Here is a 57671-nt window from a genome sequence, read left to right on the forward strand (position 1 = left end):
GGCAACTTCATCATCCTGGTAGGGGCGGATATCAGCGTAACGATCAGGCATTGGCTTATCTGGATTCAACAATGAAAGGCGCGGGGATGATGCCTGAACAAAGTGTTTCTGTTAAGGCACATTGCCGGATGTGGTACCGTTAAGCCCATAAAATTTCAGCTCAGTACACCGTACTGACGATTTTTGAGGAGATACCCGATGATTGAGCAGTGGCAACCGGCTTCCAGCCAAACCGGCACACCGGATTCCGACACGCTGCAGCAATTGCTTGCGGCTCTACCCACAGCCCAGGAAGCCACGGTCATTAACAGCGATCAACTGGACGCCGGGGCGCTGAAAACCGTGCAATCCTGGATCAAGCTGGATGAGGCGGCCTGGCAAGCGGCCCTGACGGCAATGGACACCGATCAGTTACTGCCACTGGCGGCTTTTTTTGCCAGCGCTGAACAACAATTGGAAGGCTGGCACTGCGGCAGCAGCAACCCGGCGATCTGGATCTTCCGTTATCTGAAAAAACAGGGTACCCCCGCCAGCAGGGAACAGGTCCGGGCGATCAAGGCTCTGACGGATAACCGCTATATCCCTCACGGCAGCGCACTCTGATACCAGGTCAGCCAACGCAGCCGGAGCAAGCCCCCGGAAGTACAAACCGGCGTTATGAATCCGGCGTTACCGCTGCCGGCCCCAGGTCGTTGTTCGACAGTGCCAGGAACATGGGCAACTCCCGGCGCAGATCTTCCAGCCGGACGGGCTTGGCCAGATAACCATTCATACCGGCGGCTTCGCACTCTTCTTTCCGGTCAACCATCACATCAGCAGACAACGCCACAATCAGTACCGCCGGAAGCTGCTGTTGCTGCTCACGCTGGCGAATTTCGCGACAGGCGGCGAGGCCGTCCAATACCGGCATATGACAGTCCATCAGGATCAGATCGAACTCTCCGCTGGCGCTTTTTTCCACGGCTTCGCGGCCATTGTTGGCCAATGTGACAACGCAGCCGAGGTGTATCAGCATCTGGGAGGCGACCTTTTGGTTGACGCCATTGTCTTCTGCCAACAGTACCCGACAGTTTTTCAGCAGGGTGTTTTCTTCAGCAATCGCGATCCCCGTTCCCTGATAACGATTGGTGCGGGTAATCATCAATTGTGGTCGGGCGGGCTGCTGTAACAAACGTCCCAACAAATCACGCAGGTTGCTCTGGCTGATTGGCCAGTCCCAGTGCGCGCCCACACCTTGCGCCAGCAGTTCATCACGCCCCGTGGTCAGTACATCCATGGAGGACAGGGCCAATCGTATCGGTGTGTCGGCCAGCAGTTGACGCAGATAATCGTCACCTTCTTGCCAGGTGCGGTAGGCCATCACCAGAATGGTGGGTTGTGTTTCCTCCAGGGCAAGCAGCAAATCCGAGACCCGGTCAAACTCCCGGTACACCATGCCCAGTTGACGAGCAATGGACATCAGCAAGGTACGGTTCACTTGCAGCTCATCACAGACCCACAGGGTTTGTTCACCCAACAACGGAATCGCACCGTCGTTTTCCAGCGCTGTTACAGCGACCGGCAAGGTCACGTCGAACCAGAAATTGGAACCGACACCAGGGGTGCTGACGACCCCGACATGCCCACCCATCAGTTGGGCCAGCCGCCGACAGATGCTTAACCCCAGCCCGGTACCACCGGCTTCAACTGAAATACGGCCATGCACAAAGCTGTATTCCTCAAACAGAGCCACCACTTTGCTGGCGCTAATACCAATACCGGAATCCTCAACCGAAAATCTCAGCTGCACTTCACTCACCATGTTGCGGACTTTGACCACCCGCAGCAATACATGGCCGGACTCGGTGAATTTGATGGCGTTATTAAGATAATTCATCAGTACCTGACGAATCCGTACCGGATCGCCGATCAACTGCGAGGGCAGTTTTTCATCCACAAACGATTGCATCACCAGCTGTTTTTCCTGTGCCCGGCAAGACACCATCTCCAACAGGCTTTGTACCAATTCCGGCAGGTCGAATACTTCAGCTTCAATGCTGAGCTTGCCCGCATCGATTTTCGAAATATCGAGAATATCATTGATAATGGCCAGCAAATGCTCGGATGAGCTTTGGATAACCCGTTGAAATCCGCGCTGTTCTTCGTCGAGGTGGGTCTGTTCCATCAACGACACCATCCCCAGCAGGCCGGTCATCGGGGTGCGGATCTCGTGGCTCATATTGGCGAGGAAACGGCTCTTGGCCAGGTTGGAACGGTCGGCATAATCGCGGCTTTTCTCCAGCGACTGCCGTTGCCGGACCAGGTCTGATATATCATGAAAATACACCAGGGCTTCATCATCGTTTTGTGGATCGGCGGCTGTCTGTAGCTGCCAGCAATAAACCGTCCCCGAGGCTGATAGTACTTCCATCGTCATCTCTGCGCCGCTGGCATGTTTGTCCAGCACCTTGCGCAGAATCGCCAGCCAGGCTTCCCGATCGGACAAGGGAAGCCAGTTGGTCAATTTTTTACCGCGACTCAAGGTTTGTCCAGCCAGAGTCCGGTTGGCCTCCAGCACGACGCCATCGGCATCGACGCGCACCAGCACATTGGGGGATTGCACCCACCACTGTTGCAGTTGTTGATTACACTGGGTCAGGTCATCCAGCTGTTGGTGCATACGGCTTTTTGCTCGCAGCAGCAACACCACCGCCAGTACCAACAGAACCAGGATGACCCATAATGCGATGTTGTTTTCTGAAAAAATATCTGCCATAGCCACCTTATTGAGCTATTGAGCCCTCCTTGCAAGCAGAACCAGCCCTTATCCGGTACACCCTGGGCTAGCATGAAGAGTCATTCATATTCAGCAACTCAACGAAACGCTTCTGCTCTGTTGGCCAACACAGTCGGTGCCAGCCGTCATGGCTGTCATTCTCTGTGATATTGGCCCCTGCCACTATACACAATACTGCTTGCGACACGTTTTCGCGGCGAATCCTATCGACAGCAGCTATCCATACTTCACTGGAAAGCACCATAGCAGCCGGTATCTGCTCTGCATAGCAATAGCCAAACTGCATCGCATCAACAGCCACCTGTGGATCCCATCCCGCCCGCCGGGCGGCTGAAGCCAGTTCCGCCGCCATCACTTCCGATTCTGCCAGGATCAGCAAGCCGCGGCTTTGATCCTGCAACTCATTCGGCACAGGCATCTCGTTACTCTGCAAAAACCGGACAAACCCGGCCACAGGAACACGATTATCACCTCGTCCCGGCAATTTGTAAGCCTCCAGATGACCGCGCTCGATCCAGCGGATAACCGTTCTGAAGTTGACGCCACAATATTTCGCCACTTCACCGGTCGTCAGTACCTGTTTTCCTCTCACAACATCACCCAACCAATAAATACATTGGTTTCAGTATAGATAGCCTTTGGCCATTGCAAGACTGAAACAGTATGCTGTCGCCAAGGCACCGGAGCGTGATAGTAGAAAGTGCACTCTTACACGATCAGCCCCAGGAAAGGAATAACGATGACGTTCAAGGTATTATTGGTTGGTAACGCAGCCGGTATTTTGCACTCAATTTCCAGATTACTACTCAGTGAACACATCGCAGTACAGACCACAACCGGTACAGCAGAAGCGCTTGATTATCTGGCCAGCTACCCAGTACACGTACTGATTATTGATTCCCAGACACCAGAGCTGGATGAACTGTCACTGTGCCAGCAAGCACGGCAGATCAGCCCTGGCAGCTATCGCATCCTGCTGACCAACCAACTGGATTCAGCGCGGCTGCGACAGGCACGCCAGCAAGGTGCCATCCATAAACTGATTGCCACACCCTGGAATAACCTGGTTCTGATACGTGATATTATCGAGGGTGCGCGACAGGCCAACCTGATGCAGCAGGCTCATTCTCTGCAGTCCGCCCTCAATACCCAGCAGCCCGTATTACTGACAGATCGCAACTGGGTTATTCGCCTTGCCAACCAACCAATCTGTGATGCCCTGCAGGTAAACGAAGAGCAACTGCTCGGCCGCAACCTGTTTACTGGCACGATAAGCCACATGCCGGTCGCTCTGGAAGCAGAGATCACCCGTCAAACCGAAGCCAACCAAACCTGGCTGGGTTACTTTAACCTGATAGTCCAGCAACGTCGTATCCAGCCCACCTGGATGGCGATAACCTCGATCAGTGATGACTTCCGGCTCTGTATCTGCAGCCTGCTCGATAGCGTGACCGAACGACACACCAATCCCGACAGCGACACCCAGCGTTATGCCGGTCTGCACCAGCTGAATCAGATGGAGAGCTATCTGACCCAGTCCGATGGCATCACCTGTATCCTGCTGATCAGTTTCGATCCGGATCAGGTCTTTGATACTGGCTTGAGCCGCCTCTGTTACGAGCGCATTGCCGAAGCCACTACCTCACCGTCACCGATCTTCCAGCCAGCACATCATCTGTTTCTGGTTCCTGTTATCGCCGACCCTGCCAACCCCTGTACCCAGGGCCTGTGCCAAGCCATCGCCCAGGGGTTCCGCCAGCCGCTGTCGCATCAAGGGCAAGCCGTCATGCTCAGCCCCGACATTAATTGCAGCTGGGGACAATCAACACAACACACACCGGACGCAGCAACATCACTCAAACATATCCGCCAGCATCTGGGGCTGGAAGGCCCCGACACCCCGTCCCTCGAACAGGTACAACCGTACAAATCGGCTCTGTCCGCCACGACCTTGCCAACGCAACAGCGCCAGCAAAGTGATTTTCACGCTACCCCTATATTCGATTCCCAAGGCGCACTCGCCGGACTGGAGCTGCTGCCCGAATATATGGCCAAGCCCGATCTGTGTCACCGCTGGCTGGAAGATATGCACATCACCTGGCAGCAACATTTCCTCCAGCCGATGTACGTTATTCTCCGTGTCGCCGACCTTACCGATCACTGCAGGCAACACCTGACCAGCTGCCTGGCCGCATGGCCCCAGCAGGCCGGAAAGCCAGCCCCGGTCTGGTGTATTGTTCTGCCATGGACGCCAGAAGAGCCAACCCCCAGGCTGGAGGAGGCATTGCGGCAACTGGATATACAGCTGATATTCGAAATCACGGACCCTCAACATCAACAACGCCTGCCTGGCTATCAGAGCCTATCGGCCATGGATGTGGACGGTTTCAGCCTGCCTCCCTGCATGATCTCCCATGCCCGCCAGGCGTTACATCAAGGCCAGCCCTTACTGCAGCGGCTGCAGCAGGATGGCCTCATTATCTATGCCCATGGCATCGACTCGACCGAAGCACTGGCGGCAGCACATCAAAGCGGTATCGACTGGATGAGTGGTGATGCCCTGTCACGTAAAGTGAACGCCGCCCAACTGTACTGGTTTGCCATCAATGACTGATTTCTCATGTATGATGAGCGGCTAATCGGAGGAACCCCTGTGAACAAAGACCAAGCCTATCACCAGATTGCTCTGGCCTGCCTGAAATCCCTGCGCAACACCAGCGCCAGCAGCTCGGATGCCATCTCCGAGCTATACGGCACCATTGATGCTGCTTTCCAGCAACAATTTGCTCTGGTACTAACGGAACTGGAAGACAGCCGCGCGCGTCTTAACCGCATTAGTGAGCTAGATCCCGGCACCAGCACATTGGGCGATGCCCAGGCGATTGCCCAAAGCCGGGGCACATCACACTGACCACGGGCCTGAAGTCAGACTTCAGGCAACTCACCCAGATTGACCGCGACTTGTAGTAGGAGCAGGTATGTTATCGCCCCGTTACTGGATTTTTATTGTTATTGTTCTGGCCGCCATCGGATATTCCATGCTCAAACCCGCTTCTGCTCCACCGTCTGCCGTCGTCTCTGACTGCAATGACGCCACTCCCTGGAACTGCCGGGAAGACGGGGACACCAGTCCTATTGTCAGCCCGTCAGACCCGTTCAAGTATGAATACGTCCAGCTCGACAATGGCCTGCGTGTCCTGCTGGTATCCACGCCCGGTACCGACAAGGCCGCCGCCGCCATGACCGTCGCCACTGGCAGTGGTGACGACCCTGACGGTCGCGAAGGTCTGGCGCATTTCCTGGAGCACATGCTGTTCCTGGGCACCGAGCCTTACCCGGAAGCGGGGGAATACCAGGCCTTTATCAGCCGCCACGGTGGCAGCCACAATGCCTTCACCGCTCACCAGCAAACCACCTACTTTTTCTCTATCGACAACGACGCCATGAGTGGTGCGCTGGATCGTTTTGCGCCATTTTTTATCTCCCCAAGCTTTGACGAAGCCTATGTCGATCGTGAGAAAAACGCCGTTCATGCCGAATACAGCGCCAAGATAAAAGACGATTTCCGCCGTATTTTCTCGGCTGAAAAACAGGCCATGAACCCGGCCCACCCTTATGCTGGTTTTGCGACCGGCAATCTCGACACCCTGTCAGATCGCCCTGACCGCAAAATTCGTGATGACCTGATCGAGTTTTACCAACAGCATTACAGCGCCGATCAGATGACCCTGGTACTGGCAGGCAACTACCCGCTACAACAGCTGCAGGACTGGGCCAAAAACCACTTCAGCGCCGTCCCCAAGCGCGATATCCAGCTCGCCGACTCACGGCCGCCGATGTTTGTACCGGAACAGTTACCGCTCGACGTCAATATCGAGCCGGTGAAAGAAATCCGCCGGTTACAATTTACCTTCCCGATGCCAGAAACCCAGTCGCTGTATCAATACAAACCGCTGCAGCTACTGTCCAACCTGATTGGCCATGAAGGCGAAGGCAGCATCCTCGCCTTATTGAAAGAAAAAGGCTGGGCTGAAGGCCTCAGTGCCGGACGCTCCATCAGCACCCGGTTTGAATCCAACCTGGTCGTCCAGATTGAGCTGACCCGCAGCGGCCTGCTGCATGTCGACAACATCACGCAAATACTCGAACACTACGTTGACCTGCTGAAAGCGCAGCCGATTCCTGCCTACCTGATGACCGAACAGCAGCAACTGAGCGAAATGTCATTCCGCTTCCAGCAACATGGCCGCCTGTCAGACTACGCCGTACGCCTGAGCAGCAATCTGCAGGTTTACCCACCCGAACAAGTGATCCATGGTGATTATTTATGGTGGCCTATCGCGCAACCCGAACTTGCTCCTTTCCTCGATGCACTGAACATGGATAACGTCTTGCGTACCCTGATTGCCCCTGGCGTTACCACCGAGATGGTCGACCCCTGGTACAACACCCCGATGCGTATTCGTCCATCCAACTATCGCGCAACCGACGTCGCGACCGATGGTCTTGAGCAGCTTCACCTGCCAGCGCCCAACCCCTTTATCCCGCAAGACTTCAGCCTCAACAGCGAGGCAGAACAAACCGTACCCGAAATACTGATCGACCAGCCCGGACAACAGCTCTGGTATTACCCGGAACACGAGTTCCTGCAACCACGCAGCCGCATTACCCTGGAGCTGCAACACGCCGATATCGCCACCCCACGCGGCATGGTATTGGCCCAGCTGTATACCCGCGCCGTGAATGAAGCCCTGAACACCTACAGTTACCCGGCACATCTGGCCGGACTGAGCTATGGCCTCAGTGCCAACACTCGCGGTCTGCAACTGATGCTGTCCGGCTACCAGGATAAACTGCCCGAGCTGCTCAAACGGGTACTCGAAGGCATGCAACAGGTCAATATCAGCGATGACCAGTTCCAGCGCTATCAAGCCTCGCTGCAGCGTAATCTGGAAAACCAGCTCAAGGCCAAGCCCTACGAACGCGGCATCGCCGAGCTGAAACGCCAGATTTACTCCCCCAGCTTTAACGAACAGCAACTGCTGGCTGAACTGGGCTCCGTCAGTCGCGCCGATGTCGCAGCCTTCGCCAACGCCCTGAAAGGCCAGACCGCCACCCGTATGTACATCCACGGCAGCATGAGCAAGGCCGATGCCGAAGCCGTCGCCCACCAGGTAGCCGAAGTCTACCCGGCCAATCCGGAGCAACAGTCCGAGCTGTCCGTACTCAAGCTCCCGGCGGGTAAATTCCAGCAGTCGCTCGATCTCGATCACAAAGACAAGGTCATGGTGCTGTACCTGCAGGGACAAGACACCAGCGATCACAACCGTGCCCGCATCGCCCTGCTCGGCCAGATGATCAGCGCCCCGTATTACCAGTACATGCGTACCGAACAGCAGCTGGGTTACATCGTCTTTGCCACCGTTTATCCACAGCGCAGCGTGCCCGGGCTGGTCTTTATTGTACAATCACCGGAGCACTCCCCCAGCGACCTGCTCAGCCACAGCCAGACCTTCTGGAACAGCTATCAAGACTCGCTGGCCAATATGAGTGATGATGAATTTGCCGACTTCAAAGACGGCCTGATCAACCTGTTGCTGCAACCGGCTCGCAACATGAGCGAAAAAGCCGACCTGTTCTGGCGTGATATTGACCTGCAGCGCACCGGTTTTGATACCAGCCGCGCCATTGCCAGAGAAGTCGAATCCCTGACACTGGCAGAAATCCAGGCGCTGTATCAGCGCCTGATTTTACAGGCCGAGGTTCCTTGGTTACTGTTTACCCAGGGCGACCCTGTGCCAGACTGGCAACCCATCAACCGCCTGCCGCGTGAGCAAATGACACCGTTTGAACTGCCGCGCTAACCGGTACACCACACGAGGCCTGGCCATTCTGGCCAGCGCCCGGGGGAGAACATCATGAAAACCTGGCAAAATCTGGACGAACTGACTCTGACCAACCATTACGCCGACCTGCCGGCATCCTGGTATCACGCCATCGAACCAACTCCCTTGCCGAACCCCCGCATTATCAGCGTTAACTCGATGGTCGCCGAACAACTTCAGATCAACCCCTGCAGCCTCGACCCACAAGCGCTGGCAGACTGGCTCGGTGGCCACACCTTGCCACCAGGCGCCAAACCACTGGCCATGAAATACAGCGGCCATCAGTTTGGCGTCTACAACCCGCAACTGGGTGATGGCCGCGGTCTACTGCTGGGCGAACTGCCCGTCGATGGCGACTACTGGGACCTCCATCTCAAGGGTGCCGGGCAAACCCGCTACTCCCGCATGGGCGATGGCCGGGCGGTCTTACGCTCCAGCCTGCGGGAATACCTGATTGGCGAAGCACTCACACACCTCGGCATCCCCTCTACCCGGGCCTTGGCGGTCTGTGTCAGCAGCCAGAAGATCCAGCGCGAACGGGTCGAACTGGCGGCAACAATCTTACGGGTCAGCCGTTGCCATATCCGTTTTGGTCACTTCGAACACCTGTATTACACCCGCCAGTTTGATGGCCTGAAACAACTGGCCGACTATTGCCTCGCCCGGTATTACCCCGACTGCCAATCGGCCGAAAACCCTTACCTGGCCATGTTTCTGCAAATCAGCCAACGCAGCGCCGAGATGGTCGCCGGTTGGCAAGCCTATGGTTTTTTGCACGGCGTAATGAATACCGACAATATGTCGATTCTGGGCGAAACCTTTGATCACGGCCCTTTTGCGTTTATCGATCGCTGGCAAGAAAACGCCGTCTATAACCACACCGACCAGGAAGGCCGTTACGCCTTCGACCAGCAGCCCGGTATTATCCAATGGAACCTGTCTGCACTGGGGCAGGCACTGACACCACTGGTGCCAATCGACGACCTGAAAGACGCACTGGAACAGTTCACTGGTTATTATGAAACAGCCTATCGGCAACGCATGTCTGCCCGCCTCGGACTGGCGACCCCCCAGCCAGGGGATGACGAGCTGATTCAACGCTGGCGCAACCTGCTGGCCCAGCATCAGGCTGATTACAACCCGCTCTACCGGGCCTTGTCAGAAGCCCAGCAAGATGACGAAGGCCAACCCGGCCTGAACCATCTCGACCTCGCCCCCTGGCAAATCATGCTCAACGACTGGCTGCCGCAATACCGCCAACGGCTGCAACAGGAAAGCCGCCATGCCGCCGACCGGCGCGGCGCCATGCTGGCCGTTAACCCGGCCTATACCCTGCGGACCCATGTTGCCCAGCACCTGATCGATCGTGCTGAAGAAGGGGATTACCAGCCACTCAATGACTGGCTCGCCATTTTGCAGAACCCGTTTGATGAACACCCTGGTTTTGAGCAATGGCGTCGTGCCCCGGACACCAAAGGACTGGTGATGTTGAGCTGCTCGTCGTAAAGCGCAACCAGTGGTGAGTGGTAATAGCGCTAGGCCGTGATGCTGCTGGGCCGTGCTGACCCAGCCAATCAGACGACGATCACCTTAAAAACCGGCGCATTAAAAAACGTGTAAAAGAACCTATAAAAAGACGAATAAAAGGACAGCGGGATTTAAAGGATTAGGAGTTATCCACCCTGTTGTTTTGTTATACCATAACAAAACAACAGGAGAGCCAACCCATGAAACCACACCTACATTATGCCGCCGGGATACTGCTGACCACCGCCTGGCTGACGCACGCGGCCCCCGCCCACCAACATGGCGTCGCGACCCTGCAAGTCGCCCTGTCCGACACCAGGCTGCAAGTTGAATTACATTCACCCTTGATGAACCTCGCCGGATTTGAAGGTCGCGCCAATACCGAAGAGCAGCGCCAGGCTCTGGCTAACGTCAAGCAGCGTTTTACTTCGGAAATGATTCAGGCTCCTCAGTGCCAGTTGCAACAGGCGTCGTTTGATTGGCCGGACCATGATGAGCATGACCATGACGAACATGACCATGACGAACATGACCACGACGAACATGACCACGACGAACATGACCACGATGAGCATGACCATGACGAACATGACCACGACGAACATGACCACGACGAGCATGACCACGACGAACACGGCCATAGCGATCTGACCGTCGTCTGGGACTTCCAATGCCCCTCAACCGGAGCCATCACCCTGGACTCCCAACTGATCACCACTTTCCCTGGTATCGAAACACTGCAATTATTATGGATAACCGAACAGCAACAAGGCGCAGACAGCTTCGATAGCGACCAACCCATCCTGCTGCCACGGCCCTGAATCCGGCTACCTGCCTGATCATCAGCTGACGCCATCGTCCTCGGTGGCTCTGGTGTCAGCTCTGCTCCTCACCCTGAAAATTACCAGCCATCAAGCGAGCAAGCCGCTGGAATTCAGCCCTCTCTGAGGGCTGAAGACCTTTGGTCATGCGCTGCACAATGCATTCATCCATACGATTGAGCTCCTCCACAACCGCAACCCCTCTCTCGGTCGTCAGCAGATACTGACTGCGTTTGTCATTGGGGTTGGGCGCTTTACTGATCAGCTCTTGATCTATCAGAGCATTAATCAGCCGCGTTACCTGAGCCTTGTCCCGCCCCAGAAAGCTGGCAATATCAATCGCTGTGCAAGGCTGTTTTCTGTCAATAATCTTGATCACCCGGAGGTGCATCGGTGTGACTTCCAGATCGAGTTGTTCCGCCTGCTGGTGCAGCTGGCGTTTTACAGCGAGCATCAGATGAAAAAAACTCTCCAATAAATATTCTTCCGACAAATGTTCTTCTGACACCAGAAAACTCCTGACAAGCAGCTAAAAAGTAGTTGACAAAATCAACCAAAAACCAATATGGTTGCTATTATCAACTACATTGAAACCGGCTTCAAGCCAGGAGACCACCATGAATACACGAACGGCACCCGACTCTCTGGCAGCAGCACCTGAAAAAACGCTCCTGCTGTACAAGATACTGACAGTCCTGGCCATCATGAGTGTGATTGGCGGCTCACTGACAGCAGTCATGACCTATATGAACGTCGGTTATTCCGATGACTTTCTGGCCGCCTGGCAAGGGGCTTTTCTCTCAGCGCTGGTCATTATGCCAGTAGGTATTCTGCTGATGGGCTTGGTCAGCAAGCTGATTGGGCTATGGCTGCCCAACAAGACGGAATTAACACGCAACCTGCTCGCCGGAAGCATCATGGCCTGCCTGATGGAATCCATCCTGGCCTTCAGTACTGCTGTCAATACGACTGGTTTTGCGGATAACGAAGCATTGCTGCATGGCTGGCTCGACGGTTTTCTCGCCGCCCTGCCTTTGGGGCTGGTATTGATGTTGATGATGTCGCTGACGATCAAACCCAAACTTGAACGCTTTCTGAAAAGCTAGATCTGGCATCCGACCCGGCCACAAGCCCTGAACCATCAGGGCTGCCATCGACAACCACAATTCAACTCTTGTTTATTCATCTGTTCATCGGAATCATGACCATGAAAGCAGCGCACCAGTACCGTATACGCATTGATCACATCAGCCCGGACGGTTCAGACACCGCCGGACAAGCATTCGAATTTACCTTTGCCAGCCATGATGAGTTATTGACGATTATCGACACACTGCAGCACCGATCCGATATCAGCCCGCAACAAGCAGCGCCTTTGGGGCTGGGCATCAAGCTGTTTGGCAGCGTCATGATGAAACATCGCTCCGAGCCGCTGTTTGCCGACCTCTGGCCGCACTTTTCAGGCTTTATGAAAAATCTGAAAAAGTAACCACGCTAGTCATAATACAACTCGCGCTTTTCCAACTGGAGAGAATAGGCCGACTGGCCCAGACCATTGACGTTTTGCTCCAGGAACAGAACACCTTCCAGCCAGACCGGGTCGTAAATCGATTCCAGCACAAATCCGTCTTCCACCTCGACATGGACAATCTGGTTCGGTGGTGGGGGTGGGACATGAATACAGGCACCAAAAAACGGTACCAGGAAAAATTCGATCACCCGTTGTTGGTCATCAAAATTGATCGGCACAATAAAACCCGGTATCCGTACCCTGACACCATTCAACTCTGCACGCGTGCGGGTCGACTCCAGTGCCGCCTGATAACGCTGCATCTGGGCGGCATCTTCCAGTGAGGTGTCGCTGGTAATCTGGCTGGCCAGTCCGCTTGCCATATCATCTGCCGCCGATCCTTCCACAATACCGTCGAGTATCGCCGGGCGATCCATCAAGGCTGCCAAATCATCCTCGGGCAGCAGATCGATCCACTCCACTTCGCGGAGCTCCTGGCTAACGGCTTGCACCACGGGTGTTGCAGAAGCGGGAGATGAATCAGAGCACCCAGCCATAAAGAGCAGTAATAGCAAACTGCCGGATAACAAACCTGTATTCATAGTCAGTACTCAGTACTCTGAAGAATTAATGCTCTTTGCTTGTTACTATATAACAAACCACAAACCCCAGAGAAACCTATGCTGGCAATTGAGTTACGGGACGTTGAATTCCACTACCCATCCGCCCCGCCAGAGCATGCTTTACACATTCCCCATTGGCAGGTTGATCATGGCCAACGACTGTTTTTGCACGGTCGTTCTGGCAGCGGTAAAACCACGCTATTGCGTCTGTTAACCGGCATGATGTTACCGCAACAAGGCCAGATACGCATCCTGGGAGAAGACATCCAGACCATGTCGGCTTCGCAGCGGGACAGTTTCCGGGCACGCCATATTGGCCAGATTTCGCAGCAGTTTTATCTGCTGCCGTATTTGTCCGTTGCTGACAATATTCGCCTGGCGGCGGTACTGGCCAAAAAATCCAGCGCCGCGCTGGATAACAACATTTACCAGTTGCTAGAAAAACTGGACATGCCCGCCAACCTGTTCCATCAGACCGCAGGCCGTCTCAGTCAAGGTCAACAACAACGGGTGGCCATAGCCCGCGCCTTGATCAACCAGCCACCGCTGCTGTTTGCCGATGAACCCACCTCGGCGCTGGATGAAGATTCTGCCGCTGCTTTTATTCGCTTGTTGCTGCAAAACCTGACCCCCGACACCACCCTGATCATGATCAGCCACGACCACCGACAGGCCGACTGGTTTGATCAATCGGTTGCCTTGCAGGATCTTACTGTCGTTAGAGAGGATATTTGAGATGTTATGGCGTATTGCTCGCTTGAGCCTCTGGCATCGGCGCATCACCATCGGCCTGATTGTGTTGGCACTGACCCTGGCGTTTGCCGTCTTGCTGGCGGTAGAACATATTCGCCACGAGGTGCGCGATACCTTTACCGGCACCGTCTCCGGGGTGGATCTGATCGTGGGTGCCCGTACCGGCTCCAGCAACCTGCTGCTGTACTCCCTGTTTGGTATCGGCAGCCCGACCCGCAACATGAGCTGGGACAGTGTTGAAACAATCCGGCAACAGCCTGCGGTTGATTGGGTCGTGCCCTTGTCGATGGGAGATTCTCATCGAGGCTTTCGCGTACTGGCCACCAGCAGTGACTTTTTCACACACTTTCATTATGGCCAGAAACACCCGCTACAGTGGCAGCACGGGCAAGGCTTTGCCACGGCCAGCGATGTGGTCATTGGCTCATCGGTGGCGCAACAACTGGGCTATGACCTCGGCGACAGTCTGGTGCTGGCTCATGGCCAGGGGCGAACCAGTTTCAGCCGCCATACCGACCATCCGTTTACCATTACCGGGGTGCTGCAACCCACCGGCACTCCCATTGACCAGACCTTGCTGATTGGCCTTGATGCCATGGACCTGATTCATGGTGGCAAACCGGGCGCACACCCTGAGTCCATCAGCGCCCTGCTGGTTGGCCTCAACAGCCGCATCCAGACCTTTACCTTGCAACGCCAGATCAACGAATTTGACGACGAAGCCCTGCTGGCTATTTTGCCTGGCGTCGAATTGTCCTTGCTGTGGGAAAACCTGGGCTGGATCGAAACCAGCCTGAGGTCGATTGCCGCGCTGGTGTTGCTGTCGTCCATGCTGGGCATGATTACCCTGCTGCTGGTGTCAATCCAGCAACGGCAACAGGAGCTTGGCACGCTACGTTCACTGGGGGCTGGCCCCTGGTTCGTATTTGCGCTGATTGAAATCGAAGTATTGCTGATTACCGCCAGCGCCTTGCTGTTGGCATTGCTGACAACCCAGCTGGGCCTGCTGGCCGCTGGTCAATGGCTGGCTCATATCACAGGTATCCAGCTGACCTTGCTGAAAATCGATGCCCGGTTACTGGGCTGGCTGGGATTGTTGCTGCTGATTTCCCTGCTCGCGGCAGTGATACCGGCCTGGCTTGCCAGTCGTCGTTCCTTGCTGCAACAGTTACACAGTGAGTCGCATTAACAGAGGAAACGGATAATTCTCCGGGCGGTTGGTGGCAGGTCATCACCGCCCGTGTCCATCGAACAACCTGACCATCTGTATCCACAAACCGCCACCCACAAACCGGTATTCGCAAACCACTATTCATGCCAGCCAAGTACTTGCCTGAACATAATACAATGCTGGTATCTTCGTCTTGCGTGGCTATTTCTGGCACCTATCTATCGAACCAAGCCGCGGCGTTATTACAAACCATATCATGGACACCAAGATGCACATCAAACACCCGTTAGTTATTGTTTTTTCACTGGCCAGCCTGAGTGGCTGCGCTACCGCAGACACCTATTCCGGCTCCGGCACTGTCATTCAGGGCGCAGCCACGGTCGAGCAGAACAACCTGTTTAGCTGCGAACGAGGCCATTCACGCCTGTCTCCGGTTGGTATCAAGTCCAGCGGTCAAAAACAGTTCGTTGTGCCCGCCGAAGTCCAGTATGACGAGCGCTACTTTGCTGCCGATCTTTATAATGAATGTTCCGGCGTCACACCGCGTTCATTGGCCGAGCTGTCCGTTGAGGATGTGGCCGTTGTCAGCATTGATCCGGACGGCGAGGTCGTGACCGGTTATATTTTTGCCGACAACTATTTTGAACTCTATGTGAATGGCCAACTGGTGGCGGTTGATCCGGTGCCCTTTACCCCCTTTAACGCCAATATCGTTCGCTTCAAGGTCAGCAAACCCTATGAGCTTGCGATCAAGCTGGTCGATTGGGAAGAACATGCCGGACTCGGCAGTGAGAGCAATCGTGGCAAACCCTTTCATCCCGGGGATGGCGGATTTATTGCCAGCTTTTCCGATGGTACCCTCACCGGCCCCGACTGGTATGCCCAGACTTACTACACAGCACCGGTTTTTGATCTGAGCTGCCTTGAAGAGATCGGCTCCCGCCGTGTATCAGAACGCTGCAGCACCGCTAGCAGGGATAACGCCCGTGGCGCCTATTCTGTCCACTGGGATATCCCAACCGATTGGCAAACCAGCCAGGAATATCGGACATGGCCCACGGCAACCACCTATTCCGAAGACGAAATAGGGGTAAACAACAAAAAAGCCTATATGAATTTCCGCGAGAAATTTGGCGCAGCGGGAGCCAGCTTTATCTGGTCTGACAATGTCGTGCTGGATAACCTGGTGCTGTTGCGGCATCGCGTCGAGTAAGCACCCGGTTGCCCCTACATTGCCACCAGGCCCCCAATCAACCCCTGCTTCCGCAGGGGTTAACGCTCAGGCAGCGGCAAAATCGATACTGAAAAACAACCGGCTATCGCCTTCGCTCACCACGGGAGAGCGGTGGATCAGACCTCGTCCTTCGTTACCTTCCCAGCCTTCACCCTTGAGCAGCGCCATATCGCCGCACGACAACTGCTGGATCGCTTCGGGTATCTGGCATGGGTCGCGGGGATTACCTCCCAATGCCTGCCGGTCAGCGCCGTATTCGGCCAGCCATTCCGTACCCGGGCCATACAAGCTGGCTACCAAGCGCGCTGGCACATGGTCGACATGGAAGCGGGGGCACATGGCCTGCTGCAACGACACCAGACGAATATACATCGCCGGAGGCTCAAACAGCGCCGCAAAAATGCCAATATGCTGGCTCAACCAGCGGGCCAGTACATCGGCGTGCTGCAAGGTGGTCGGCAAGCTGCTGTTCAGCCCTTGCACCAGCTCCGCTTCGGTACCCGATAACGCCAGCCGGAAACCCGGCTGGGTCAGTGCCAGATACTGACAATCCGCTCGTAACTGTTGTCGCTCCAGCTCAGAAAAACCTTCATGTGCCGACTCAGGCAGAATGGCGATATTGATGTCCGGTTCATACAGGCGCTGCAGTTCGACAATATGGCCCACGGTCAGGCTGCGCAGCAGCGGTGTTTCGGTTTCCGGGGTTCTGTCTGCCACTATCATCCGCCAAACTCCCACTCAGGAAAGGGATCATCCATCAGGCTCCACAGCTGTCGACCGGCGGCCAGCTCCTCATCGTTCAACAAACAGGCATCCAGCTCGGCTCGTACTGTTTCTTCTGCCATTCCCTGACCAATAAACACCAGCTCCTGACGCATATCACCAAACGGTTCAACCCAGTATTCACTGATAAAATCCAGAAACTCCTCATCCTCTGGCCAGTCTTGCTGCGGGATTGATTTCCAGAAACGCCCGGCACCGCCGTGATGGGCAATGCCCCCGGCCTGGCTCCACTGACCGGCAAACTCAGGCCGGCTGGCCAACCAGAAATAACCTTTTGAACGCACCAGACGGCCCTGTCGAGCAGTCCAGTCCTGATGCAAAAAATCATAAAACTTGCGCGGGTGAAACGGCCGTCTGGCCCGATAGGCAAACGAGGCGATGCCGTATTCTTCGGTTTCCGGCACATGTTCGCCACGTAATTCCTTGAGCCAGCCCGGAGCCTGACTGGCCTGGTCAAAATCAAAAGCGCCGGTACCCAATACTGCTTCCAGAGGCACCTGGCCATGCTGGATCGGAATCTTGTCCGCCTCTGGATTCAGTGCGTCCAGAATGCCAAGCAGACGCTGTAATTGCTCGCCATCAACCAGATCGGTTTTGCTGATCAGGATACGGTTACAGAATTCGACCTGATCCACTAACAGATCGGCCACGTTACGCTCATCGTCTTCACCGAGCGATTCGCCACTTTCCTGCAAACCTTTGGCAGCATCGTAGTCTTGCAGGAAGTTCACCGCATCGACCACCGTTACCAGGGTATCGAGACGCGCCACATCAGCCAGCGAACGGCCGTCTTCATCGGCAAAGGTAAAGGTCTCAGCCACCGGTAACGGCTCGGAAATACCCGTGGATTCAATCAGCAGATAATCAAAGCGGCCTTCTTCCGCCAGCTTGCGAATTTCAATCAGCAGGTCTTCGCGCAGCGTGCAGCAAATGCAGCCATTGCTCATTTCGACCAGCTTTTCTTCAGCGCGATTCAGGCTCACTTGCTGGCCTACCGCCATGGCATCGATATTGATTTCACTCATATCGTTGACGATCACGGCAACGCGTAAATTATCGCGATTATTCAAAATATGATTCAGCACCGTCGTTTTACCGGCCCCCAGAAAACCGGACAACAAGGTGACCGGTAACGGCTCAAAGTGCTTTGCAGACATAGTGGTGTTCCTCTTCATCAGGCAAGAGAACGCCCGCCGACCGCTAAATTTGCTGTCAGTTCTTGACGCTTCCCGCCTTTGTTATGTTATAACAACGCAAAATTTAAACAACCAAGGACTTCAATCCATGTTTGCTCAGCGGAATCGCAAGATACTTTTTCTGGCTATCACCAGTGCGCTGCTCAGTGCCTGTGGCAGCTCGGATGACAGCTCATCCAGTTCAGATGACCACGACCACAGCGATGAATACGGCCAGCGTCTGGTCATGGCTGAACAGACCAGCCAGGATATTTCCGTATATGATCGGGATGAAGCCAGCGTCAGTTTGGTTGGTCAGGCAGCGGCCACAGCCGGACAACTGTTAAAATCCGATGATGGCCTGAGCGCTGCTCTGGTTACGGCTTCTGGCGTGCAATTTATCAGCAGTGGTCTGGACACTGAGCCAGAAACTGACCCCGTCTTTCTGGATGCCCTGACCGTCACGCAAGATGACCCACAAATGGTCATGACAGAAAACCACTTTGCCCTGCTGCAAGACGGCGTTACCGAATTCTACCCGGCTGAAGACCTGACAAGCGCCAACGGCCCGGAAGAAGACTTTACTCTGGTTGATATTACCCAGACCTTTCCGGCACTGATTCTGGATGAAGGCGAAAGCCTGTATGCCGCCTTCTATAACGATCAGGTGCACCTTTACAGCGACGGCGAGATACTGAGCAGCCATACCTGTACATCACCTTCTGCCGCCATGCAGAACGACGAACTGGTATTGATCCAGTGTGATGAAGCCTTGCGTTACGTGGTCGTGGACGAAGACGATAGCGACGTCCATACCGCCTACAGCGGCACTACCTTCACCGGCGAAACCGTCAGCGGCTGGAACAGCGGTGGTGACTATATCTTGCTGTACAGCACCGATAGCAACACCGTTTCGATGGTTTATCCTCACGGCGACCACACCCACAGCAGCGATCCCGAGTTCAGCCTGGAAGAAGGCCAGAACATTTGTGCTGCTGCCCTCAACGACGAAGCAACTGCCGTTATCGCGGTATATGACGACGCCACTGCCGAAGTGCTTGACCTGAGTGATAGCGGTCTGGACCCAGCCAGTATCAGCCTCAGCGAAGTCGATAGCGCCAGCTTCAGCTGCGATGATATACAATTGGCTGCTGGCAGCTCGGCCTTCATGATCACCGATAACAGCGGCGGTCATCTGTACACGGTTGACTCCCATGACGGTGGTGCCTGGCATTTACATGGCAGTGCACTGGCACTCTCCAGCGGCATTGCAATCCAGTCTACCGTGATGCTGGAAGCGGATGACGACGACGAAGATGATGACGACGACGACCATGACCATTAACAGGCGAGGCACCACCGGAAACGGTGGCGCCTCGGCAGATACCTCTGCCAACCCTCCCCTGACCCGCAAGCGGTCGGGGGGTGTATTACCACGGCCAATGGCAACCGCCATTGGCTTGCCATTACTAATACTCGCCACCCTGTCCCACGCAGAGACGACAAGCGCCGATACAGGCGCTTCAGACAACACAGAAAGCAACCAGGAAGACTGGCTCGACCTCGAAGAAATTCGCGTCACCGCCCCGGAACAAACCCCATCCGAAGCCGCCACCCAGGTTCTCGATCAACAGTCGATTCAGGGTAACCGCAGCCAGTCACTGGGGGCCTTGCTGGAGTCCATGCCCGGCGTCAGCAACGCCTCGTTTGGCCAGGGCGTTGCCCGTCCGGTCGTACGCGGATTATCCGGCAACCGGGTACAAATCCTGACCAATGGCGCAGACAGCGCGGATCTCTCCGCCATGAGTTCCGACCATGCCCCAATGGCCGACCTCGCCGCTGCAAACCAGGTTGAGCTAGTGCGAGGCCCGGCTGCTTTTCGCTTCGGCAGCGGTATCCTTGGCGGCATTGTTAACGTCCAGGACCAGCGTATTCACGACACCGAACTGGATGGCATCAACGGTGAAGTCACTCTGGGATATTCCAGCAATGATCAGGGCTGGACTCGTATTGCCCGGCTTGATGCCGGTAATGGCCAGACCATTGTGCATATCGATGGCTTTGACCGTGAAGGCAATAATTATCATGCAGGTGCGAATGGCGCACAGAGCGGCGACCGCACTGGCGAAATTCTCAACAGCGACACCAGCAGCCAGGGCATGGCACTGGGCCTGAGCCGGATCTTCGACAATTACGGCTACATTGGTCTCAGCATCAGCAACCTCAGCAGCGACTACGCTGTCCCTAACGAAGACAACGATGACACTCGGGTCGCTCCCGACCAGACGCGCTACGACCTGCGCGCAGAACTCCCCCTCAATAGCAGTTGGGCCGAGGCCTGGCGATTACAACTGGGCTGGAGTGATTACGAACACGATGAATTGACAGACGACCTGGTGGTCGGCTTGTTTATTCAGGAATTCCGGGAATGGCGCACCGAACTGGACTACCAGACCGAGTCAGGCTGGGTCGGCACCCTGGGTATCGGCAGCAACCAGCGTAATTTTGAACTGTGCCATGACCATTCCGGTTGCGAACAGATTGCCGACCACAGTGATGAAGATTGGGATGGCACCCAAGGGTCTGACTTCACTCTCTACGAAGGCTATGAATTTGCCCACGACACGCCCATGCCGGCGACCGTCAATCGCGATATCATCGGTTTCTGGCATGCCGACCAGCAGCTGATCTTTGGCCAACTGTCTCTCGGTGGCCGTATTGAACAACGCCAGATTGAGGCAGATGAAACCGTTATCAGTGCCAGCTTCCGCCAGGATGAGTCGTATTACAAAACCCGTCAGTACACACCCGTGTCACTGTCTGCCAGCCTCACTTACGACCTGAACGACGTCAGCCAGATGATTGCCACGCTCTCACGCCTGCAGCGGGCACCCACCACCGACGAGCTGTACTGGAATGGTGACCATCATGCCACTTTCTCCTTTCAGCTGGATAACCCCGACCTCAAGCTGGAAACCGCCCGGGCGCTGGATATCAGCTGGCAAAGTTACCCCGATGCCGACGCCAGCCAATGGCGTATCAGTGGTTACTTTTACGACTATCAGGACTACATCTATAACGACCTGAAAGAGTTTACCGACCCTTACCACGGCAACCGGGTGTACCGTCATGAACAGACCGATGCCCGCCTGGCCGGTGTCGATGCCACCTGGGTACACCCGATCAACGAGCAATGGGGGCTGGATATGGGAGCTTCCCTGACCCGCGGCTGGCTGGTGCAATCTGGCGACGACCTGCCACGTATGCCAGCAGACAACCTGATGCTGGCCATCAATCACCAGCACAACACCACCCGGCTACGAGCTGAAGTGTTCTACCACGCTCGTCAGACACGCGTCACCGCGGCAGAAACCATCAGCCCGGACTGGTATCAGCTGAATCTCTCCGCACAGACAGAAATCCGGTTTGCCAACCAAACGTTGCGACTGGATGCCCAACTGCGCAACCTCACCGACCAATACGGCGAACAGCACACCTCCTATCTCAAGGAGTACGCTCCCGTCATGGGACGTAACCTGTTGCTGGAACTGCAATGGCCCTTTGGTAATGGCTAACATGAGAGAGGGTAAATACGAGAGTGGATGATTAAAACAGGGCGTGGAGACACGCCCTGCCAACTGCCCGGCTGTTACCCGGCTGTTGGACTGTTGAATGCTGGCATCGAAACCCTGGATCCTGTTGGCTAATCGGTCTTGACCGCTGACAACGGCTCCGGCCGACGCCATAACCAGATCAGCACCAGCGCCATACTGGTATCTGCCAGAACAATAATCCAGATCGGCAGATGCAGCAGACACATCACCAACGCCGATAAGAACATACTGACCGTCGCTGCATACTTGGCAGAACGAGGCATAGAGCCACCATCCCGCCAGTTACGTATCAATGGCCCGGTCAGATGATGCGACTCCAGCCAGGCTGAAAACCGGGCAGAACTGCGCGCGGCCGCCCAGGCCGCGATCAGAACAAATACCGTAGTCGGCAACCCCGGTACAAACACCCCGATAACGCCCAGCGCCAGACTGGCAACAGCCAGCATCATCAACAGCAAACGCAATGGCGCTGTTACCATGGTGTGTTTTGGGTCAGGCCGGGATGCCATACGCGTTACGCAATTCAACGGCAAAATAGGTAAACGCTGCCTGAGCCGCTTCCCCTAACTGACGTTCTTCTTCTTCGCTCATCGGTAGCTCATTCACCAGTGCAGTAAAGGCTTTCCAATGCCTGGCGCGGCCTTCTGGTGATGCCGCCAGATGGCGAGCACCAAACTCATCCGATAACCCCAAAGACTCCGATGCCTTCTTGCGCAACACCGCCGCCCCCAACGTCGACCCCTCCGACACAAACAACCAGCCCAACACCTGAGCCGTCGTCAGATCATCGGCATTCATCACATCGGCCTGTGGGACTTCCTGCCCCAGATCCTTCAAGTCCGCCGCCGCGGCTGGCAGACGGCTGCGGTCTTCCAAATCAGGGAGCAGTGATTTCAGCGTCGGATTACGGTACAAATCCGCAATCTTCTGCTGAAACTGATACTGAACACTGACCCAGATAGCAAAGTTTTCGCGGGTAGCAAATGGATTGCCCTCAGCCACCAACCGGTGCAGCTGCTGATGCTGGGCATCGGTAAGTACTTCAAGTTGCTTGGTGCGGCTACGTTCCGCCGTACTGGTGTTTGTCATGCTGTTCTCCTTACGCTGTTTGAGGGCCTTGGCTTGTCTGATCTCATCTGATTTGTCGGCCAATAGAATGGCCACTGGTAGCCCAGAGTGAGCACCGGATTAAATAGATGTCCCCAAGTATTTATGCTGCATGGCAACATTTTTGCCACGCTGTACTTACCAAGACGTACAAGTCTGGGGAAAGGGCAAAAAAAACGCTGACAATGTGACGCAGACAGACAGGGAGTTCTCGCCGCCAAGCCATTCATTCTGCCCAAACTCAGAATCATGCTTGAAATAATCATCTTCTTATAGATAATGAGAACAATTATCATCAAGTATTTTCTGATGCGAGGCCGGGAATGCAGAGTACGACAAGCGAACGTGAAGCACTGAGCCTGCTGTACACCGACCATCACCATTGGCTGCGCAACTGGCTAAACCAGAGAATGGGCAGCTCCGAACGGGCTGCCGACCTCGCTCACGACACCTTTATCCGGGTACTGCTGAACCACTCACAGCTCCACTCCTTGCGCGAGCCCAGAGCGTACCTGAAAACCATCGCCAGCCGATTGCTGATCGATGACAGTCGTAAACGCCGGGTAGAACAAGCCTGGATCGAAGCCTGGACAGAATTCAATCAGGAAGATGCCTGCAGTTGCTCCGCCGAAACCCAGGCCGAAGTGACCGAACTACTCACCGCCCTGGTCCGCATGCTGGAAGGGTTGCCAGAAAAAGTACGTAATGCGTTTATCTGGAGCCGCCTGGAAGGGCTGACGTACGCCGATATAGCACAACGCCTGAACGTCTCCCACAGTAGCGTCAAACAGTACATCGCCAGTGCCATGCTGCACTGTTACGACCTGCTGGAAAACTGAGCCAACCCATATGGCAAGATCAGAACCCGCGTCAATCAATCGCAAGATTCTTCATCAGGCGGCACTGTGGCATGCCACTCTGGGCGATGAACAGGTCACCTCCAAACAACGCCAGGACTTTGAACGCTGGCGTCAACAAAGCATACGCCACGAACAGGCTTTCGATCGGATGGCCAGCGTCTGGCAACAGCTGGACCATATTGAAGAAGACTTGCGTCTGCCCGCCGCCAAAGCATTACAACAAGCAACCCGGACAAAGCGTTCCACATTGCCTCTGGTCGCCATGGTGACGCTATCAGCCTGCTGGATCAGTCTCAGCAGCGAACTATCCGGGCTATTCTCGGATTATCACACCAGCCACGGCCAGCGACAGCAAATCACACTCAACGATGGCAGCGAGATCATCCTTAACACCGACTCGGCCATTGACGTCGACTTTACGAACCAGCAACGCCTCATTCATCTGAAACAGGGCGAGCTGTATATCACCGTTGCTGCCGATGTCAGCCGCCCGTTTGTGATCCAGACCGAGCACGCCACAGCCACTGCACTCGGCACCCAATACGCCGTTCGGGTACGCCGTCAGACAACCGAGGTGGTCGTGACCGAATCCAAGGTCAACGTCTGCCCGGAACAGACGTCCCCCTGTGTAGTGACCCATCAAAACGAAGCCACCAGCGCGGATAACCAACAGGTCGCCACACCTCATACGGTCGATGCAGACCTCCACACCGCCTGGACCAGCGGCAAGCTGGTGGTCGACAACTGGCCTCTCTCCAGACTGCTGGCAGAAATATCGCGTTATTACCCCGGCCCCTTGCTGTATAGCGACACGGCGCTGCAATCCATCCAGGTCTCCGGCGTCTTTATCCTTGATGCCCCCGAACAAATCCTCACCCATCTGGAGCACAGCTTGCCAATCCGGGTTAACCGGGCTGGCAAATTCTTTGCCATGGTACGGCCACGTAATCACTGACCAACCGGCGGGCACTGCCGTACCGGCCTTATCCTCGTATCGCCATTCTGCGTCATTGAGTTGTTCAATCCCTCTGTGCCAGCCCTGATAGGCCGCCCTGGCTGAACACCTATAAAACACCCGTTAGTCACTCGAAATTTACCGACCGCAAAAACATTCAATTTTTTCTGCCCGATTTTTATGGTGGTGCGTCTTATAGCACAAACGCAAACAAGAATACTTCGCACCTATGAAAAACAACCTTACCAACAGCAACGCCACAACCTTGCTGGCCATCTGTCTGTTACTGCCTGCAGTAGCCCCGGTACAGGCAGAAAGCCAGATCACAGGCCAGACACAAGAACAGACAGGTCAGAACTACCAGATCCCGGCTGGCTCCCTGACCTCCGTCCTGAATCGCTTTGCGCTCGAAGCCGGGGTGTCGGTACTGTTTGATCCCGCTATCACGAAAAACCGAACCAGTACCGGCCTGCAAGGGGAATACCGCATCGGAGAAGGTTTTTCCTTGTTACTGCGCGGCACCGGCCTGTCTTTCCGGATAGAAAACAACGGCCAACAAGTAACCGTCTATGATCCGGCTGCCTCTCTTATCGAAGCACCTGTCGGCACCCTGATGCTGGACACCATGCAGGTGGTTGCCCAGTCGGGTTCCCGCTCCCAGATTTATGAACGCGCCGACGGCACCAGCATCATCGGCCGCACCGAGATGGACCGCACCGGCCCGCGCCATGCCAGTGAAATTTTGCAATCTACCGCTGGGGTCTACACCGCCACCAATGAACAGAACCCCAGCGTTTCAGTGAATATTCGAGGCCTGAAAGACTTTGGCCGCGTCAATATGAACATCGACGGCATGCGCCAGAACTTCCAACGCAGCGGCCATGGCCAGCGTAACGGCGAAATGTTTTTTGATACCGAGTTTTTAAGCGAAGTTGAAGTGCAAAAAGGCGCTTACGCCGGAGCCGGTGGCGCCGGCGCCAGCGGTGGGGTTGCCACCTTCAAAACCCTGGAAGCCGACGACATTATTGCCACAGATAAAACCTCTGGCGGCCGCTTGCGGCTGGCCAGTGGCGTTGGTAAATGGGCCAATGGCCAGAACCCGTCCGGCTCTTTGGTATTGGCATTCCGGCCCACAGATCGTACTGATGTGCTGATTGGCTACAGCCGCAAAGACTCCGATCAATACGAACCGGGTACACAAGGAGATGCGGTTTATTGGGGACAAAACGACTATTACATTAATACTGGCATTGTGAATGGCACCGGCCAGGAAATGGAATCCTGGATTGCCAAAGCGAACTGGCACATTACCGATGATCTGATACTGAAAGCCAGTGCGATCAGTACCACCACCCGCTACGGCGAAAGCTCAGCCATTGATACCGATCAGGCCAGCACCTACAAGGAATACCAGAAATACTGCGATACCGACTCCGACTACTACGGCCAATATCCGGATTTTTGTGCCTCCTACAGCTACGACAGCGAAGGCATTTACCCTATCACCAGCACCAATGATACCGACACCCAGAGTTATGCGCTTGATCTCTACTACAACCCTGACTCCCACTGGATCAATGCCCAGGCCAAGCTGTATCAGGTATCCACTCATAATATCAGTCAAGACAGCGACGACAGCTACAGCGTTACCACACACACCGACACGCTGGGCGGGTTGCTGAGCAACCGCTCTGAATGGTCATCGGGCCATACCCATCTGATGCTGGACTACGGCATTGAGGTTTTTCAGGATCGCAACCGGCCGGATGCCGACTCCGAAGTACTGAGTGATAACGACGTGGATTTACTCGCCGGCAGCACACCGGAGGGCAAACGTCAGCTCACCGGCCTTTGGCTCAGCAGCAACTGGCAATACCGACGTCTGACTCTAACACCCGCCATTCGCTGGGAAACCTATCGACTGTGGGGTAACACCGGTTTTTATGACTCCGATGCGCGCGCTGATTCAGAAATCTATGGTGAGCAGTTATGGCAGTACGCCGATATAGATGTTGATCGCAGTGATAACCGCTGGTTACCCAGTCTGGGACTGGCCTACGACCTGATACAAGACCCATCCAATCAATTACAACTGTTTGCCAGTGGCGGTCTTTCATGGCGGCCACCACAAATCACCGAAACCCTGACCGCGAGCACCCAGCCCAGCCATGTGACCGCGGTGAATACCTACCCCAACTGGATGCTGGAACCAGAAGAAACCCGCAGCTGGGAGTTAGGCTTTAACTGGCAGCTAACCAGCCAGAAAAACCCGCAAAACACCCTGAGCGTCAAGCTGCTGCACTATTACAACCGCACAGAAAATTACATTATTTATGGGACAGGGACAGCAACACCAGGCTTTGTGGGCACGCCTTTTTATGCCTATAGCTCGATGTACGTCAATGCACTCAATGACCTGATTTACGAAGGCGAAGAGTTACAGCTGGATTTTACTTTTTATAATTTTTACGGCGGCCTCAACCTCACACGTACCGAACGTGGCTACACCCGTTTCAATGATCATGAAGATTGGGGATTACTCTATAACGCCTGGGCTCTGGGCGGCCCGGATGGCGAAGACCCGTCAAGTTATTGCCCTGATTATGTCAACGAAGACTGCATCGCTGCCGGCACTCTGTATTTCCCACCAGAACCGGAATGGACCGGCAAGATAACGCTCGGTGCTCGTTTGCTTGATAACACACTGGATATCGGTATGACTCTGACAGGGGCTACCCAGACCGGGCAATACGGCTCCCTCTGGGGAACTCTGGATGGAACAGAAGACGTTGCCGGAGAAAAAATCGGCTTGCGCCCTTACACCGTTCTGGATGCCTACGGCAGCTATCAGCTCAGCGAAGCACTGCAACTGGGCTTTAATCTGAAAAACATCACCGACCGGGAATATATCCAGGCCATGGGCGACGGCATGGTACTCACCTATGCACCGGGCCGAACCCTTACCGCCAACTTACAGTGGGGCTTCTGATGATCCGGCATGCATTGGATATCACCCCAACACTTAACGCTATTGCCATCAGGGTGGCGCGGCAACGCCACCCTGAAGCAACCACGGCCTTGATCCCGTCAAGGCCACCCTCTGGTCATCTCGTACAACACCGGAAAGCAGCGTTTACCTATCACATACAGGCTCTGATTCTACCGGATTTTACGGATACGACCACTTGTAAACTCAACCTGATCATGGAGATTTCAATATGAGTTTAACCATTACTTACGACAGTAACTTTTCCAGCTACGACGGCCTGCAGGACTACTTTACTTATTACGAAACCACCTACAGCGAGACCACACACGCCGCCAATATGACCTTTGCTGACGGCCCTGGCAGCGACCTGGATATTGGTGACGAAACTTACAGTGAGTCTTACTACTACACCCAAGTGATCGGTAGTGACCTGGCCAACACCATGACTTCTGAAAGTGATGTCAGTTTTCTGATTGCAGGTGAAACCGTCACTCTGGAAGACAGCAGCGGTACCACTTACTCTTCCGATGACATGATTTACACCGGTGGCACCTCACCATCCCACACTCTGGCCGGTGCAATCGATACTCTGACCTTCGGTGATGGTGCTTACAGTAGCGGTAGTCTGGCCTCTGATTTGTTCGCCATTGATGGCCTGTACGAAGCCATTGGCAACGGCATGTTGGATAACGACAGTGATGGTGCTTACGACGAAATTATTGATCGTAACTCTGCTACTGACGACAACGATGTGCACGATCTGATTAATGGTCTGATGAGCGGTGATACCAGTACGCTGGAAACCATCCTTAACGCCAATGACATTACTCACAACGGAACCAGCGTTGCCGATACGTTTGATGCCTTTAGCGGTCAAGATGAGTTTGTCCTGAGCGGGGGTGATGACCTTGTTAATGCCGGTTTCCAAGTCGGTTCCGGCGGGGATGTCATCAATATTGATGGAATCAACAGCTTTGCAGATGCGGCCGCTGCTGTTACCGCGGTTGATTACAGCACGGGTAATGCCGTGCTCACCTACTATGAAGGGTTTATTGCACATACAGTTGAAATCACAGGTGTTTCATCTGGCCTAACTACAGACAACTTTGTTGTTTAATTAACCTTTGGGGCTGCCTTTTTAAGGCGGCCCTTTTTTATTTTCTGGAGAAAAGTATGTTTTCGAATCGTTTAATCAGCACGTTGCTATTAACGGGAGTCAGTTTCAGTTTGCAAGCCGCTCCGTCGGTTGAGAGAATTTATTCCACCGATCAAACGGATATTGTACTCACCAAGTTTATTTACGGTTCTGACGGTCGTCTTTACGGCAAATATATCGATGGATCTTCATCTCCATCTGTTCTCTCTATTTTATCGATGGAACCCGATGGCAGTGACCCGCAATTGGATGAAGTCGACTTTTACTATGAAGCCACTACTTTGGTCAGTAATCATCGCGGGCAGATTTTTTTAGGGCACAGTGCAGAAACTCGCTGCCCAGAGATTCTTCGAGAAATACAAGGGAGTAGTGAGATTACCGGCCGGGTTTATGGTTCCATTACTAAATATACCCCTTGGGCTGAGGAGGCTTCGGAAAGAATGGTGGATATGACAACCAATCTGGGTGCGGCCATTTGTCCAACCGGCAATATGGTGTTGGATAACGACGATAATCTCTACTTTATCAGTAAGGCTGAAGGCGATACAGAAATTGAGGCTGTTAACCGTATTTACCGTTTAAGTGCCGAAGGCGAATTAGAAGTTATCAAAGAATTTGTTGTGGACGCAGAAGGCGACAATGAAGAGCAAGCGCTCGAAGAAGGTTATGATCCCGTCATTTTATTTATCAATGCCGATGGCCAGACGATTTACGGCATAAATACCGAGGGGGGCAATAAAAGTTTTGAAAGCGGTGGCACCACTTTTAGAGTTGGAACCATTTTTAAAATCGATACCGCCAATAATTATGACTATTCGGTACTACGCCAAGCTTATATTCTGGAAGACCCAGGTTTAGACTCTGAAGCATGGTTAACCACCACTAACGATAAACTTTATTATATTACCGATGGCCATCCGGCAGTAGATGGTGGTGATGGAATACTCAATAGCCTGGATTTATCTTCCGGGGATGCCGACACCATTGATGCTTCTTGGTTCAAGGTAGTCGATTTTAATGGCACTTCCTCGCCCATGGGTAATTCACCGCGTACTTTGCAATTGGGCATGGATGGAATGATTTACGGCGTCACTAGTAAGGGCGGAAGCAATGTAACAACAAATGCCAACGGTGAGGGAACCTTATATAGGCTCGACCCCGTAACCGACATATTTGAAACCTTATATGAGTTCAGTTCTGACAATGATGTAAAAGCCTTTCCGGTCGGTCTTAGCCCTGTCAGCCCAGACGGTAACTTTTTTGGTTCAACTACAGCTTCAAGCAGTACGGTGTTTAAAGTCGATACCGATATTATCCCAACGTCTCCAGTTATCACCGCCTTTTGGACAGAAACCCCTGAATTGACTTGGGAGTCGGGGGCTTTGCAGGCCACTTTGAACTGGAATGTCACGAATCCATCCGGGGAACTCAGCGACGTAACTTGTAGCGCCAGCGGCGACTGGGACGAGGCCATCTCTGAGCTGACAGATGCCAGCCAAACAGTGGTTATCGCTAACGAAGGCACCAACGAATTTGTCCTGACCTGTGATAACGGTACAGAACAATCCAGCCAAACCCTCAGAGTGCTGGCCTCCGGTCTACCGGATCCAGTATCCATTATTGATTTTCGTTCAGATTTGTACGAAGTCGAACAAGGTGAAACCTTTACCATCAATTGGCAAACCGAAAATGCCGCCAGCTGTGACACTAACTGGGGCACATTGGATACCGAGCAAGCTGTCAGCGGCTCTAAAGAAATTACAGGAGTACCCGGCGAGTATACGTATGAGCTGACCTGTACCGGTCTGGGTGGCGATGAAGTATCGGCAACGCCTTTAGATATAACTGTCGAAACCAGTGAATCCGTTGATGCCGGCTCCTCCTCCGGCGGTGCTTTTAACCCTCTTCTGCTGCTACCCGCAGCCTTGCTGTTGTTCCGTCGCCGTCGGGTGACGTCGGCCAGTTAATCCATGGATAGCCTCTGCTCCGGTTTCCGGGGTACAGCGATCACTCATAACGACCATAACCACCATTAAAATAACCATCTTTAACAACTACCTTTAATCTCTATCTCAGTCGGCGCAGTTACCCAGCGCCGGCTGGATAAAAAGCCTGAATCCCGGAGTCTGTTATGAAACCTGAAGCGGCTGCCTCAGCCAATACTTCCCCACTGCGTGAGGCGTTGTTGGGCTGCAAGTCGGTGTTTATGTCGGTGGCGGCCTTCAGTGCCGTGATCAACTTACTGATGCTGGCCCCGGCTATTTATATGTTGCAGGTGTACGATCGGGTGATCAGTTCGCAAAACAGTATGACGCTGTTGATGCTCAGTCTGATCTTGCTGGGCTTGTATCTGTTAATGGCAGCGCTGGAGTTTATTCGTAGTCGGGTGCTGGTGCGGCTGGGCACAAAGTTGGATATTCAGCTCAGTCAACAGGTGTATTCGTCGTCTTTTATTGCCAGTTTGCGCAAGGGCGGCTTTAACGCCAACCAGTCGTTGGGTGATCTTAACGGTATTCGTCAGTTTTTGACCGGCAGCCCCTTGCTGGCGTTTTTTGATGCGCCCTGGGTGCCGGTGTATCTGGCGGTAATCTATATGTTTGATGTCTGGTTGGGTTTGTTTGCAACGGTGGGCAGCCTGGTGTTGATCGGGTTGGCGATACTGAATGAAAAACTCACCCAAAAACCCTTGCAGGCAGCCAATCAGTCGTCAATCAAATCCGGTTATCAGGCGGACTCGGTATTGCGTAATGCCGAGGTGATTGAGGCCATGGGCATGTTGCCAGCGTTGCGGCAGCGCTGGTTTCAGTTACACCAACAGTTTTTGGATCATCACCGAATTGCCAGTGAAAAAGCCGGTTCGGTGGCGGCGGCCAGTCGTGGTATCCGTATTACCTTACAGTCGATGATTCTGGGGTTGGCTGCGTTGCTGGTGATCTCGGGTGAGATCAGTGCCGGGATGATGATTGCCGCTTCTATTTTAATGGGTCGTGCTCTGGCTCCGGTGGATGCGGTTATTGGCGCCTGGAAGCAATGGACCACAGCGCGGCAGTCTTATCATCGGCTGTCGGAGTTGCTGCAGGCCTGCCCTCCTCCTGTAACAACATTATCTCTGCCCGCCCCTTCTGGTGAATTGAGTATTGAACATCTCAGTGCTGCAATACCGGGCACACGGCAAGTGGTGTTATCACGACTGAATTTCCAGTTGCCATCCGGCAGTGTGCTCGGCGTATTGGGGCCGTCTGGCTCTGGCAAGTCGACATTGGCGCGGCTGTTGGTTGGGGTATGGCCTGCGGCATCTGGCAAAGTCCGTCTTGATGGAGCGGATATTTTTCGCTGGAACAAAGCGGAGCTTGGCCCTTCGCTGGGGTATCTGCCGCAGGATGTCGAGCTGTTTGCCGGTTCCATCAGCGATAATATTGCCCGCTTTGGTGAGGTCGATGCCGAGCAGGTGGTCGCGGCGGCCAAGCTGGCGGGTATCCATGAGCTGATTCTGCAAAAACCCGACGGTTACGAGACCCTGTTGGGAGAAAATGGCCGGGGATTATCCGGCGGTCAACGCCAGCGGGTCGGGCTGGCTCGGGCCTTGTACCGCAACCCGGCGTTACTGGTGCTGGATGAACCGGACGCCAGCCTGGATGACGCTGGCGAACAGGCCCTCAAGCAGGCAATCATTAGCCAACAACACAGGGGCGGTACGGTGGTGGTGATTACTCACCGTCCGGCGCTGGTGTCGTCCTGCTCCCATTTGTTGGTATTGGCGGATGGCCAGATGCGCGCCTTTGGGCCAAGGGAGCAGGTGTTGTCGGGGGCGGCGAAGAAGATCAAGCCAACGCCGGAGGTTTATCACTCGCCAACAGTGTCGTTCAGCACAGCAGCCCCATCGTCGGCCCCAGAATCACCTTCAACGCCTTCGTCTTCTTCAAAATCCCACTCCACAGAGGCCAGCGGACAATGACCGTAACCACATTGCCATATGCTCACACCCTGCGCGCAGCCAACACAGAGACGACCATTCCCTACCAGAGTCAGCGCTATGTACGCGCCGGCTGGCTGTTGATTATTGCCGGTGTACTGGGGTTTCTTGGCTGGGCCTCATTGACACCACTGGACAAGGGCGTTCCGGTCAATGGTCAGCTGATCGTCGAAGGGCAGCGCAAGAGTCTGTTTCATCCGGATGGCGGTCAGATTGAGCGTATTCTGGTACGCGACGGCGACCAGGTCCACGCAGGGCAGGTATTGATCCGTCTGAATCCGACCCGGGCCGAGGCGCATCTGCGTGAAGTGCAGATTCAGTACGACAATGCCCTGGCCTTGCTGACTCGTCTGAAAGCGGAACGCGATGGGCAAGCAAACATTGAGTTTCCGGCGGACTTGATGGAGCGGGCCACCGATGCCGTACACAGCCAGCAACGGTTGTTCCAGGCCCGGCAGCGCTCACTGGCACAAGCCTTACAAAGCTACGATGAAATCATCACCGGCATGGATTACCAACTGAAAGGTCTGAGCGACAGCAATAGCAGCCGCCGCCGTCAGCGTGCCACGCTGGATGAGCAACTAGCGGGAATGAAAGCACTGGAAAAATCCGGTTATGTCTCCCGGGTACGCTTGCTGGAAATGGAGCGCCTGCACGCCGAAACCGACAGTAAACTGGCCGAGAATATCGGTCAGCTAGGGCAATTGCAGCAACAGCTGCAAGAGTTAGCCATCCGCCAATCGTCGCATCAGCAATCCTTTCTCGAACAGGTACACGAAGCCTATGCCGAGGCTGAACTCAATCTGTTATCTCTGGCGCAAAAGCTGCGCTCAGCCCAATACAGCCTGGAGCAAACCCGGGTATTGGCCCCTGTCGATGGCGTGGCCATGGGGCTGAGTGTATTTACCGAAGGCGGCTTTATCAATCCGGGCAGTCATCTGCTCGATGTGGTGCCTGCCAGTGGCACCCTGGTCGTTGAAGCCCAGGTACCAGTGCACCTGATCGATAAAGTCGAACCCGGTTTACCTGTTCGGATTCTGTTTCCTGCGGCCAACCAGAACCGTACGCCCGATATCATGGGCACGGTTGCAACCGTCGCCGCCGACCGCTCGGAAGATGATCAGACCGGCCTGCCCTACTATGCCGTGCTGGTCCGTATTGGCCCGGATGGTTATCAACAATTAGAGGATTTCACCCCAAGACCGGGTATGTCGGTCAGTCTGTTTATTCGTACCGGTGAACGCACACTGATGAATTATTTACTCAAGCCACTGCAAGACCGGGCCAATAGCGCACTGGCAGAGGAGTAGTCTTGCCACGGGCATCCAACCCCACGGACAAAGCCAGGCTCGATGCTCAATGCTCAATGCTCGATGCTCGATGCTCGATGCTCAATGCTCAATGCTCAATGCTCAATGCTCGATGGTGCACGGCGCGCAAGATTACGCCGTAGCAGCACCATTAAAATGTTTACCCAGCATGGCGTGATAGAAGTTATGGTCGGTCAGTACCCCCACCAGTTTGCCATGTTCAGCCAGCACCACGGGTTGCTCGGTAGCGTAACGGATTTCGATCGCCCGTCGCATGGAAATATCTGGCGTTGTCATTGCCATGGTGCCCAGTGGTGGCATATCCGTGTTGGCCTCGATGCCGCATTGTTGCATGGGGACCGGTTTGCCGTGGCGATGGGCTGTTTTGCCATCGGACGCCAGCCAGATGTCTTTTTCGCTGCACACCAGGGTGTCGTTCCCTTGCCGCGTCAGCTCATCCGCTGCGGTCATCAGAGACCGGCCAGCCAGGACATTCAATGGGTTGGTATGGGCAACAAAGTCTTCCACATAGGCGGTGGCCGGGTTCATTACAATGTCTTCCGGTGCACCCTGCTGAATAATCCGGGCTGATTCCATAATGACGATATTGGTGCCAATTTTTAACGCTTCGTCCAGGTCATGGGACACAAACAGAATGGTCTTGTTGAGGCTGCGCTGCAGCACCAGCAGTTCATCCTGTAGTTGCGCCCGAATCAGTGGGTCGAGTGCAGAGAATGGCTCGTCCATCAACAGAATATCGCTGTCCATGGCAAATGCCCGAGCCAGGCCAACCCTCTGTTGCATGCCTCCGGATAGCTCCGCCGGTAATGCATCCTTCCAGTCGGTCAGACCGACCATGTCGAGTTTTTCCATGGCTTTCTGATGGCGCTCGGCCTTGCCTTGCCCCATCAGTTCGAGACCATAAGCAACGTTGTCGAGCACCGATAACCAGGGCATCAGGGCAAATTTCTGGAATACCATCGATACCCGTTCGGCCCGCAGCCGCCGCAAGGTATTGGCGTCACAGCTGCCGACATCAACCTGGCCGTCGCCATCCTTGACCAGTACCTGACCACGAGAGATCGGGTTAAGGCCATTCACCGCCCGCAACAGGCTGGACTTGCCGGAGCCAGACAACCCCATCAAGACACAGATCTCCCCTTGCTTGACCTTGATGCTGGCGTTATGCACGCCCACCACACTGCCGGTGGATTCGATGATCTGCTGGCGGGTTTTACCCTGATCCAGCAATGCCAGCGCGGGGGCGACCGTGTCGCCAAAAACAACATCAAGATTTCTGATAGAAATGGCGTTCATGGTTATACCTCTGCCTTGCCCGGCGCTTTGAAAATACGATCGAGAATAATAGCCACCAGCACGATGGCGATACCGGCTTCAAAGCCTTGCGAAATATTCACCGTGTTGAGTGCCCGGATCACCGGTTTGCCCAAACCATCGGCACCGACCAGCGCGGCCACCACCACCATGGATAACGACAGCATGATGCACTGGGTCACACCGGCCATAATGCTGGGCAGCGCAGCAGGCAGCTCGACTTTCCACAATAATTGCCGGGGCGTGGCACCAAAGGCCTTGCCCGCTTCAATCAGTTCTTCCGGGACGTTACGAATGCCGAGGTAGGTCAGCCGGATCGGGGCGGCAATGGCAAACACAATGGTCGAGATCAGGCCGGGCACCACGCCAAGGCCAAACAGCACCAGGGTCGGGATCAGGTATACGAAGGTTGGGACGGTCTGCATCAGGTCGAGCACCGGCCGCAAATAGTTGTACACCTTGGGTTTGTGACCGGCATAGATGCCTACGGGGACACCGGTCAGAATACAAATCGTGGTGGCGGTGACGACCAGCACAAAGGTCTCGATCATCTCGGCCCAATAACCAAGGTTGATAATCAGCAGCATCGAGGCGACAACAAACAGCACCAGCCGGATGCTGCGGTGCAGAAACCAGGCCATGGCTGCTGTCGCAATAATCGGTACAGCCGGGTGAAACCATTGGAACAGAGTCACCAGCGAGGTGATCACCCATTCCAGAGAAATGGACACCAGGTCAAAAAACCAGGCTCCGTGGTCGGTCAGCCAGTCGACGAATGTTTCCATCCATGCGCCCAGCGGCAATTTGTTATCGGACAGCCAGTTCATATCAAGCCTCTGTTTGTTCTGTTTTTTTTTGATCTGGTCATTCTGATCGTTAGCGGAAATCTCTGGAGAAGTCTGCGTTATCACTGGCTCAGGCTACGGCTCTGATGCGGTCAGAACCACAACCAGATCGGCGATAACACAGACTTGTCGAGAGACTCCAAACCAGAGCGGTGTTGGCCGCACCTGGTTCGGGATGGTCAGCCAACCGGTTATTGATGGTTGGTCAGGTTGGCCGTTATCCGACCGGGAGGCGGTCTACTTTTTCAGGTAGGCCTGTACCGCTGGCAGCGCATCCGCACCGCTGTTGGTTTTCACTCCGGCCAGCCACTGGGTCAATACGCCCGGGTTGGCTTTCAGCCAGTTGGTCGCTGCGACTTCCGGCTTTTTGCCATCGTTCAGGATCGCGCCCATGATTTCGTTTTCCAGCGGCAGGGTGAAAGTCAGGTTGGTCAGCAGCTTGCCAACGTTCGGGCAGCTTTCCAGATAGCCCTGGCTGACGTTGGTATGCACATTGGCACCGCCGTAGTTGGGGCCAAAGAAGTCATCACCACCGTCGAGGTACATCATGTCAACGCTGGCGTTCATTGGGTGTGGAGCCCAACCAAGGAAGGCAATCCATTTGTCACGACGGACGGCGCGCTTCACTTGCGACAACATGCCGGCTTCGCTCGATTCCACCAGAGTAAAGTCTTTCAGGCCAAAGGCGTTCTGGTCGATCATGTCCTGAATCAGGCGGTTGCCATCATTACCCGGCTCGATACCGTAAATCCTGTCATCAAACTTATCGGCAAATTTCACCAGGTCGTCAAAGCTTTTGACACCGGCGTCGTAGGCGTATTTCGGCACGGCCAGGGTGTATTTGGCACCGGTCAGGTTGGGGCCAAGATCTTGCACGCTGTTGTTTTTCAGGTAAGGCTCGATATCGGCCTGCATGGTCGGCATCCAGTTACCCAGGAACACATCAATGTCCTTGTTGGCAAGGGACTTGTAAGTCACCGGCACCGACAGCAACTGGGTTTTGGTATCGTAGCCCATGCCTTGCAGCACCACCGAGGCAACAGCGGTGGTGGCGGTGATATCGGTCCAGCCGACATCCGCAAAACGGACGGTGTCGCACTGGTCAGCGCTGGCGGCTCCGGCGTGCATCAGCAGGCTCAGGGCGATGGTGGATACGGTAAACGATGTTGCAGTCTTCATGACTTGTCCTCAGTGGTTGAATATCAGTTACGGCTCATCACCAGGCCGGGGCCTGGCGGTGCAGATACATCAGTGACGTTGGGCGTTATGCAGCATCTTCGCTGCCGGTGGAGTTGGCCAGCGCACGCTTGGGCGTACCGCTGCGCTGTTGGGTTGGCCAGTCGGGGTCTATCCAGACAGGGACATCCGCCGCGGTGGCAGCGCCCTTGCCCAGAATCAGATCGGCGGCCTTTTCTGCCACCATGATGGTCGGGGCATTCAGGTTGCCATTGGTAATGGTCGGGAAGATGGAAGAATCCACTACCCGCAGGCTGTCGATGCCCCGCACCCGGCAAGCGCTGTCCAGCACCGCCATCGGGTCGTCGTCTGCCCCGATCTTGCAGGTACAGGACGGGTGATAGGCGCTCTCGACATTGGCCCGAACCCAGGCGTCAATCTCGGCATCGGTCTGAACCGCCGCACCGGGCTGGATTTCATCCCCCCGATACGCGTCCAGCGCCGGTTGCAGAATGATTTCGCGGGTCAGGCGAATGGTGTCGCGCCAGTCCTGCCGGTCTTGTTCGGTGCCGATGTAATTAAAGAAAATCGATGGTTTGGCGTGAGGGTCGGCAGAAGTAATCCAGACCTTGCCGCGGCTGGCCGGTTTATTCGGCCCGACGTGCACCTGGAAGCCATGACCATCGAAGGCTGCCTGACCGTCGTAACGCATCGCCGCAGGCAAGAAGTGATATTGAATATTGGGCCATTCCACTCCCGCCCGGGAGCGAATAAAGGCGCAGCTTTCGAAGTGGTTGGTGGCGCCCAGACCATTTTTGAACAGCAGCCAGCGAGCACCGATCAACCCCTTGTTAAACAGGTCGAGTTTGCCGTTCAGGGTGATTGGCTGGTGGCAGTAAAACTGGAAATAGACTTCCAGATGGTCTTGCAGGTTTTCACCCACTCCCGGCAGCTCGTGTTGCACGCTGACGCCAGCCTTGGCCAGGACATCCCTGGGGCCAATCCCGGACAATTGCAGCAACTGTGGTGAACCGATGGAGCCTGCCGCCAGAATCACTTCCCGGCGGGCAGTGTGCTGTTCGACCTTGCCGTTGCTTTCAAACTGGATGCCAGTAGCTTCCAGCGTCGGGCCATCGCCGTTCAACAACACCTTGTGTACCATCACACCGGTTTTCAGCGTCAGGTTGGGACGCGATAGCGCCTCCCGCAAATAGGCATTGGAAGTCGAGGCCCGCACACCGTCTTTGACGGTCATATGCATTGGCCCAAAGCCTTCCTGCTGATAACCGTTGTAGTCCGGAGTGTATGGATAGCCGGCGTCTTTACCGGCGTCGATAAAGGCTTGATACAGCGGGTTCAGGCTCATGTTGTTGCCGTTGTTGGTGCCGACCGGGCCATGACCACCACGGTATTCGCTCTCGCCACCCATCCAGCACTCGGCCTTTTTGAAATACGGCAAGCAGTGCTGGTAATCCCACCCTTCTGCGCCGTGGGCTTGCCATTCGTCAAAGTCTCGGGCATGGCCACGGACGTACACCATGCCATTAATGGATGATCCGCCACCCAGCACCTTGCCGCGCGGGCAATGTAATACCCGGTTGTCGATGCCCGGCTCTGGCAGGGTTTCAAACTGCCAGGCGTATTTTTCGGTATTCATCGGGTACGACAGCGCGGTCGGCATCTGGATAAATATGCTTTTGTCGCTGCCACCGGCTTCCAGTAACAACACCTTGTACTCGCCGCTGACGCTCAGGCGATTGGCCAGCACACAACCGGCACTGCCGGCGCCGACAATAATAAAATCGTATTGACCACTCATGCGTAAGGACTCTCGACATCTCCCAGCTCAATAAACACGCTTTTGGTCTGGGTATAGTGATTCAGGGTTTCCACCCCGTTTTCTCGGCCAATGCCCGACAACTTGTAACCACCCACGGGCATTTCGGCCGGTGAAGCGCCCCAACTGTTGATCCAGCAAATACCGGCTTCCATTGCCGCAATCACCCGATGGGCACGAGAGAAATCACGGGTAAAGACCCCGGCAGCCAGACCGAAGTCCGTTGCGTTGGCACGGCGGATCACCTCCGCTTCATCGCTGAAACGCAGCACCGACATCACCGGGCCAAAGATCTCATCTTTCACGTTAGGCATATCGTCGTGGCAATCGGCAAAGACGGTCGGCTGCACAAAAGCCCCTTTGGCACAGTCGCCGGTCATGGCCCGTTCACCACCAATCACCAGACGGGCACCCGCCTCTTTGGCGGCGTCGATATATCCCAGTACCTTGTGCATATGGTCGATACTGATCAGCGCCCCGACCTGGGTAGCTGGATCGCTGGGGTCGCCCATGGTCAGCCTGGCGGTGCGTTCTTGCAGCTGGCTGAGGAAAGCGTCGTAAATGGCATCGTGCACAAACACCCGGGTGCCGTTGGTGCAGACTTCGCCCTGGGTGTAAAAATTGGCAATCATTGCCGCCGATACCGCGTTGGTCAGATCGGCGTCATCAAAAATGATCAGTGGTGATTTGCCACCCAGCTCCATGGTGACGTCTTTCAGTGTGGTGGCACTGGCAGCCATCACTTTTTTGCCGGTACCGCACTCGCCGGTAAACGACACCTTGGCAATATCAGCGTGATGAGTCAGCGCTTCCCCGACCCGGTAGTCCCCTTGCACGACGTTAAAAACGCCATCCGGCACACCGGCTTCGGTGTAGATCTCGGCCAGCTTCATCGCCGTCAGCGGCGTTTCTTCCGAGGGTTTGAACACCATGGCGTTACCGGCTGCCAGCGCCGGAGCGGATTTCCACATGGCGATCTGGATCGGGTAATTCCAGGCACCGATGCCAGCCACGACACCCAATGGTTCGCGGCGGGTATAGAAAAAGTTGCTGCCGCCCAGATCTTGCTGCTCGCCCTGAATCGACGGTGCCAGGCCCGCAAAATATTCCACCACATCGGCACCGGTGACGATGTCGACGCAGTTGGCTTCCTGAATCGGCTTGCCAGTGTCCAGTACTTCCAGCATGGCCAGCTCGTCGTTACGCTGGCGCAGAATCTCAACCGCCTTGCGCAAAATACGGCTGCGTTCCATCCCGGTCATGGCCGACCAGACCTTGAAACCGGCCTGGGCAGAAACCACAGCCCGGTCGACGTCGGCACTGGAGGCCTGCTGGATCAGTGCAATGGTTTCGCCGGTTGCCGGGTTACAGGTCGCAAATGTTTCACCAGAAGTGGCGTCCTGATACTGGCCGTGAATGTACAGAGTGTGGGTTTGCATGGAGTTACCTTCTAGTTCTGAATAGGGGTCGTCGGTCGGGCCGGGGCATCATCAGCATCGACGCTCGCCAGTTGCTGGCCGATGTAATCACTGATCAGTTTTTTCGCCATCCCGACATCAATGCCTTCCGGCCGTAATGCGCCACGCAGCCAGATACCATCGATCAGCGCCGCGATGGTCTGGGCGGTCTGCCAGGCCTGATGCCGGGGCATCACCTGTTTCAACTCAAACATCAGATACGACAGCAAGCGCTTTTCGTTGACCCGCTGTAACCGGAACAGCGCCGGTACGTGCATCGATTGCGACCAGAACGCCAGCCAGGTTTTTACCACCCGTGGGTCCGTCTGCGACTTGTCGAAGTTACCGCAGACAATGGCATCCAGACGGCCACGGACATCATCACGTGCCACCTGATCCAGCTGCTTGCGGACACTGCTCGATAGTTGTTTCAGCACCGACCGCATGGTCGCCTCTAGCAAATTATCCTTGCCGCCAAAGTGGTGGTTGATAATGGCCGGCGATACCCCTGCCTTGCCGCTGATAATTACTACGCTGGCTTTGTGTAAACCCACTTCGTTGATTGAATCCATGGTGGCCTCAATCAATTGTGGTCTACGTATTTCTGCTACTCCCAACTTCGGCATAGGAAGTCCTCTACTGGCCAGAATCTTTTTTGTTAAATGGTCGTTTAAACAAAATGTAACGGCTTCAGCGCTGATGTCAACTGAAGAGGCGCAGATAATCCACACTGTCAGGTATAAAGGCAGGCGGTTCGTGAATGGATTGTTGGCGTGGAAAACCCCATAGGGCAACGGTTTGCAGGGAGATTTTTAGTTAGGACTCTAACTAAAATGATGAAAAAACAAACAGGTTATTAAACGGCGTCTGCCATGATCTGGCGCTGTGTTCGAACAATCACAGAGGGCGTCCGTCCGGGTCGCTACTGCCTGAGCCTGGTCTCTTCGGTATTGTAAAATCCCGAATCTGGTACTCTGCCGATCCTGCCCCAGTGGTAGCATCGTCACTCTTTGGATGCTGTCTTGGCGGCTGCATTCATGCATTCCGATTTCCTGATAAAAAGGTCACGCCATGAACCCGATCAATTGCCAACAAGCTCGCCAGATGCTCGATGATGCGGTTAAACAAGCCGAGGATATGGGATTGAATGTCTGTATTTCGGTCGTCGACAGCGGTGCCAACCAGGTTGCTTTCCTGCGGATGGACAAGGCCTTTCTGGGGTCAACTGAAGTCAGTCAGCGCAAGGCCAGAACAGCGGTTTTATTTCAGTGCCCGACCGATGTGTTTGGTCAGGTTATCGAGCAAGAGAAGCTGCTCGGCATGGATCAGATCGATGGTGGCCTGATGGCATTCGGGGGTGGTTTGCCTATTCTGGTGAATGGCGAACTGATTGGAGCGGTAGGCGTTTCAGGCGCGACGGCCAAGCAGGACAAGGCTATTGCGACAACGGCCATAACCGCTCTGTTGGCGCAGCTGGCGTCGTAAACGCCAGCAATCCGCTCGCTCTGTCAGCCGCGCAGATGCTCAAACACATCGTCGACCAGTTCATCGAGATGGCATTCACCCGGACGGGCACGCGCATAAGAACGTAACCCCATCAGCTGAACCTGCAGATAACGTGCTTGCCGCTCTGGATCAGCAGTCGCTGCGGTCTCTCCGCTTGCTCGCGCCTGAGTCAGTACCTCGGCAAAGGCGGCTTCCATTTCGGCCAGCCAGTATTTGGCTTCTGCCAGTAAATCGGCGTTGTCATCGGTCAGTTCGGTGATGGTTTTCACCAGCATACACATACTGCTGGGAGTCGATGCCGGATCACTGCATACCGCGCCTTTAACAAAGGCTTTTAATCCGGCCAGCGGCGATCCCGCCTGCTCCACACTGGTACGCAGCCGCGCTTTACTCATCGCGGCATAGTGGCCCAGCACTTCCTTGAACAAGCCTTCTTTACTGCCGAAGCTGGCGTAAATACTGCCAGGACGCATATCCATGGCCTGCTGGATATTACGCATGGAGGTAGCGTGAAACCCTTTTGCCCAAAACAGTTGTGTGGCGTTGTGGATCGCCTCTTGGCGATCATGCTTGGCGTGAGACACCCTTGAATTCTCTTTTTGTAACGATCGTTCAATTCTACCTTGAACAAACGTTCAAATCCAGCTAGAGTGATTCCAATGATTAATAAATAACCGCGACAATCGCGGGCCTCTGGAGCAAACATGCAATCCTTTACTCTGCACACCCTGGAATCCGCCCCGGCCGAAAGCAAGCCGCTGCTGGAAAAATCGTTACGAGCCTTTGGCTCTATTCCGGGTCTGCACGCCGTGATGGCCGAATCGCCAGAAACACTGGAAGCCTACCAACAGCTGCACCAATTATTTACGCAAACCTCATTTGATGCTGAAGAACTCACCGTCGTCTGGCAAACCATCAATGTTGAACACCAGTGCCATTACTGCGTACCGGCTCACACTGCCATTGCCAATATGATGAAGGTTGATCCTGAGCTGACCGAAGCACTCCGTAATGGTACGGCCATGCCAACCGCCAAACTGCAAGCGCTGCATGACACCACACTGGCGATGCTGCGTGGTCGCGGTAACCTTGCCGATGCCGAACTGGATACTTTTTATGCTGCAGGCTATGGCCCCAAACAAGTCCTGGAGATCACGCTGGGCATGGCGCAAAAAGTAATGAGCAACTACATCAATCACTTCGCCAAAACACCAGCGGATGAACGCTTTCAACAATTTGCCTGGAGCCCGAAATGATCAAGTTTTACTACCACCCAACCCCAAACCCAACCAAGGTGGCCCTGTTTCTGGAAGAAACCGGTATGCCTTACGAACTAATCCCGGTGGACACCCTCAAGGGTGAGCAACACCGCCCGGAATACCGCGCCATTAACCCCAATGGCAAGACGCCAGCGATTGAAGACGACGGCGTACGGGTGTTCGACTCCAACGCCATCCTGCTCTATTTGTCAGAAAAAAGTGGTCAACTGGGAGGCACACCAGCCACCCGTGCCGAGTTGCTGTCCTGGCTGATGTTTGTGGCTACCGGGCTAGGGCCTTACTCTGGTCAATCAGTGCATTTTCGTCGTGCCGCCCCAGAGCCGATTCCTTACGCCCTCAATCGTTACTGGCGTGAAGCCCGCCGTCATTATTCAGTGCTGAATACCCATCTGGCGAGCCGTACCTTTATCGTCGGTGAGCAATACAGCATCGCAGACATTGCCGCCTGGGGCTGGATCGACAAGGCTACCGTGGTACTGGGTGATGATGGTGCTCTGAGTGAATTTCCGCACCTAAAGGCCTGGTTTGACCGTATCAACAGCCGTCCAGCCGTCGAACGCGCCCGCACCATTGGCCAGCACGCCGAATTCCAGAGTGAGTTGGATGACGCTGCCCGTCGCGCCCTGTTCCCGCAAAATTACCCGGAAGTCGATGCGGCGGAATAAACCGCCACGATCAGCACGGCAGCAGTCCCTTTGCGGGGTACTGCTGTCTCGAACAGTAGAACAGCAGTTAGATAAACCGCGTCCGCGGCTTGCTCAGGCCTCAAGCGGTATCAGATGAATATCACTCTGGGCAAAAATACGACACGCCAACACAATACTCTGCTCTTCATCCCGTGGCGTAATATGCGCCCGACTCATCTTTTTGCTGAGATAAGTGCCACTGGTCACCTTGACGCGGCATTTACCACAGCCACCGCCCTTGCAGCCAACCGGCACCGGGGAATTCTCTGCCCAGCCCATACTGGCCAGTACATTGTTTTGTGAGTTGGTTTCAAAGCATCGTGATTCATTCATCACGCGAACCTGATAACAGGCACGATCTGGCGATACAACAGTCTGCTGATTATTCATGGTCACACTTCTTTTTATTGTTAACCGATGACCTTTCATATTACGTAGGTAGCCCAAAAAATCGCCCATATATTGGCGTCAATTCCGGGAAATAGGATTCTTGTTTACGGGATCAATGATCAGCAGAGCAAACCAACCAGAACCGTCAGAAAGTCTGGGAGGCAACGCAGGGGGTACACATCTCCCTGGTGTAATACCGTCAATTATTCAGCCTGTGTGATCGGCCCTTGCTGCTATTCCATGTCATGTTCATCGATATGCCTTTCCCATCGCAATCCATTGTCAGAAGGGATCAAAGAGGCACTTTTTTCTGTTTTTCAAGGCTGACCAGTGTCAACAACAGAAAAGCATCTTGACTCTTCATGGTGCTTTTCAGGCTCCCGTCCTGTGTCCCGGGACAAGGGACAGCTGGATCATAGTAAATGGGTGATTACAATAATTGCCATATGCGCCCGTAGCGGCTTTTGATTTTGTGCCCAGCCACCTTAGGCAGAGACAGAGAAGCACCAATAAATACAGGCAGAAAAGAAGCGTGTTATCGCCAATAAACACGAGACCCCAACACAGAGAGAAATGAGCACGGTAAAAACCTACCCTGTTCTATATGCGATGCGCGGGTGGTTATTCATAGAAATGCCAGGGAAATAAAACAGGCGTTTCAGAAAGCCGAGAGAGGTTCACAATTGAGGGGAGTCACGGTGTTGTGTCCGTTGATATTCACGGGTTCATATACTTTGTCGGCTGCCGCTGGATTGCACAGGATGTGCCCTGCCAGAGGACATACCCAGTCGACCCAGGCAATCAAGGCCAGACTGGATAATCTCGCGCAGAGCAATAAGCATACTGCTCTGCGCGATCACCAGACCGTTACTGAACAGACGTCAGTTCAGGGTAATAAGTCGGTGCTTGACGTGGCTGTGCCACTTCCTGGTAAGAGTAAGCGATGCTGATCAGCGTTGCTTCATCAAACTCTCGGGCCAGAATTTCGAAACCCACAGGCTGTGCTGGGCTAACGCCGTCGTCTTCATCCGCCATACCAGCAGGCATGGACAAGGCAGGGAAGCCAGAGAACGGGCTCAGACGGTTCGCACTACCAGCACTTGGGCTGCTACCCAGATCACCGGCCAGGCTTTGCAGGGTTGGGTACAACAGCACGTCGTACGGCTCTGCACCTTCACCAGCAGCGGTATTGTCCAGGGCTTCCAGAATACGGGGACGCACAAACGTTGGGCGATCAACCGTGTTCAGAAGGTATGTTTCATCAGTGCTCAGATCCACATCAAGGTTGTTACGTGATGCGATGGTTCTGGTGTTACGCTCCAGGTAGCCGGCGCTGTCCTGGAAGTCCTGATAGGTACGCAAGTGTCCGTCCAGGTTACTCGACCAGCTATGCAGGTAGGTTTCCATATCGCGGGCGAACTCATACGACGACATACTGCGGTATTTGCTCAGAATCTCGTCCATATCCGGGATCACGACGTCTTCAACCGTGGCACCTGCCGCTTCCATTGCCGCCAGTGCTTCGTTCAGCTTGGCCTGTACGATCGCATTATCACCTTCATTATCACCAAACAGACCACGTACCACACCGATACGAGCACCGTTCAGTGCATCAGCATCAAGGAACGCGGTGTAGCTTTCCGGAACGCCTGTTACTTCTTGATAAGAGGCTTCATCAGCCACCAGTGCGCCATCAATATCGAAGACTTCGCGCTGACCTGAATGTGAAGACTCATCAAAACCAACCAATACGTCCATCGCAACGGCACAGTCTTCAACCGTCCGGCACATTGGGCCGCCGGTATCCTGCCAGGCAGCCAGAGGCATGATGCCGTCCTGACTTACCAGTCTCATGCTGGGACGAATACCAACCAGTCCACCGAGGCTGGACGGAACACGGATGGAACCACCGGTATCAGTACCCAGGCCAAAAACGGCCAGGCTAGCGGCGATACTTGCGCCGGTACCAGTAGAAGAACCGCCCGCACCTTTGGTCTGGTCATAAGCATTCTTGACCAGACCACGCACGGAGCTTTCACCACGGAAGCCAAATGCCAGCTCATCCATGTTCGCTTTACCCAGGATAATGGCACCGGCGTCACGCAGTTTTTCGATGGTGTAGGCATCGCGGCTCGGCTGGTTGTACTGGAATGCAGTTGCACCACCAGACGTGTACATATCCGAGGTGTTGTAGTTATCTTTTGGCAGCACCGGGATACAGTACAGCGGCTGATCATCGAGATCAGCGTCGGTACCGTAATTCTGGTCAAATTCAATGGCTCGGCCAATGGCATTCGGATTGGTCAGCACAACAGAGTTGAGCTCTGTGCCACCCACCACCGTGTCATAGGTGTTAATGCGATCCAGATAACCGCTGACAATTTGCTCGCAGCTCATCTGTCCAGATGTAATGGCGCTATGAACGCTGGCGATCGTTGCTTCAGAAAAGTTGAAATCCTCAGCGGCGGCGGCAGGAGAATCGTTATCGGAAGAGGAACTTCCGCAGCCAGAAAGCAGCAACATGGTTGCGGTTACTGCGGTAATACTGAGTACCTGTTTGGAGGCTTGCATATTTTTACCTTGGTTTGAAAATTTTGAAGAAATTTTCCCGGTTAATTTGTCAAGTCAGATCAGCTTCCGTTGTTGATCGTAAACATGCGTAAGCACACATCGCGCCACATCTTGAAACTTATTGACAAAAAACATAGGTAAGCAGCCATAACACCATGATCTATGTCATGGTCATTCATAAATCTAATACTAAAGTTTCAAATATAGTCCTGAAAAATATAAAAACGCCCATTTATAGAGCAATAAAATAAACCAACTGCTCTATTTTAAGGAAAATGATCCACCCGAAAGCCTCCGCTCTGTCTGATCCTCAGTGATCCTCTGTCTGCGGTACCGGCTGCTCAACAGCAAGACGGCGCTATCTGGCAGCACTCAAAATCAATAAAACCAAACACCCGTTAGCAAAGCGCTGCCGCGGCTTATAAATAAAGATCCAGTGGTATGCCTGGTCTGCCAGCACTCATTGATCATTCTTATTTTGACTCTCCAAATCAAATAAGAATAATTCTCATATTGTTTACTTTTAGATGCGAATGAGTTTCAATCATAAATGTTACTTTATAACTTTAAGGAGCAATGCCATGAAACCAGGGATTCATCCAACCTATGATTACGTTGTGTTTCGAGACACCAGCTGCGGCGCAACGTTTTTGACCCGATCAACCTGCACATCCACCGAAACCATTGAGTGGGAAGATGGTAAAACCTACCCACTGATTAACATTGAAGTGTCCAGTGCCTCCCATCCGGTGTACACCGGAGAGCAACGGAAAACGAATAAAGAAGGCCGTATTGCCCGCTTTAACCAACGCTTTGCGGGTATGAAAACCCGGCTGGGCAAATCCTGAACCGGAGGCTGATACATGCAGGTATTAAGCTCACTCAAGACTGCGAAACTACGCCATCCAGACTGCCAGATCGTCAGACGCCGTGGTCGTTGTTATGTGATTTGTAAAAGCAATCCCCGCTTCAAGGCTCGCCAGGGCGGAGTCAAAAAGAAATAATTCAGACGACAGCATACAAACAAGGGCACTCAGCAATGGCCAGGAGTGCCTTTGTACCCCCGGCATCACTGCCGATATTCCCTTGCAGATGGCCGGAACAGCCAGTGCCCGCAGCATGATCAAAGCACCGCATCCAGCACATAGACATAGACATCGCATGACGCGCCATTGCGGCACAGGATCACCAGCCCTTCAGACTTGCCCAATCCCATCAGGAAGGAGCCGTGACCTGCAGAATATCGGAGCGGCTGGCAGCGTATTTCATCACGATTTGTCGTTGTTTGAGCTTGGCCTTGAAGCGGGCTAGATCCGCCAGAGGAATGGCAGCCGCCGTTGGAATATCCGCCGTCATAGGATCAACCGGCCGGCCGTTGATATGAAACTCAAAATGCAAATGGGGACCAGTGCTGCGGCCGGTATTCCCCGACAAAGCAATTTTCTCGCCGCGCTGCACCTGATCGCCTTTTCGCACCAGAATTTTCTGCAGATGCAGATAGCGCGTTGTGTACGCACCACCATGATCAATATCGATGTATTTGCCCGCGTATCGATGATTACCGATACGCCGCACCGTACCATCCCCGGTACTGACGATCACAGTCCCCGGCGGAGTCGCCAGATCAACCCCGTTATGCGGCGACCGCCGCCCGGTAATCGGGTGCAATCGGTTTGGACTAAAAGCAGAACTGACCCGATAAGGTTTCCGGGTCGGCCAGCGCATAAAGGCCGGTGTTACGCTTTCACCCTTGTCATTGTAGTAATTGCCATCCTCGAACAGAAAAGCGGTGTAGGTTTGATCGCCACGCACCAATGAAATGGCCTCCAGACGAGTATGGCCGGTGCTCTGGTTACTGGTGACCTCATGCCCGACAATGACCGAAAACGTATCCCCCTTGCGCAAGTCCTTGCGGAAATTCAACCGGTTCCCCAATAACTGATCAATCAGCAGGATTTGGGCCTTCGTCAGTCCGGCGCGAAGCGCGGATGTATACAAACTGCCATCCACAACGCCCCGGAGCACTTCAACCACCCAGCGGGTATCTGCGGTGAATGCCTGATATTCAAAAGAGCCATCGGGTTGTTTGACATAAGTGACCTTGCGAGCCGCATCCAAACGCAGTGTGAGTGCTGAAAACCGGCCCTGGGGATCGTATACCAACGCAAGCTCGGTGCCTGGGGTCAGTGTCTCCAACGACAAATACGCCTCATCCGCCTCCATAATGTAATGCAAGTCAGTCACTGACACCTGGTTGGCACTGAACATTTCGCTCAGTGTATCCCCGGCCTGAACCCGAATGACCCGTATACGATCGACAGCCTCCTCGGCTGACGGCGTCTGTGAGGTTTGTTTCTTATCGTTATTGGCCGCCATGGGCAGATCAGCGGAGTGGTGATCAGGAGCAGGCAGCTGTGCCTGAGCAGGTGCCTGATTGGCGAACACGCTGACCAGCATGACAATGGCCACAGATCTGATTGTCCCCACTACCGTGGGGGTGTGGTCAAACACGGCCACCGGTAATCCTTGTCGTATCGGGCAGCTCATCCAGAATGCCCGGATGAGCTGTTTGACCTTGCAGCACAAAGCGCCGGAACCGCCAACTAACGACCGTAAGATTCCCAAAAAACAACACCCCTTGTTGATGATCGTCGCGGCCGTTTTCTGTTTGCGCGCCACTCTCGCCACACTCGCCACTATTGAGCCGCTATTCACTCTCTTGACCACTCTTTACCCTCTCTTCGGTTTCCTGGGGCGACGTGCCAGCACTCAGCACTCATCCCCCGCCCTCACAAATATTTCCCTGGAGCATATTCCCAATCGCCAAAATGTTATATTATAACATTTAATAATAATCAAAACGGCCAAACCAATGTCTCCATCCAACAGGAAAACCAAACCGTGGATCAAAAAACTGCTCTGGTCATTAGTGCACATTCTGCCGATTTCGTATGGCGCGCTGGCGGCGCCATTGCCAGCCATGTTCAGCAAGGTTGGCGAGTAAAGATCATCTGTCTGTCATATGGAGAGCGTGGTGAATCCGCCAAGCTGTGGCGACAACCCGGCATGACGCTGGAGGCCGTTAAAGAAGCTCGACAGGAAGAAGCACAACAGGCCGCCGATATTCTGGGGGCCGAGGTAGAATTCTGGGATATCGGCGATTACCCGATGCGTGTTTCCGACGAAACGCTGCTCCGCCTGGTCGATACCTATCGCGCGTTACAACCGGAATTTGTGCTCTCGCACTCAGAAAAAGACCCCTACAACTTCGACCATCCCCTGGCCATGCACGTGGCTCAGGAAGCCCGCATTATCGCTCAGGCTGAAGGCCACAACCCCGGTCAGCAAGTCATTGGCGCGCCCACCATGTACTCCTTCGAACCACACCAAACAGAACAGTGTGACTGGAAGCCAAATACCTTCCTCGATATTACCGACGCATGGGAAACAAAGCGTAAAGCCATTGAGTGCATGCAGGGGCAGGAACATCTCTGGGCCTACTACACACGTGTTGCCCAGCAGCGTGGCGTACAGGCCAAGCGTAATGTTGGTATTACCAGCAAGCGCACGATCACCTATGCCGAAGCGTACCAGCGACTCACGCCGACGGTGTCTGAAACCCTCTGATCCGCACTGGCGGGAGCTTGCTCCCGCCGTACCACTTATTGAGCGCCACCAACTCGTGGGGCTGACTATTCGGAATGTTTCCATGAACGCAATGCTTCCAGATATCTCTGTCACCGATACAGCTCCCCTGTCCGGGCCACTGCAATGGGTGGGTATGCAAGGAATCGACCTGCCGATCACCATTGCTGAAGCGGATTACCGGCGCGAACTGCACGCCCGTGCCGACGCCCAGGTGAACTTGCCCAATCCCCATATCAAGGGGATTCATATGTCACGCCTGTATCACTTGCTGGCGCAAATCAGCAACGGCGAACCACTGACAGCCACCGCTTTACACACCGTATTAACCGCCATGATCGACAGCCATCACGACTGCGGCAGCAACAATGCCCGGGTGCTGTTGCAGTTTGAGTTACTGGTATTACGCCCGGCACTGCACTCCCAGCATCTGTCTGGCTGGAAATCGTACCCTGTCTCCCTGGAAGCCCGGTTACAGAACGACCAGTTCCGCCTGACCGCAGAAATCCGCATTGGTTATTCGTCCACCTGCCCCTGTTCCGCGGCCTTGTCGCGGCAACTGGTTGAGCAAGGCTTTATCGATACCTTTGGCCACCAGCAACACATTGACCTGACAACCGCCGCCAGCTGGATTCGTGCCAACGCCACGCTGGCCACCCCCCACAGCCAACGCAGTGAAGCCATCATCAAGGTCGAGCTGCCGATGGATTCTGCCGACCTTGGCTTACTGGCATTGGTGGATCAGGTAGAAAAAGCAGTAGGAACACCACTACAAACCGCCGTAAAACGCGTGGATGAACAGGCATTTGCCGAACTGAACGGCCAGAACCTGATGTTTGTCGAGGATGCCGCCCGCGCCATTCAGGCAGCACTGGCAGACCATTATCAGCGCCCCAGAGTACAGGTTCGCCACCTTGAAAGCCTCCATCCCCATGATGCCGTCGCCTGGTCGGATGACAGCATCGCTACCGGAATGCCAGCGTCGTTATGAAGATCAGCGTTGCCAAAATACTGATTGGCCTGGTGAAGGGCTACCAGATGTGGATCAGCCCCTTGCTCGGTCACAACTGCCGCTTCTATCCCAGTTGCTCGCAATACGCCGTTGAAGCGATTCAGCTGCATGGTGGCTGGCGTGGCAGCTGGCTGGCCCTGCGACGACTGGGCCGCTGTCATCCGTTCCATCCTGGAGGTTTTGATCCGGTGCCCGGCGTCCCTGACCCAGAGCCGAAATCCCTCTCAGGCCCAGAGACTCCAAAAGATGAGACTCAAAGAGACCGCCATGATTCGTAAAAACCCCCAGGGGGACTTGCCGCAAGTTCACCCCAGTGCGTTTGTCGACCCGACGGCTATTTTATGTGGGCCAGTGATTGTCGAAGAAAACGTCTTTATTGGCCCCTACGCCGTTATTCGCGCAGACGAACGTAATGCCGACGGTGGCATCGAGCCGATTGTGATTGGAGCCCACTCCAATATTCAGGATGGTGTGGTGATTCACTCCAAATCCGGTGCCGCCGTCCGTATCGGCCAACACACCTCGATTGCCCACCGGGCCATTGTCCACGGCCCCTGCGTGGTAAAGGACCGTGTCTTTATCGGCTTCAACAGCGTGCTGTTCAACTGCCAGATCAATAACGGCTGTGTGATCCGCTACAACGCGGTGGTCGACGGCTGCGAGCTGCCCGAAGACTTTTATGTGCCATCCACTGCCCGTATCGATGCCCACACCGACCTGGATAGCATGCCCAGAGTATCCGCCGACAGCAGTGAATTTTCCGAAGATGTTGCCCGTACCAACAACGATCTGGTCGCGGGCTACAAACATATCCAGAACGAGTTTTGAACCATGATTTTACCCCCCGCCATCGCCAATGAGGATTCCGCAATCAACGCCAACGAGGTACACATCACCCTGCCCGACGGCAATATCCTGCCCTTCACTCAGGCACCCACCCTGCTGGATGTCGCCAACGCCATCAGCCCACAGTTTGCCAAACAGGTGGTGGCCGGGTGCATCAATGGCGAAGCCCACGACCTCAGCGACCGGATCACCGACAACGCCGCCGTTACACTGACCAGGGCCAGCGACGACGACGGGATCGATATTATCCGCCACTCCTGCGCCCACCTGCTGGGGCATGCGCTCAAGCAGTTATTCCCAACCGCCCAAATGGTGATTGGGCCTGTGATCCGCAACGGCTTTTATTACGATATTGCCTACGAACGGACTTTCACACCGGACGATATCAACGCCATCGAAACGCGTATGAAAGCGCTGATCAACACACACTACGATGTGATCAAGCGCATGACTCCCCGCGCCGAAGCCATACAGCAGTTCCGCGACCGTAACGAGGAATACAAGCTGCGGCTGATCGACGATCTCCCGGAAGTCGACGAACTGGGGCTGTATTTCCATCAGGAATACCTCGATATGTGCCGTGGCCCTCATGTGCCCAACACCCGCTTTCTCAAGCATTTCAAGCTCACCGGCGTCTCCGGCGCCTACTGGCGGGGGGATGCCAACAACGAACAGCTGCAACGTATTTACGGCACCGCCTGGGCCACCAAACAGCAACTGAAAGATCACCTCACCCGGCTGGAAGAAGCCGAAAAGCGCGATCATCGGCGGCTCGGCAAGGAACTCGACCTGTTCCACTTTCAGGAAGACGCCCCCGGCGCCGTATTCTGGCACCCGAAAGGCTGGACCCTGTTTCAGCAACTGATCGATTACATGCGCCGCCGCCAACAACAGGCCGGTTACACCGAAGTGAACACCCCGGACATGATGGACCGCAGCCTGTGGGAAATTTCCGGCCACTGGCAAAACTACCGCGACCATATGTTCAGCACCGAAACCGAAGACGGTCGCCATCTGGCCCTGAAGCCCATGAACTGCCCTGGCAGTGTGCTGCTGTTTCATCACGGCCTGAAAAGCTATCGCGACTTGCCCATCCGTATGGGAGAGTTTGGCAAGGTGCACCGCTACGAGCCGTCCGGTGCCCTGCACGGCCTGCTGCGGGTACGCCACTTCACCCAGGACGACGCCCATATCTACTGCACACCGCAACAGCTGAACGCGGAATGCCAGACAGTGATTGCCCTGACTCTGGATATCTATCGCCAGTTCGGTTTTGACGATATCCGCATCAAGCTGTCGACCCGGCCCGACAACCGCATTGGCCACGACGAGACCTGGGATTTGCTGGAGCAGTCCCTGATCGACGCCCTGCAACAACAAGGCATGGAGTACCAGCTCAACCCCGGCGAAGGCGCCTTCTACGGCCCGAAACTGGAATTTGTACTGCGCGATGCCATCGGCCGCGACTGGCAATGTGGCACGCTGCAAGTCGATATGAACCTGCCCGAACGTTTTGACGTCAGCTACATCAACGAAGCCGGAGAACGCGAACGGCCAGTGATGCTGCACCGGGCACTGTTCGGCTCACTGGAACGTTTTACCGGAATTCTGCTGGAGCATCACAGCGGCAAGCTGCCGATCTGGCTATCACCCGTTCAGGCTGTGGTGATGTCCATTGCCGAAGCCCAGAACCACTATGCCAGCCAGCTGGCCGAGCTGCTGAACCTGCACGGTATCCGCACCGACAGCGACACCCGTAATGAAAAAATCGGCTACAAGATACGCCAGCAAACGCTGCAGCGCATACCTTACCTGCTGATTGCCGGCAAACAGGAAATCGCCGACGGCACCATCACCCTCCGCGATCGCCACGGCAAACAACTCGGCACCTATCCCCTTGCGGACGCCGTCGAGTTCCTGCAAGAAATGGTCATCGCACCGGACTTTACCCGCTCCGAACAACGCCGCCAGACCTTGCTGCAACAGCTGAACAAGCAGCAGGCCAAAACATGAACCAGCATGCCGATTTACTGCTCCGTGGTGGCACACTGCTGACACCGAACGGCCGTCAGATAGCGGATATCGCCTGCCGTCAGGGCCGTATTGTAGCGCTGGGAGATCTGCGTCAGTGGAGCAGTGATCAGCACCTGAACCTGACCGGATTACACGTATTGCCCGGCGTCATCGACAGCCAGGTACACTTCCGCCAACCCGGCCTCGAGCACAAGGAAACCATCGAAGCCGGTTCCCGCGGTGCTGTACTCGGTGGCGTCACCGCCTTTTTTGAAATGCCCAACACCCACCCGCTGACACTCAGTGGTGCCGACCTGCAAGCCAAACTCGACATCGCCGCCAACAGCAGCTGGTGTGACTACGCCTTTTACATCGGCGGCTCTGCCAGCAATCGCAATGAGATGCTGGCGCTGGAACAGCTGCCCGGCAGTGCCGGCATCAAGGTATTTATGGGCAGCTCCTTCGGCGATCTGCTGACCGACAACGACGACGTTCTGCGACAACTGCTCAGCCACGGCCAACGTCGACTGGCAGTGCATGCTGAAGATCAGGCCCGCCTGATAGCACGCAAACAACAGTTGGGAGACAACCATTCGGTACACCTGCACCCCCATTGGCGGGATGAACAAAGCGCCCTGCTGGCCACCCAAAAAGTCGTCCTCATGGCCGAACAGGCCGGGCGCAGACTCCATCTGTTGCATGTTTCAAGCGCAGCAGAAATGGCCTTTCTGGCGCACCATAAACGCCTGGTGGCGGTCGAGGTCACACCTCATCACCTCACCCTTGCGGCACCAGACTGCTACGAGCAACTGGGCACACTGGCACAAATGAACCCACCGGTACGCGACCAGCGCCATCAGGATGCCCTGTGGGCAGCGATCAACAACGGCCTGGTCGATGTGATTGGCAGTGACCACGCACCTCACACCCTGGCAGAAAAACAGCACCCCTGGCCGGACTCACCCAGCGGCATGACCGGCGTACAAACCCTGTTACCCATCATGCTCGACCATGTCCATGCCGGCCGCCTGAGCCTGCAACGGCTGGTCGACCTCACCAGCGCCGGCCCGGCACGGGTATTCGGCATCGCGGGCAAAGGCCGCCTGGCCGTCGGCTACGATGCCGATTTCAGCATCGTCGACCTGCAAGCCCAACGCACCATCCGCAACCCATGGATCGCCAGCATCAGTGGCTGGACACCTTACGACGGTCGCCAGGTAACCGGCTGGCCCATACACACCGTCGTCCGTGGTCATGTGGTGGTGCAGGACGAAACCCTGATGACCCGTCCAGCAGCCCAAACCATAAAATTTACCGAATCCTTTTTTGCGGAGCCATCCTGATGACCTCTAACCCCCAAGACACCAGCTCCACAAACCAGTTTGCCCCTCGCACCAGCATCGAACAGGTGGAAGAGAGCAACCAGCTGGCACCAAAGTTCGATGACCAAGGCCTGATTGCCTGCATCACCACCGACGCCGCCAGCGGTGACGTACTGATGCTGGGATATATGAACGCCGCAGCGCTCAAGCTCACCATCGCCACCGGAGAAGCCCACTACTGGAGCCGCTCCCGCCAGGTGCTCTGGCACAAAGGCGCGACCAGTGGCCTGACACAACAGGTAGAAGAAATGCGCATCGACGACGACCAGGACGCCGTCTGGATCAAGGTTCGAGTGGCCGGAAATGGAGCCAGCTGCCACGTGGGTTATCGCAGTTGCTTCTATCGCAACATCGCCGTCGCCCAACAATCAGCAACAAGCGATTCACTCACCTTTAATGAATCAGACAAGGTTTTTGACCCGGAACACATCTACCCCGGCATACCCAACCCGACCCAACTGTAACCCCCGCTCAGGGACAGGATAAAAAACACACAACAAGCGTGAGGGTAGCGGTCAAATCTTCCGGGCGGTATTCTGTGATCCAATTTTGCTTCAAGGCTCCGGATAGATGCGTGCCTTGGTAGTAACGACTCTCGTCAATGGGCTATCGATATGGATTTCAGTTCTCTGCTCGGCACTCTTGCTCGGTCTTCGGTGCTGGCAGCTACCCCTTCCTTCGACCTTCCCCTATGACCGACTACCCGACCCATCGTTATTACGAGCAACACGTACAGGATGTTTTTACCCGCTATGAGTCGGTAAGCAGTCCCATGCTGGCTTACTTCCCGATGGCTTTTCTGCCCGGCAGTCGAGTACTGGATGTTGGCTGTGGCTCAGGCCGCGACCTGAAGGCATTACTGGCCCAGGGTTACGATGCTTATGGCGTTGAGCCGGTGGATGGATTGCGATCTCAGGCAGTGGCACTGTGCCCGTCACTATCAACACGTATTCACGCCGGATATTTACCGGAAGTCCGCTCGGATAAACCATTCGATGGTGTGTTGTGCAGTGCCGTCTTGATGCACGTCCCCGTCGGCGAACAGCTTGAAGCTTTCGTCAACCTGCGCACCTTACTGAAAGTCGGCGGCCGCTTACTACTGGCGCTCCCCTCTCCCAGAGCAGATCTTGATCCACAACACCGAGATCCGGGCGGACGTCTGTTCCTGCCATTGGAAGCCGATCGTGTCCGTCTGATTGCAGAGCAGTTAGGGCTGGTTTTCCTGGGCCAGTTTACCAATGACGATGCCCTGGGCCGCAGTGATATGCAGTGGCATGTCATGCTGTTTGAAAAATCATCCGAACGTAACCGGCCTCTGGATCGTATAGAAGCAGTACTCAAACACGACAAGAAAGTCGCCAGTTATAAATTGGCCTTGTTACGCGCCTTCTGTGATATGTCTGATCGTGATGCCAGTGCCGTCTCCTGGCTGTCGAGTGGTTTTATCGGCATGCCGGTGCGGGCCTTG

53 protein-coding genes (2 of these 53 cut by a window edge) are annotated in these 57671 nt (G+C 54.8%); 34 read left to right on the top strand and 19 right to left on the bottom strand.

Annotation, left to right across the window (positions count from 1 at the left end):
* Window positions 1-51: the beginning of a 1-acyl-sn-glycerol-3-phosphate acyltransferase gene (locus Q8W22_RS09240; RefSeq protein WP_303433290.1), read on the bottom strand. The gene continues 1098 nt to the left of window position 1, outside the view; the window shows 51 of its 1149 coding nt (coding positions 1-51); the start codon lies at window positions 49-51; its stop codon lies beyond the left edge, outside the window.
* Between the two features lie 147 nt (window positions 52-198).
* On the opposite strand from Q8W22_RS09240, the gene Q8W22_RS09245 reads away from it, so the two are divergent.
* Entirely contained in the window at window positions 199-603 is a 405-nt protein-coding gene (locus Q8W22_RS09245; RefSeq protein WP_305452157.1) for a hypothetical protein, read from the top strand.
* A 52-nt stretch (window positions 604-655) separates the two neighbouring features.
* Here Q8W22_RS09245 and Q8W22_RS09250 read toward each other — a convergent pair whose 3' ends face one another.
* Window positions 656-2755 (bottom strand): ATP-binding protein, encoded by a 2100-nt coding sequence (locus Q8W22_RS09250; RefSeq protein ID WP_305452158.1) that lies wholly within the window; start codon window positions 2753-2755, stop codon window positions 656-658.
* A 67-nt stretch (window positions 2756-2822) separates the two neighbouring features.
* Entirely contained in the window at window positions 2823-3368 is a 546-nt protein-coding gene (locus Q8W22_RS09255; RefSeq protein ID WP_303433287.1) for a helix-turn-helix domain-containing protein, read from the bottom strand.
* Window positions 3369-3515: 147 nt separating this feature from the next.
* Here Q8W22_RS09255 and Q8W22_RS09260 point away from each other — a divergent pair, with 147 nt between their 5' ends.
* The 5 genes from Q8W22_RS09260 (at window position 3516) to Q8W22_RS09280 (ending at window position 11009) form a co-directional block, all read left to right on the top strand.
* The gene (locus Q8W22_RS09260) at window positions 3516-5390 is read left to right on the top strand and encodes a response regulator (protein ID WP_305452159.1); all 1875 of its coding nucleotides are present in this window, start codon (window positions 3516-3518) and stop codon (window positions 5388-5390) included.
* A 39-nt stretch (window positions 5391-5429) separates the two neighbouring features.
* The gene (locus Q8W22_RS09265; protein WP_303433285.1) at window positions 5430-5687 is read left to right on the top strand and encodes a hypothetical protein; all 258 of its coding nucleotides are present in this window, start codon (window positions 5430-5432) and stop codon (window positions 5685-5687) included.
* Window positions 5688-5754: 67 nt separating this feature from the next.
* Window positions 5755-8640, top strand: a complete 2886-nt coding sequence (locus Q8W22_RS09270) for an insulinase family protein (RefSeq protein ID WP_305452160.1) — start codon at window positions 5755-5757, stop codon at window positions 8638-8640.
* Window positions 8641-8694: 54 nt separating this feature from the next.
* The gene (locus Q8W22_RS09275) at window positions 8695-10167 is read left to right on the top strand and encodes a YdiU family protein (protein ID WP_305452161.1); all 1473 of its coding nucleotides are present in this window, start codon (window positions 8695-8697) and stop codon (window positions 10165-10167) included.
* 221 nt (window positions 10168-10388) lie between these two features.
* The gene (locus Q8W22_RS09280) at window positions 10389-11009 is read left to right on the top strand and encodes a DUF2796 domain-containing protein (RefSeq protein ID WP_305452163.1); all 621 of its coding nucleotides are present in this window, start codon (window positions 10389-10391) and stop codon (window positions 11007-11009) included.
* A 55-nt stretch (window positions 11010-11064) separates the two neighbouring features.
* Here Q8W22_RS09280 and Q8W22_RS09285 read toward each other — a convergent pair whose 3' ends face one another.
* Complete coding sequence (locus Q8W22_RS09285; protein WP_305452165.1) at window positions 11065-11517, bottom strand: MarR family winged helix-turn-helix transcriptional regulator; 453 nt, start codon at window positions 11515-11517, stop codon at window positions 11065-11067.
* A 109-nt stretch (window positions 11518-11626) separates the two neighbouring features.
* Here Q8W22_RS09285 and Q8W22_RS09290 point away from each other — a divergent pair, with 109 nt between their 5' ends.
* Both Q8W22_RS09290 and Q8W22_RS09295 read left to right on the top strand, forming a co-directional pair.
* Entirely contained in the window at window positions 11627-12115 is a 489-nt protein-coding gene (locus Q8W22_RS09290) for a DUF2798 domain-containing protein (RefSeq protein ID WP_305452167.1), read from the top strand.
* A gap of 101 nt (window positions 12116-12216) precedes the next feature.
* Window positions 12217-12498 (top strand): DUF3861 domain-containing protein, encoded by a 282-nt coding sequence (locus Q8W22_RS09295; protein WP_305452169.1) that lies wholly within the window; start codon window positions 12217-12219, stop codon window positions 12496-12498.
* Between the two features lie 5 nt (window positions 12499-12503).
* On the opposite strand, the gene Q8W22_RS09300 is transcribed toward Q8W22_RS09295, so the two are convergent.
* Window positions 12504-13121 (bottom strand): DUF3299 domain-containing protein, encoded by a 618-nt coding sequence (locus tag Q8W22_RS09300; protein ID WP_305415083.1) that lies wholly within the window; start codon window positions 13119-13121, stop codon window positions 12504-12506.
* A 78-nt stretch (window positions 13122-13199) separates the two neighbouring features.
* Between Q8W22_RS09300 and Q8W22_RS09305 the strand changes: the two genes are divergently transcribed.
* From Q8W22_RS09305 to Q8W22_RS09315, 3 genes are all read left to right on the top strand, one after another.
* Entirely contained in the window at window positions 13200-13877 is a 678-nt protein-coding gene (locus Q8W22_RS09305) for an ABC transporter ATP-binding protein (protein ID WP_303433277.1), read from the top strand.
* Between the two features lies 1 nt (window position 13878).
* Window positions 13879-15084: an ABC transporter permease gene (locus Q8W22_RS09310; protein WP_305452175.1), complete on the top strand. Its 1206-nt coding sequence runs from the start codon at window positions 13879-13881 to the stop codon at window positions 15082-15084.
* A gap of 250 nt (window positions 15085-15334) precedes the next feature.
* The gene (locus Q8W22_RS09315; protein WP_305452176.1) at window positions 15335-16279 is read left to right on the top strand and encodes a hypothetical protein; all 945 of its coding nucleotides are present in this window, start codon (window positions 15335-15337) and stop codon (window positions 16277-16279) included.
* Between the two features lie 66 nt (window positions 16280-16345).
* On the opposite strand, the gene Q8W22_RS09320 is transcribed toward Q8W22_RS09315, so the two are convergent.
* Both Q8W22_RS09320 and zigA read right to left on the bottom strand, forming a co-directional pair.
* The gene (locus Q8W22_RS09320; protein ID WP_305452177.1) at window positions 16346-17023 is read right to left on the bottom strand and encodes a DUF1826 domain-containing protein; all 678 of its coding nucleotides are present in this window, start codon (window positions 17021-17023) and stop codon (window positions 16346-16348) included.
* Window positions 17020-18240: a zinc metallochaperone GTPase ZigA gene (gene zigA, locus Q8W22_RS09325; RefSeq protein WP_305452179.1), complete on the bottom strand. Its 1221-nt coding sequence runs from the start codon at window positions 18238-18240 to the stop codon at window positions 17020-17022. The genes Q8W22_RS09320 and zigA overlap by 4 nt, the downstream gene beginning before the upstream one ends.
* A gap of 127 nt (window positions 18241-18367) precedes the next feature.
* Here zigA and Q8W22_RS09330 point away from each other — a divergent pair, with 127 nt between their 5' ends.
* Window positions 18368-19603, top strand: coding sequence for a hypothetical protein (locus tag Q8W22_RS09330; protein ID WP_305452181.1), 1236 nt, complete (start codon window positions 18368-18370; stop codon window positions 19601-19603).
* A complete protein-coding gene (locus Q8W22_RS09335; protein ID WP_305452183.1) occupies window positions 19560-21833 on the top strand; it encodes a TonB-dependent receptor in 2274 nt (757 codons plus the stop codon). Before Q8W22_RS09330 ends, Q8W22_RS09335 begins: the two co-directional genes overlap by 44 nt.
* 128 nt (window positions 21834-21961) lie before the next feature.
* On the opposite strand, the gene Q8W22_RS09340 is transcribed toward Q8W22_RS09335, so the two are convergent.
* Both Q8W22_RS09340 and Q8W22_RS09345 read right to left on the bottom strand, forming a co-directional pair.
* Window positions 21962-22381, bottom strand: coding sequence for a YbaN family protein (locus Q8W22_RS09340; protein ID WP_303433270.1), 420 nt, complete (start codon window positions 22379-22381; stop codon window positions 21962-21964).
* Window positions 22365-22961, bottom strand: coding sequence for a biliverdin-producing heme oxygenase (locus tag Q8W22_RS09345; RefSeq protein ID WP_305452186.1), 597 nt, complete (start codon window positions 22959-22961; stop codon window positions 22365-22367). Before Q8W22_RS09345 ends, Q8W22_RS09340 begins: the two co-directional genes overlap by 17 nt.
* Before the next feature lie 341 nt (window positions 22962-23302).
* Here Q8W22_RS09345 and Q8W22_RS09350 point away from each other — a divergent pair, with 341 nt between their 5' ends.
* The 7 genes from Q8W22_RS09350 to Q8W22_RS09380 all read left to right on the top strand — a co-directional run bounded on the left by Q8W22_RS09350 (window position 23303) and on the right by Q8W22_RS09380 (window position 34222).
* Window positions 23303-23818 carry a sigma-70 family RNA polymerase sigma factor gene (locus Q8W22_RS09350; protein WP_305452188.1) on the top strand — a complete coding sequence of 172 codons (516 nt, stop codon included), beginning with the start codon at window positions 23303-23305 and terminating at the stop codon, window positions 23816-23818.
* Window positions 23819-23828: 10 nt separating this feature from the next.
* Complete coding sequence (locus tag Q8W22_RS09355) at window positions 23829-24794, top strand: FecR family protein (protein WP_305415071.1); 966 nt, start codon at window positions 23829-23831, stop codon at window positions 24792-24794.
* A 229-nt stretch (window positions 24795-25023) separates the two neighbouring features.
* Window positions 25024-27783 carry a TonB-dependent receptor gene (locus tag Q8W22_RS09360; RefSeq protein ID WP_305452189.1) on the top strand — a complete coding sequence of 920 codons (2760 nt, stop codon included), beginning with the start codon at window positions 25024-25026 and terminating at the stop codon, window positions 27781-27783.
* Window positions 27784-28012: 229 nt separating this feature from the next.
* Entirely contained in the window at window positions 28013-28900 is an 888-nt protein-coding gene (locus Q8W22_RS09365) for a hypothetical protein (protein WP_305415069.1), read from the top strand.
* 56 nt (window positions 28901-28956) lie between these two features.
* A complete protein-coding gene (locus Q8W22_RS09370; RefSeq protein ID WP_305452191.1) occupies window positions 28957-30906 on the top strand; it encodes a choice-of-anchor tandem repeat GloVer-containing protein in 1950 nt (649 codons plus the stop codon).
* Window positions 30907-31070: 164 nt separating this feature from the next.
* Window positions 31071-32894, top strand: coding sequence for a type I secretion system permease/ATPase (locus Q8W22_RS09375; protein ID WP_305452193.1), 1824 nt, complete (start codon window positions 31071-31073; stop codon window positions 32892-32894).
* Window positions 32891-34222: an HlyD family type I secretion periplasmic adaptor subunit gene (locus Q8W22_RS09380; protein WP_305452195.1), complete on the top strand. Its 1332-nt coding sequence runs from the start codon at window positions 32891-32893 to the stop codon at window positions 34220-34222. Before Q8W22_RS09375 ends, Q8W22_RS09380 begins: the two co-directional genes overlap by 4 nt.
* A 132-nt stretch (window positions 34223-34354) precedes the next feature.
* Here Q8W22_RS09380 and choV read toward each other — a convergent pair whose 3' ends face one another.
* The 6 genes from choV to betI all read right to left on the bottom strand — a co-directional run bounded on the left by choV (window position 34355) and on the right by betI (window position 41498).
* Window positions 34355-35539 (bottom strand): choline ABC transporter ATP-binding protein, encoded by a 1185-nt coding sequence (gene choV / locus Q8W22_RS09385; RefSeq protein WP_305452197.1) that lies wholly within the window; start codon window positions 35537-35539, stop codon window positions 34355-34357.
* 2 nt (window positions 35540-35541) lie between these two features.
* Entirely contained in the window at window positions 35542-36384 is an 843-nt protein-coding gene (choW, locus tag Q8W22_RS09390) for a choline ABC transporter permease subunit (RefSeq protein WP_303433260.1), read from the bottom strand.
* A gap of 255 nt (window positions 36385-36639) precedes the next feature.
* A complete protein-coding gene (locus tag Q8W22_RS09395) occupies window positions 36640-37581 on the bottom strand; it encodes a choline ABC transporter substrate-binding protein (RefSeq protein ID WP_305415063.1) in 942 nt (313 codons plus the stop codon).
* A gap of 85 nt (window positions 37582-37666) precedes the next feature.
* On the bottom strand, window positions 37667-39397 hold the full coding sequence (gene betA / locus Q8W22_RS09400; protein ID WP_305452199.1) for a choline dehydrogenase: 1731 nt from the start codon (window positions 39395-39397) through the stop codon (window positions 37667-37669).
* Window positions 39394-40854 (bottom strand): betaine-aldehyde dehydrogenase, encoded by a 1461-nt coding sequence (gene betB, locus Q8W22_RS09405; protein WP_303433257.1) that lies wholly within the window; start codon window positions 40852-40854, stop codon window positions 39394-39396. The genes betA and betB overlap by 4 nt, the downstream gene beginning before the upstream one ends.
* An 11-nt stretch (window positions 40855-40865) precedes the next feature.
* Window positions 40866-41498, bottom strand: a complete 633-nt coding sequence (gene betI / locus Q8W22_RS09410) for a transcriptional regulator BetI (protein ID WP_303433256.1) — start codon at window positions 41496-41498, stop codon at window positions 40866-40868.
* Window positions 41499-41943: 445 nt separating this feature from the next.
* Between betI and Q8W22_RS09415 the strand changes: the two genes are divergently transcribed.
* Window positions 41944-42357, top strand: a complete 414-nt coding sequence (locus tag Q8W22_RS09415) for a heme-binding protein (protein WP_305452203.1) — start codon at window positions 41944-41946, stop codon at window positions 42355-42357.
* Between the two features lie 23 nt (window positions 42358-42380).
* On the opposite strand, the gene Q8W22_RS09420 is transcribed toward Q8W22_RS09415, so the two are convergent.
* Window positions 42381-42962, bottom strand: a complete 582-nt coding sequence (locus tag Q8W22_RS09420; RefSeq protein WP_303433254.1) for a TetR/AcrR family transcriptional regulator — start codon at window positions 42960-42962, stop codon at window positions 42381-42383.
* Window positions 42963-43082: 120 nt separating this feature from the next.
* On the opposite strand from Q8W22_RS09420, the gene Q8W22_RS09425 reads away from it, so the two are divergent.
* Both Q8W22_RS09425 and Q8W22_RS09430 read left to right on the top strand, forming a co-directional pair.
* A complete protein-coding gene (locus Q8W22_RS09425) occupies window positions 43083-43634 on the top strand; it encodes a carboxymuconolactone decarboxylase family protein (protein WP_305452205.1) in 552 nt (183 codons plus the stop codon).
* The gene (locus tag Q8W22_RS09430) at window positions 43631-44323 is read left to right on the top strand and encodes a glutathione S-transferase family protein (protein ID WP_303433252.1); all 693 of its coding nucleotides are present in this window, start codon (window positions 43631-43633) and stop codon (window positions 44321-44323) included. Before Q8W22_RS09425 ends, Q8W22_RS09430 begins: the two co-directional genes overlap by 4 nt.
* Window positions 44324-44416: 93 nt before the next feature.
* On the opposite strand, the gene Q8W22_RS09435 is transcribed toward Q8W22_RS09430, so the two are convergent.
* Together Q8W22_RS09435 and Q8W22_RS09440 are read right to left on the bottom strand one after the other, a co-directional pair.
* Entirely contained in the window at window positions 44417-44734 is a 318-nt protein-coding gene (locus Q8W22_RS09435) for a 2Fe-2S iron-sulfur cluster-binding protein (protein WP_303433251.1), read from the bottom strand.
* An 867-nt stretch (window positions 44735-45601) separates the two neighbouring features.
* Window positions 45602-47305 (bottom strand): amidase, encoded by a 1704-nt coding sequence (locus Q8W22_RS09440; RefSeq protein ID WP_305452208.1) that lies wholly within the window; start codon window positions 47303-47305, stop codon window positions 45602-45604.
* Between the two features lie 581 nt (window positions 47306-47886).
* Here Q8W22_RS09440 and Q8W22_RS09445 point away from each other — a divergent pair.
* Together Q8W22_RS09445 and ykgO are read left to right on the top strand one after the other, a co-directional pair.
* On the top strand, window positions 47887-48153 hold the full coding sequence (locus Q8W22_RS09445) for a type B 50S ribosomal protein L31 (RefSeq protein WP_303433249.1): 267 nt from the start codon (window positions 47887-47889) through the stop codon (window positions 48151-48153).
* A gap of 15 nt (window positions 48154-48168) precedes the next feature.
* The gene (gene ykgO, locus Q8W22_RS09450; RefSeq protein ID WP_303433248.1) at window positions 48169-48309 is read left to right on the top strand and encodes a type B 50S ribosomal protein L36; all 141 of its coding nucleotides are present in this window, start codon (window positions 48169-48171) and stop codon (window positions 48307-48309) included.
* Between the two features lie 211 nt (window positions 48310-48520).
* Here the strand turns inward: ykgO and Q8W22_RS09455 are convergent, their stop codons facing one another.
* Window positions 48521-49774, bottom strand: a complete 1254-nt coding sequence (locus Q8W22_RS09455; protein ID WP_305452210.1) for a peptidoglycan DD-metalloendopeptidase family protein — start codon at window positions 49772-49774, stop codon at window positions 48521-48523.
* Here Q8W22_RS09455 and Q8W22_RS09460 point away from each other — a divergent pair.
* The 9 genes from Q8W22_RS09460 to Q8W22_RS09500 all read left to right on the top strand — a co-directional run.
* Window positions 49761-50147 (top strand): hypothetical protein, encoded by a 387-nt coding sequence (locus tag Q8W22_RS09460; RefSeq protein ID WP_305452212.1) that lies wholly within the window; start codon window positions 49761-49763, stop codon window positions 50145-50147. The genes Q8W22_RS09455 and Q8W22_RS09460 overlap by 14 nt on opposite strands.
* 59 nt (window positions 50148-50206) lie before the next feature.
* A complete protein-coding gene (locus Q8W22_RS09465) occupies window positions 50207-50932 on the top strand; it encodes a PIG-L deacetylase family protein (protein WP_303433246.1) in 726 nt (241 codons plus the stop codon).
* An 82-nt stretch (window positions 50933-51014) separates the two neighbouring features.
* Window positions 51015-51941 (top strand): GTP cyclohydrolase FolE2, encoded by a 927-nt coding sequence (gene folE2, locus Q8W22_RS09470; RefSeq protein WP_305452213.1) that lies wholly within the window; start codon window positions 51015-51017, stop codon window positions 51939-51941.
* A complete protein-coding gene (yidD, locus tag Q8W22_RS09475) occupies window positions 51938-52240 on the top strand; it encodes a membrane protein insertion efficiency factor YidD (RefSeq protein WP_303433244.1) in 303 nt (100 codons plus the stop codon). The genes folE2 and yidD overlap by 4 nt, the downstream gene beginning before the upstream one ends.
* A complete protein-coding gene (locus Q8W22_RS09480; protein WP_305415044.1) occupies window positions 52230-52790 on the top strand; it encodes a carbonate dehydratase in 561 nt (186 codons plus the stop codon). The genes yidD and Q8W22_RS09480 overlap by 11 nt, the downstream gene beginning before the upstream one ends.
* Window positions 52791-52793: 3 nt before the next feature.
* A complete protein-coding gene (gene thrS, locus Q8W22_RS09485) occupies window positions 52794-54821 on the top strand; it encodes a threonine--tRNA ligase (protein ID WP_305452214.1) in 2028 nt (675 codons plus the stop codon).
* Window positions 54818-56164: a dihydroorotase gene (locus Q8W22_RS09490; RefSeq protein ID WP_305452215.1), complete on the top strand. Its 1347-nt coding sequence runs from the start codon at window positions 54818-54820 to the stop codon at window positions 56162-56164. Before thrS ends, Q8W22_RS09490 begins: the two co-directional genes overlap by 4 nt.
* Window positions 56164-56667, top strand: coding sequence for a phosphoribosyl-AMP cyclohydrolase (hisI, locus tag Q8W22_RS09495; protein WP_305452216.1), 504 nt, complete (start codon window positions 56164-56166; stop codon window positions 56665-56667). The genes Q8W22_RS09490 and hisI overlap by 1 nt, the downstream gene beginning before the upstream one ends.
* A 227-nt stretch (window positions 56668-56894) precedes the next feature.
* Window positions 56895-57671, top strand: the beginning of a protein-coding gene (locus Q8W22_RS09500) for a methyltransferase domain-containing protein (RefSeq protein WP_305452217.1). Its footprint extends 912 nt past the window's final position; only the first 777 of its 1689 coding nucleotides appear in the window; it begins with the start codon at window positions 56895-56897; the stop codon falls past the right edge of the window.

The organism is Oceanobacter sp. 1_MG-2023 (assembly GCF_030689025.1).
Classification (GTDB): domain Bacteria; phylum Pseudomonadota; class Gammaproteobacteria; order Pseudomonadales; family Oceanobacteraceae; genus Oceanobacter.

Bases quoted from the DNA above. Each gene is read 5' to 3' on its own strand.
- Q8W22_RS09245 (WP_305452157.1), top strand. From the start codon at position 199: ATGATTGAGCAGTGGCAACCGGCTTCCAGCCAAACCGGCACACCGGAT.
- Q8W22_RS09250 (WP_305452158.1), bottom strand. From the start codon at position 2,755: ATGGCAGATATTTTTTCAGAAAACAACATCGCATTATGGGTCATCCTG.
- Q8W22_RS09260 (WP_305452159.1), top strand. From the start codon at position 3,516: ATGACGTTCAAGGTATTATTGGTTGGTAACGCAGCCGGTATTTTGCAC.
- Q8W22_RS09270 (WP_305452160.1), top strand. From the start codon at position 5,755: ATGTTATCGCCCCGTTACTGGATTTTTATTGTTATTGTTCTGGCCGCC.
- Q8W22_RS09275 (WP_305452161.1), top strand. From the start codon at position 8,695: ATGAAAACCTGGCAAAATCTGGACGAACTGACTCTGACCAACCATTAC.
- Q8W22_RS09280 (WP_305452163.1), top strand. From the start codon at position 10,389: ATGAAACCACACCTACATTATGCCGCCGGGATACTGCTGACCACCGCC.
- Q8W22_RS09290 (WP_305452167.1), top strand. From the start codon at position 11,627: ATGAATACACGAACGGCACCCGACTCTCTGGCAGCAGCACCTGAAAAA.
- Q8W22_RS09295 (WP_305452169.1), top strand. From the start codon at position 12,217: ATGAAAGCAGCGCACCAGTACCGTATACGCATTGATCACATCAGCCCG.
- Q8W22_RS09300 (WP_305415083.1), bottom strand. From the start codon at position 13,121: ATGAATACAGGTTTGTTATCCGGCAGTTTGCTATTACTGCTCTTTATG.
- Q8W22_RS09305 (WP_303433277.1), top strand. From the start codon at position 13,200: ATGCTGGCAATTGAGTTACGGGACGTTGAATTCCACTACCCATCCGCC.
- Q8W22_RS09310 (WP_305452175.1), top strand. From the start codon at position 13,879: ATGTTATGGCGTATTGCTCGCTTGAGCCTCTGGCATCGGCGCATCACC.
- Q8W22_RS09315 (WP_305452176.1), top strand. From the start codon at position 15,335: ATGCACATCAAACACCCGTTAGTTATTGTTTTTTCACTGGCCAGCCTG.
- Q8W22_RS09320 (WP_305452177.1), bottom strand. From the start codon at position 17,023: ATGATAGTGGCAGACAGAACCCCGGAAACCGAAACACCGCTGCTGCGC.
- zigA (WP_305452179.1), bottom strand. From the start codon at position 18,240: ATGTCTGCAAAGCACTTTGAGCCGTTACCGGTCACCTTGTTGTCCGGT.
- Q8W22_RS09330 (WP_305452181.1), top strand. From the start codon at position 18,368: ATGTTTGCTCAGCGGAATCGCAAGATACTTTTTCTGGCTATCACCAGT.
- Q8W22_RS09335 (WP_305452183.1), top strand. From the start codon at position 19,560: ATGACGACGACGAAGATGATGACGACGACGACCATGACCATTAACAGG.
- Q8W22_RS09340 (WP_303433270.1), bottom strand. From the start codon at position 22,381: ATGGCATCCCGGCCTGACCCAAAACACACCATGGTAACAGCGCCATTG.
- Q8W22_RS09345 (WP_305452186.1), bottom strand. From the start codon at position 22,961: ATGACAAACACCAGTACGGCGGAACGTAGCCGCACCAAGCAACTTGAA.
- Q8W22_RS09350 (WP_305452188.1), top strand. From the start codon at position 23,303: ATGCAGAGTACGACAAGCGAACGTGAAGCACTGAGCCTGCTGTACACC.
- Q8W22_RS09355 (WP_305415071.1), top strand. From the start codon at position 23,829: ATGGCAAGATCAGAACCCGCGTCAATCAATCGCAAGATTCTTCATCAG.
- Q8W22_RS09360 (WP_305452189.1), top strand. From the start codon at position 25,024: ATGAAAAACAACCTTACCAACAGCAACGCCACAACCTTGCTGGCCATC.
- Q8W22_RS09365 (WP_305415069.1), top strand. From the start codon at position 28,013: ATGAGTTTAACCATTACTTACGACAGTAACTTTTCCAGCTACGACGGC.
- Q8W22_RS09370 (WP_305452191.1), top strand. From the start codon at position 28,957: ATGTTTTCGAATCGTTTAATCAGCACGTTGCTATTAACGGGAGTCAGT.
- Q8W22_RS09375 (WP_305452193.1), top strand. From the start codon at position 31,071: ATGAAACCTGAAGCGGCTGCCTCAGCCAATACTTCCCCACTGCGTGAG.
- Q8W22_RS09380 (WP_305452195.1), top strand. From the start codon at position 32,891: ATGACCGTAACCACATTGCCATATGCTCACACCCTGCGCGCAGCCAAC.
- choV (WP_305452197.1), bottom strand. From the start codon at position 35,539: ATGAACGCCATTTCTATCAGAAATCTTGATGTTGTTTTTGGCGACACG.
- choW (WP_303433260.1), bottom strand. From the start codon at position 36,384: ATGAACTGGCTGTCCGATAACAAATTGCCGCTGGGCGCATGGATGGAA.
- Q8W22_RS09395 (WP_305415063.1), bottom strand. From the start codon at position 37,581: ATGAAGACTGCAACATCGTTTACCGTATCCACCATCGCCCTGAGCCTG.
- betA (WP_305452199.1), bottom strand. From the start codon at position 39,397: ATGAGTGGTCAATACGATTTTATTATTGTCGGCGCCGGCAGTGCCGGT.
- betB (WP_303433257.1), bottom strand. From the start codon at position 40,854: ATGCAAACCCACACTCTGTACATTCACGGCCAGTATCAGGACGCCACT.
- betI (WP_303433256.1), bottom strand. From the start codon at position 41,498: ATGCCGAAGTTGGGAGTAGCAGAAATACGTAGACCACAATTGATTGAG.
- Q8W22_RS09415 (WP_305452203.1), top strand. From the start codon at position 41,944: ATGAACCCGATCAATTGCCAACAAGCTCGCCAGATGCTCGATGATGCG.
- Q8W22_RS09425 (WP_305452205.1), top strand. From the start codon at position 43,083: ATGCAATCCTTTACTCTGCACACCCTGGAATCCGCCCCGGCCGAAAGC.
- Q8W22_RS09430 (WP_303433252.1), top strand. From the start codon at position 43,631: ATGATCAAGTTTTACTACCACCCAACCCCAAACCCAACCAAGGTGGCC.
- Q8W22_RS09435 (WP_303433251.1), bottom strand. From the start codon at position 44,734: ATGAATAATCAGCAGACTGTTGTATCGCCAGATCGTGCCTGTTATCAG.
- Q8W22_RS09440 (WP_305452208.1), bottom strand. From the start codon at position 47,305: ATGCAAGCCTCCAAACAGGTACTCAGTATTACCGCAGTAACCGCAACC.
- Q8W22_RS09445 (WP_303433249.1), top strand. From the start codon at position 47,887: ATGAAACCAGGGATTCATCCAACCTATGATTACGTTGTGTTTCGAGAC.
- ykgO (WP_303433248.1), top strand. From the start codon at position 48,169: ATGCAGGTATTAAGCTCACTCAAGACTGCGAAACTACGCCATCCAGAC.
- Q8W22_RS09460 (WP_305452212.1), top strand. From the start codon at position 49,761: ATGACAATGGCCACAGATCTGATTGTCCCCACTACCGTGGGGGTGTGG.
- folE2 (WP_305452213.1), top strand. From the start codon at position 51,015: ATGAACGCAATGCTTCCAGATATCTCTGTCACCGATACAGCTCCCCTG.
- yidD (WP_303433244.1), top strand. From the start codon at position 51,938: ATGAAGATCAGCGTTGCCAAAATACTGATTGGCCTGGTGAAGGGCTAC.
- Q8W22_RS09480 (WP_305415044.1), top strand. From the start codon at position 52,230: ATGATTCGTAAAAACCCCCAGGGGGACTTGCCGCAAGTTCACCCCAGT.
- thrS (WP_305452214.1), top strand. From the start codon at position 52,794: ATGATTTTACCCCCCGCCATCGCCAATGAGGATTCCGCAATCAACGCC.
- Q8W22_RS09490 (WP_305452215.1), top strand. From the start codon at position 54,818: ATGAACCAGCATGCCGATTTACTGCTCCGTGGTGGCACACTGCTGACA.
- hisI (WP_305452216.1), top strand. From the start codon at position 56,164: ATGACCTCTAACCCCCAAGACACCAGCTCCACAAACCAGTTTGCCCCT.